Origin of the sequence: Embleya sp. NPDC020886 (assembly GCF_044333915.1) — a bacterium.
In the GTDB taxonomy this organism is placed as follows: Bacteria; Actinomycetota; Actinomycetes; order Streptomycetales; family Streptomycetaceae; genus Embleya.
The window spans coordinates 228,927-285,912 of record NZ_JBIRRX010000010.1; the positions used below are offsets into that span (position 1 = coordinate 228,927).

49 protein-coding genes and 1 pseudogene (1 of these 50 running past the window's edge) are annotated in these 56,986 nt (G+C 72.0%); 27 read left to right on the forward strand and 23 right to left on the reverse strand.

Annotated elements, in window-relative coordinates; genetic code table 11:
* The first annotated feature begins 662 nt into the window (after positions 1-662).
* A complete protein-coding gene (locus tag ACH4U8_RS31235; protein WP_395781790.1) occupies positions 663-1,781 on the forward strand; it encodes a carbohydrate-binding protein in 1,119 nt (372 codons plus the stop codon).
* Between the two features lie 190 nt (positions 1,782-1,971).
* Positions 1,972-6,540, forward strand: a complete 4,569-nt coding sequence (locus ACH4U8_RS31240) for a HEAT repeat domain-containing protein (protein ID WP_395781676.1) — start codon at positions 1,972-1,974, stop codon at positions 6,538-6,540.
* A gap of 27 nt (positions 6,541-6,567) precedes the next feature.
* On the opposite strand, the gene ACH4U8_RS31245 is transcribed toward ACH4U8_RS31240, so the two are convergent.
* Both ACH4U8_RS31245 and ACH4U8_RS31250 read right to left on the reverse strand, forming a co-directional pair.
* On the reverse strand, positions 6,568-7,143 hold the full coding sequence (locus ACH4U8_RS31245) for a GNAT family N-acetyltransferase (RefSeq protein ID WP_360315616.1): 576 nt from the start codon (positions 7,141-7,143) through the stop codon (positions 6,568-6,570).
* A gap of 106 nt (positions 7,144-7,249) precedes the next feature.
* A complete protein-coding gene (locus ACH4U8_RS31250; protein WP_360315614.1) occupies positions 7,250-8,707 on the reverse strand; it encodes an APC family permease in 1,458 nt (485 codons plus the stop codon).
* A 264-nt stretch (positions 8,708-8,971) separates the two neighbouring features.
* Here ACH4U8_RS31250 and ACH4U8_RS31255 point away from each other — a divergent pair, with 264 nt between their 5' ends.
* The 4 genes from ACH4U8_RS31255 (at position 8,972) to ACH4U8_RS31270 (ending at position 14,498) form a co-directional block, all read left to right on the forward strand.
* Positions 8,972-10,420: an aldehyde dehydrogenase family protein gene (locus ACH4U8_RS31255; protein ID WP_360315612.1), complete on the forward strand. Its 1,449-nt coding sequence runs from the start codon at positions 8,972-8,974 to the stop codon at positions 10,418-10,420.
* 227 nt (positions 10,421-10,647) lie between these two features.
* A complete protein-coding gene (locus ACH4U8_RS31260) occupies positions 10,648-12,045 on the forward strand; it encodes an NAD(P)/FAD-dependent oxidoreductase (protein WP_395781678.1) in 1,398 nt (465 codons plus the stop codon).
* A complete protein-coding gene (locus ACH4U8_RS31265; RefSeq protein ID WP_360315608.1) occupies positions 12,042-12,701 on the forward strand; it encodes an Lrp/AsnC family transcriptional regulator in 660 nt (219 codons plus the stop codon). The genes ACH4U8_RS31260 and ACH4U8_RS31265 overlap by 4 nt, the downstream gene beginning before the upstream one ends.
* Positions 12,702-12,752: 51 nt before the next feature.
* Positions 12,753-14,498, forward strand: a complete 1,746-nt coding sequence (locus ACH4U8_RS31270) for a serine/threonine protein kinase (RefSeq protein WP_395781680.1) — start codon at positions 12,753-12,755, stop codon at positions 14,496-14,498.
* Between the two features lie 14 nt (positions 14,499-14,512).
* On the opposite strand, the gene ACH4U8_RS31275 is transcribed toward ACH4U8_RS31270, so the two are convergent.
* The 3 genes from ACH4U8_RS31275 to ACH4U8_RS31285 all read right to left on the reverse strand — a co-directional run bounded on the left by ACH4U8_RS31275 (position 14,513) and on the right by ACH4U8_RS31285 (position 16,257).
* Positions 14,513-15,007, reverse strand: coding sequence for a hypothetical protein (locus tag ACH4U8_RS31275; RefSeq protein ID WP_395781682.1), 495 nt, complete (start codon positions 15,005-15,007; stop codon positions 14,513-14,515).
* A gap of 194 nt (positions 15,008-15,201) precedes the next feature.
* Complete coding sequence (locus ACH4U8_RS31280; RefSeq protein WP_395781684.1) at positions 15,202-15,954, reverse strand: CbtA family protein; 753 nt, start codon at positions 15,952-15,954, stop codon at positions 15,202-15,204.
* 93 nt (positions 15,955-16,047) lie between these two features.
* Positions 16,048-16,257 carry a CbtB-domain containing protein gene (locus tag ACH4U8_RS31285; RefSeq protein ID WP_360315600.1) on the reverse strand — a complete coding sequence of 70 codons (210 nt, stop codon included), beginning with the start codon at positions 16,255-16,257 and terminating at the stop codon, positions 16,048-16,050.
* A 346-nt stretch (positions 16,258-16,603) separates the two neighbouring features.
* Between ACH4U8_RS31285 and ACH4U8_RS31290 the strand changes: the two genes are divergently transcribed.
* A complete protein-coding gene (locus ACH4U8_RS31290; RefSeq protein ID WP_395781686.1) occupies positions 16,604-17,185 on the forward strand; it encodes a histidine phosphatase family protein in 582 nt (193 codons plus the stop codon).
* Between the two features lie 27 nt (positions 17,186-17,212).
* Here the strand turns inward: ACH4U8_RS31290 and ACH4U8_RS31295 are convergent, their stop codons facing one another.
* Positions 17,213-17,623 carry a PPOX class F420-dependent oxidoreductase gene (locus tag ACH4U8_RS31295; protein ID WP_360315596.1) on the reverse strand — a complete coding sequence of 137 codons (411 nt, stop codon included), beginning with the start codon at positions 17,621-17,623 and terminating at the stop codon, positions 17,213-17,215.
* A gap of 219 nt (positions 17,624-17,842) precedes the next feature.
* Between ACH4U8_RS31295 and ACH4U8_RS31300 the strand changes: the two genes are divergently transcribed.
* The 4 genes from ACH4U8_RS31300 (at position 17,843) to ACH4U8_RS31315 (ending at position 22,751) form a co-directional block, all read left to right on the forward strand.
* Positions 17,843-18,598 (forward strand): Crp/Fnr family transcriptional regulator, encoded by a 756-nt coding sequence (locus tag ACH4U8_RS31300; protein ID WP_360315594.1) that lies wholly within the window; start codon positions 17,843-17,845, stop codon positions 18,596-18,598.
* A gap of 140 nt (positions 18,599-18,738) precedes the next feature.
* Positions 18,739-19,542 (forward strand): hypothetical protein, encoded by an 804-nt coding sequence (locus ACH4U8_RS31305; RefSeq protein ID WP_395781688.1) that lies wholly within the window; start codon positions 18,739-18,741, stop codon positions 19,540-19,542.
* Positions 19,543-19,557: 15 nt separating this feature from the next.
* Positions 19,558-21,819 (forward strand): hypothetical protein, encoded by a 2,262-nt coding sequence (locus ACH4U8_RS31310; protein ID WP_395781690.1) that lies wholly within the window; start codon positions 19,558-19,560, stop codon positions 21,817-21,819.
* 2 nt (positions 21,820-21,821) lie between these two features.
* Positions 21,822-22,751 (forward strand): hypothetical protein, encoded by a 930-nt coding sequence (locus ACH4U8_RS31315; protein ID WP_395781692.1) that lies wholly within the window; start codon positions 21,822-21,824, stop codon positions 22,749-22,751.
* A 68-nt stretch (positions 22,752-22,819) separates the two neighbouring features.
* On the opposite strand, the gene ACH4U8_RS31320 is transcribed toward ACH4U8_RS31315, so the two are convergent.
* Positions 22,820-23,434: a hypothetical protein gene (locus tag ACH4U8_RS31320; RefSeq protein WP_395781694.1), complete on the reverse strand. Its 615-nt coding sequence runs from the start codon at positions 23,432-23,434 to the stop codon at positions 22,820-22,822.
* 243 nt (positions 23,435-23,677) lie between these two features.
* Here ACH4U8_RS31320 and ACH4U8_RS31325 point away from each other — a divergent pair, with 243 nt between their 5' ends.
* Together ACH4U8_RS31325 and ACH4U8_RS31330 are read left to right on the forward strand one after the other, a co-directional pair.
* Complete coding sequence (locus ACH4U8_RS31325) at positions 23,678-24,946, forward strand: OmpA family protein (RefSeq protein ID WP_379989355.1); 1,269 nt, start codon at positions 23,678-23,680, stop codon at positions 24,944-24,946.
* A gap of 157 nt (positions 24,947-25,103) precedes the next feature.
* Positions 25,104-26,348, forward strand: a complete 1,245-nt coding sequence (locus tag ACH4U8_RS31330; RefSeq protein WP_395781696.1) for a hypothetical protein — start codon at positions 25,104-25,106, stop codon at positions 26,346-26,348.
* A 27-nt stretch (positions 26,349-26,375) separates the two neighbouring features.
* Here the strand turns inward: ACH4U8_RS31330 and ACH4U8_RS31335 are convergent, their stop codons facing one another.
* Genes ACH4U8_RS31335 through ACH4U8_RS31355 form a run of 5 tightly spaced genes read right to left on the reverse strand, consistent with a single transcriptional unit; the run spans position 26,376 to position 32,583 of the window.
* Complete coding sequence (locus ACH4U8_RS31335; RefSeq protein WP_395781698.1) at positions 26,376-27,356, reverse strand: alcohol dehydrogenase catalytic domain-containing protein; 981 nt, start codon at positions 27,354-27,356, stop codon at positions 26,376-26,378.
* Positions 27,353-28,771, reverse strand: a complete 1,419-nt coding sequence (locus tag ACH4U8_RS31340) for an aspartate aminotransferase family protein (protein WP_395781700.1) — start codon at positions 28,769-28,771, stop codon at positions 27,353-27,355. Before ACH4U8_RS31340 ends, ACH4U8_RS31335 begins: the two co-directional genes overlap by 4 nt.
* A 28-nt stretch (positions 28,772-28,799) precedes the next feature.
* A complete protein-coding gene (locus ACH4U8_RS31345) occupies positions 28,800-30,236 on the reverse strand; it encodes a trehalose-6-phosphate synthase (protein ID WP_395781702.1) in 1,437 nt (478 codons plus the stop codon).
* Positions 30,236-31,243, reverse strand: a complete 1,008-nt coding sequence (locus tag ACH4U8_RS31350; protein WP_395781704.1) for an SDR family oxidoreductase — start codon at positions 31,241-31,243, stop codon at positions 30,236-30,238. Before ACH4U8_RS31350 ends, ACH4U8_RS31345 begins: the two co-directional genes overlap by 1 nt.
* The gene (locus tag ACH4U8_RS31355; RefSeq protein WP_395781706.1) at positions 31,240-32,583 is read right to left on the reverse strand and encodes an MFS transporter; all 1,344 of its coding nucleotides are present in this window, start codon (positions 32,581-32,583) and stop codon (positions 31,240-31,242) included. The genes ACH4U8_RS31350 and ACH4U8_RS31355 overlap by 4 nt, the downstream gene beginning before the upstream one ends.
* A 133-nt stretch (positions 32,584-32,716) precedes the next feature.
* Between ACH4U8_RS31355 and ACH4U8_RS31360 the strand changes: the two genes are divergently transcribed.
* Genes ACH4U8_RS31360 through ACH4U8_RS31370 form a run of 3 tightly spaced genes read left to right on the forward strand, consistent with a single transcriptional unit; the run spans position 32,717 to position 35,918 of the window.
* Positions 32,717-33,646 (forward strand): BadF/BadG/BcrA/BcrD ATPase family protein, encoded by a 930-nt coding sequence (locus tag ACH4U8_RS31360; RefSeq protein WP_395781708.1) that lies wholly within the window; start codon positions 32,717-32,719, stop codon positions 33,644-33,646.
* A gap of 35 nt (positions 33,647-33,681) precedes the next feature.
* Positions 33,682-34,761, forward strand: a complete 1,080-nt coding sequence (locus tag ACH4U8_RS31365) for a sugar phosphate isomerase/epimerase family protein (protein ID WP_395781710.1) — start codon at positions 33,682-33,684, stop codon at positions 34,759-34,761.
* Complete coding sequence (locus ACH4U8_RS31370) at positions 34,758-35,918, forward strand: sugar phosphate nucleotidyltransferase (RefSeq protein WP_395781712.1); 1,161 nt, start codon at positions 34,758-34,760, stop codon at positions 35,916-35,918. Before ACH4U8_RS31365 ends, ACH4U8_RS31370 begins: the two co-directional genes overlap by 4 nt.
* On the opposite strand, the gene ACH4U8_RS31375 is transcribed toward ACH4U8_RS31370, so the two are convergent.
* From ACH4U8_RS31375 to ACH4U8_RS31385, 3 genes are all read right to left on the reverse strand, one after another.
* A complete protein-coding gene (locus ACH4U8_RS31375) occupies positions 35,884-36,777 on the reverse strand; it encodes a carbohydrate kinase family protein (RefSeq protein WP_360315564.1) in 894 nt (297 codons plus the stop codon). The genes ACH4U8_RS31370 and ACH4U8_RS31375 overlap by 35 nt on opposite strands.
* The gene (gene aroB, locus ACH4U8_RS31380; RefSeq protein ID WP_395781714.1) at positions 36,770-37,960 is read right to left on the reverse strand and encodes a 3-dehydroquinate synthase; all 1,191 of its coding nucleotides are present in this window, start codon (positions 37,958-37,960) and stop codon (positions 36,770-36,772) included. Before aroB ends, ACH4U8_RS31375 begins: the two co-directional genes overlap by 8 nt.
* A 187-nt stretch (positions 37,961-38,147) precedes the next feature.
* A complete protein-coding gene (locus ACH4U8_RS31385) occupies positions 38,148-38,516 on the reverse strand; it encodes a winged helix-turn-helix transcriptional regulator (protein WP_395781716.1) in 369 nt (122 codons plus the stop codon).
* 175 nt (positions 38,517-38,691) lie between these two features.
* Between ACH4U8_RS31385 and ACH4U8_RS31390 the strand changes: the two genes are divergently transcribed.
* The 3 genes and pseudogenes from ACH4U8_RS31390 to ACH4U8_RS31400 form a co-directional block, all read left to right on the forward strand.
* Entirely contained in the window at positions 38,692-39,114 is a 423-nt protein-coding gene (locus ACH4U8_RS31390; protein ID WP_379989362.1) for a YjbQ family protein, read from the forward strand.
* A 283-nt stretch (positions 39,115-39,397) separates the two neighbouring features.
* On the forward strand, positions 39,398-40,165 hold the full coding sequence (locus ACH4U8_RS31395) for a phytanoyl-CoA dioxygenase family protein (protein ID WP_395781718.1): 768 nt from the start codon (positions 39,398-39,400) through the stop codon (positions 40,163-40,165).
* 95 nt (positions 40,166-40,260) lie between these two features.
* Positions 40,261-40,698: pseudogene (locus tag ACH4U8_RS31400) on the forward strand (DUF6309 family protein); the annotation flags it as partial.
* 132 nt (positions 40,699-40,830) lie between these two features.
* Here ACH4U8_RS31400 and ACH4U8_RS31405 read toward each other — a convergent pair.
* The gene (locus ACH4U8_RS31405; protein ID WP_395781720.1) at positions 40,831-41,574 is read right to left on the reverse strand and encodes an SDR family oxidoreductase; all 744 of its coding nucleotides are present in this window, start codon (positions 41,572-41,574) and stop codon (positions 40,831-40,833) included.
* A gap of 113 nt (positions 41,575-41,687) precedes the next feature.
* Here ACH4U8_RS31405 and ACH4U8_RS31410 point away from each other — a divergent pair, with 113 nt between their 5' ends.
* Entirely contained in the window at positions 41,688-43,019 is a 1,332-nt protein-coding gene (locus ACH4U8_RS31410) for an aspartate aminotransferase family protein (RefSeq protein ID WP_395781792.1), read from the forward strand.
* 163 nt (positions 43,020-43,182) lie between these two features.
* The gene (locus ACH4U8_RS31415; RefSeq protein WP_395781722.1) at positions 43,183-44,514 is read left to right on the forward strand and encodes a VWA domain-containing protein; all 1,332 of its coding nucleotides are present in this window, start codon (positions 43,183-43,185) and stop codon (positions 44,512-44,514) included.
* 67 nt (positions 44,515-44,581) lie between these two features.
* On the opposite strand, the gene ACH4U8_RS31420 is transcribed toward ACH4U8_RS31415, so the two are convergent.
* Positions 44,582-44,884, reverse strand: coding sequence for a hypothetical protein (locus ACH4U8_RS31420; protein ID WP_395781724.1), 303 nt, complete (start codon positions 44,882-44,884; stop codon positions 44,582-44,584).
* A gap of 188 nt (positions 44,885-45,072) precedes the next feature.
* The gene (locus tag ACH4U8_RS31425; RefSeq protein ID WP_395781726.1) at positions 45,073-45,498 is read right to left on the reverse strand and encodes a RidA family protein; all 426 of its coding nucleotides are present in this window, start codon (positions 45,496-45,498) and stop codon (positions 45,073-45,075) included.
* Between the two features lie 179 nt (positions 45,499-45,677).
* On the opposite strand from ACH4U8_RS31425, the gene ACH4U8_RS31430 reads away from it, so the two are divergent.
* The gene (locus tag ACH4U8_RS31430) at positions 45,678-47,987 is read left to right on the forward strand and encodes a germacradienol/geosmin synthase (protein ID WP_395781728.1); all 2,310 of its coding nucleotides are present in this window, start codon (positions 45,678-45,680) and stop codon (positions 47,985-47,987) included.
* A gap of 339 nt (positions 47,988-48,326) precedes the next feature.
* Here the strand turns inward: ACH4U8_RS31430 and ACH4U8_RS31435 are convergent, their stop codons facing one another.
* The 4 genes from ACH4U8_RS31435 to ACH4U8_RS31450 are packed head-to-tail and all read right to left on the reverse strand — an operon-like array spanning position 48,327 to position 52,273.
* A complete protein-coding gene (locus ACH4U8_RS31435; RefSeq protein ID WP_360315542.1) occupies positions 48,327-48,911 on the reverse strand; it encodes an ATP/GTP-binding protein in 585 nt (194 codons plus the stop codon).
* Positions 48,892-49,326: a DUF742 domain-containing protein gene (locus ACH4U8_RS31440; protein ID WP_360315540.1), complete on the reverse strand. Its 435-nt coding sequence runs from the start codon at positions 49,324-49,326 to the stop codon at positions 48,892-48,894. Before ACH4U8_RS31440 ends, ACH4U8_RS31435 begins: the two co-directional genes overlap by 20 nt.
* Positions 49,323-49,781 (reverse strand): roadblock/LC7 domain-containing protein, encoded by a 459-nt coding sequence (locus tag ACH4U8_RS31445; protein ID WP_360315538.1) that lies wholly within the window; start codon positions 49,779-49,781, stop codon positions 49,323-49,325. The genes ACH4U8_RS31440 and ACH4U8_RS31445 overlap by 4 nt, the downstream gene beginning before the upstream one ends.
* Positions 49,778-52,273, reverse strand: a complete 2,496-nt coding sequence (locus ACH4U8_RS31450) for a nitrate- and nitrite sensing domain-containing protein (RefSeq protein WP_395781730.1) — start codon at positions 52,271-52,273, stop codon at positions 49,778-49,780. The genes ACH4U8_RS31445 and ACH4U8_RS31450 overlap by 4 nt, the downstream gene beginning before the upstream one ends.
* A gap of 279 nt (positions 52,274-52,552) precedes the next feature.
* Between ACH4U8_RS31450 and ACH4U8_RS31455 the strand changes: the two genes are divergently transcribed.
* The 5 genes from ACH4U8_RS31455 to ACH4U8_RS31475 all read left to right on the forward strand — a co-directional run bounded on the left by ACH4U8_RS31455 (position 52,553) and on the right by ACH4U8_RS31475 (position 56,533).
* Positions 52,553-53,797 (forward strand): helix-turn-helix domain-containing protein, encoded by a 1,245-nt coding sequence (locus ACH4U8_RS31455; RefSeq protein ID WP_395781732.1) that lies wholly within the window; start codon positions 52,553-52,555, stop codon positions 53,795-53,797.
* Positions 53,798-53,839: 42 nt separating this feature from the next.
* On the forward strand, positions 53,840-54,055 hold the full coding sequence (locus ACH4U8_RS31460; RefSeq protein ID WP_360315532.1) for a hypothetical protein: 216 nt from the start codon (positions 53,840-53,842) through the stop codon (positions 54,053-54,055).
* 97 nt (positions 54,056-54,152) lie between these two features.
* Positions 54,153-54,515, forward strand: a complete 363-nt coding sequence (locus ACH4U8_RS31465) for a DUF2203 domain-containing protein (protein ID WP_395781734.1) — start codon at positions 54,153-54,155, stop codon at positions 54,513-54,515.
* 133 nt (positions 54,516-54,648) lie between these two features.
* The gene (locus tag ACH4U8_RS31470) at positions 54,649-55,734 is read left to right on the forward strand and encodes an exo-alpha-sialidase (RefSeq protein ID WP_360315528.1); all 1,086 of its coding nucleotides are present in this window, start codon (positions 54,649-54,651) and stop codon (positions 55,732-55,734) included.
* A gap of 133 nt (positions 55,735-55,867) precedes the next feature.
* A complete protein-coding gene (locus ACH4U8_RS31475; RefSeq protein ID WP_395781736.1) occupies positions 55,868-56,533 on the forward strand; it encodes an HAD family hydrolase in 666 nt (221 codons plus the stop codon).
* A gap of 43 nt (positions 56,534-56,576) precedes the next feature.
* On the opposite strand, the gene ACH4U8_RS31480 is transcribed toward ACH4U8_RS31475, so the two are convergent.
* Positions 56,577-56,986: the 3' portion of an aldo/keto reductase gene (locus ACH4U8_RS31480; RefSeq protein WP_395781738.1), read on the reverse strand. The gene runs 583 nt beyond the window's last position; 410 of the gene's 993 nt are visible here — the last part of the coding sequence; the start codon falls outside the window, past its right edge — the gene reads right to left on this strand; the stop codon is at positions 56,577-56,579.

Here is a 56,986-nt window from a genome sequence, read left to right on the forward strand (position 1 = left end):
CTCGAACCGCCCACACCCGAGCTGACCTGCGCGAATGTCACGCCGCGCGCGCGGGCCCGGATGCGAGCCGGCTAAACCTCGCGACACGCCGGTCGCGGCCTCGTGTCCGGAGCCTGCCCGATGGTGAAGGCGACCCGACGAAAAGGTTTCCCCGCCCGGGCGACTCCCGGGCGAACATCGGGCGTCGGTCCGCCCGGCGGCCGAGGTCGAACGCGCGGCGAAGAGCGCCCTCCGCGCTGCGGCCGAGCGTGCGATTCCAACGGTAACTGGCCCACGTAGCAAGGCAGTTGACCGACCGCGCCGGATCGTGTGGAAACGTGTCGAAGCGGGCGGTGCGAGTGCGCGTCGGTCCGGACCCGGCGGAATCTCCCGGAGTCGGATCGGGTGGGCGCGCGGGTCGGTCCCGGTGGATGCGCAGGTCGGTCCGGGTGTGCGCGTCGGGCCCGGAAATTGGTCCAGTCCAATGTATTGACGGGTCGGAAGGGGAAGGCCCACCCTTTGGCCATTGGTCTATACCAAGTCCCCCGAGGGAGTCCCCCGTGGCACGTCGCTACGTCCCCGTCCTCGCCGCAGCAGCCGCGTCGGCGGGGTTGATCTCGCTGTTCGCGTTCACCGGTGGTGCGACCGCCGCCGGCCCCGCCGCGTCCCCGGCGACCACCGGCATCGGCAGCAACTGGTACGCCGTCGCCCCCTACCTGATGCCGCTCGACAACGACCCGCCGGACGCCGGCGCGGTGATGGACGCCACCGGCCTCAAGGCGTTCCAGCTCGCCTTCATCCTGGCACCCAACGGCGGCGGTTGTACGCCGACTTGGGACGGCACCAAGCCGACCTCGACGGATACCGCGGTGGCCGGGGTGATCGCCGCGATCCGGGCCAAGGGTGGTGACGTCTCGGCCTCCGCCGGCGGCTACGGCGGCACCAAGCTCGGCCAGACCTGCGGCACCCCCGAGGCCACCGCCGCCGCGTATCAACAGGTGATCGACAAGTACGCGCTCAAGGCGCTGGACTTCGACCTGGAGGAACCGGAGTACGAGAACGCCGCGGCCATCCGCAACGAGATCGGCGCGGCCCGGATCATCCAGCAGCGGAACCCGGGCATCTACCTCTCGGTGACCACGGCCGCCACCGCCGACGGCACCGGCTGGTTCGGCAAGCAGATGCTCAACGAGGCCAAGGCGCAGGGCTTCGTCCCGGACAACTTCTCCATCATGCCGTTCGACGGCGGGTTCAACGGAGCCGCCGCGCAGACCTCGGCGCTGACCAACTTCAACACCATCCTGCGCAACACGTTCGGTTGGGACACCGCCACCGCCTACGCGCACGAGGGCATTTCGCAGATGAACGGACGCAGCGACACCGGAGAGTACTTCTACCAGGCCGACTTCCAGGCCGTGTACGACTACGCGATCAGCCACCACATGGCGCGCTTCACGAACTGGTCGGTCAACCGGGACCGTCAGTGCACGCCACCGGACAACAACGGCAAGACCTCGGGCGTGTGCAGCAGCGTGCCGCAGGCCGCCTGGGACTTCACCAAGTACTCCGTCCGGTTCGCGGGTGCCACGCCGCCCACCACGACCCCGCCCACGACGACCCCGCCGACCACCGTCCCGCCGAGCACGTGCAGCACGACGCCGTGGGACCGCGCGGCGATCTACACGGCGAACAACAGCGTGTCGCACAACGGTCATTCGTGGAAGGCGAAGTGGTGGACCCAGGGTGAGGAGCCGGGTACGACCGGCCAATGGGGTGTCTGGCAGGACCTGGGCGCCTGCTGACCCCGGACCCGCCGACCCGGACGCACCGACCCCGGCCGGTGCGCGACCTGCGCCGCCGCGCGTGACGACGCCGCGGTGAGCGCGAGGATGGGCCGGAGTCGCCGATCGGGCGACTCCGGCCCGTCGCCGGTGGGCGGGAACGCGGAATACTCGCTCGTCCGGTCCCGGACCGGATGCCTAGGATCGACCGATGACGACCTCGGATCATGCCGCCGTGTCCGATGCCGTGTCCGACGCCGTGCGGCGGGCCGACGTCGATTGGCTCTTCGCCCGATTCGCCGATACGGCCTGCCCGGTCACGGTGCTGCGGCCACTGATCGGGCACTCGGACCCGGCGCTGCGTCACCTCGGCGTCGTGCTGCTCCGGGAGCGTGCCGCGAGCGCCGATCCGGGCACCGCCGCGGAATTGGCCACCCTGCCGGCGACCGTGCCCGCGCTGCCCGCCGAGACGGCCCTGGTGTCGGCCGAGGCGTATGCCCGACTGTCGGTGTCGGCGCAGGTGCCGCTGCCGGAACGACGCGCCGACGGGAATCCGACCGAGTGGCCGGCCCGGGTCCGGGTCGCCTGGTTGCGGGCGCGGATCATCGGCCGGCCCGAGGCGACCCTGGGGGCCGAACCCCCGGGCGAGGAGCTGTACCAGGCGGTGCGCGCGATCGACGCCGAGGCGCCGGCCGATCCGGACGGCTACCTGCGCGCGTTGCTCGCCCGGCCCGAGCCGGTGCTGCGCGCGGCGGCCCTGCGGGTGCTGCGGGAGGCGGTGCACGGCGCGTTGCTCGACCCGGCGCGGGCGCGCGACCGGTTGGTCGAGCTGCTGGATCCGGTCGGTGGCGCGCCCGTGGTTGCGGGCGCGTTGGCCGAACTCGCCGAGCCGTGGGCCTTCGGCGCGGCGCCGTCCGGGATCGAGGCCGCGTTGCGGCGGTCGGTGTCCGAGCACGCGCAGGCCGTGGAGACGGCCGCCCGGTTCGGCCTGTCCGGGCTGCTGCGCGAGATCGCGGCGGATCCGCGCCTGCCCGGAGAGCGGCGGCGGCGCGCGCTCACGTTGGTCGGCGAGTTCGCCGAACGCGGCGATACGGCCGCGCTGTCGGCGCTCGCCCGCACCGATCCGCTGCTGTTCGCCGAGCCGTTCGCGGCGTGTCTGCGGGCGATGCATCAACGTGGGCACTTCGTGCGACCCGGCGAGGTGCCGGCCGTCGTGGAGTGTGCGCTCGCCGACCACCGGGTCTCCCCGGTGCACTTCGCGATCGTGTTGTTCACCGTGCGGCACGAGGCACTGCGGGCCCTGACGGCGGTGTCGGACGACGATCCCGATTGGCCCCGCTGCCTGGACCTGCTGCGCGCGCTGGCCGAGCAGGGCGCACCCGAGCTGCCGGTCGGCGAAGTGCTCACCGCGCGGCTGGCCGACTCGCGGCGGCCGGAGCCGATCCTGTCCGTCCTGCGCGAACTGCGCCATCGTGACGCGGAGGACGCAGTGCTCGCCGCCCTGCCCCGGGCCCCGGGGGCGGCGCTGCGCACCCTGGAGGCGATCGGCGGCCCGCGCACGGTCGCGGCCCTGCGCGCGGGGCTGGCCATGGACGACCCGGACGGCGTGATCGTGCCGCACCTGCGCGCGGCGGCGGATCGGGCGCTGGAACTGGTGTGGCACCTCACCGACGACCCGCAGGCCCGCCGGGAGTTGCGCGCCCGGCTCGACCGCCGGGAGTTGCCCGAACGGATCGCGGCCGACCTGGGCATCCCCGATCCGGACGAACTCGCGCTGCTCACCGCCGACCTCGACGCGCGACGGCCGGTGCAGGCGCTGTGCCGGCTCGCCCGCAACGGCGACGCGCGCACCCTTCCCGCGCTCGCCGACCTGCTGCTGCGCGTGGTGAGCGACCTGGTGACGGACCGGGGGGAGGAGGTCGCCGAACCGGTCGTGCCGGACGAGGTGCTCGAAGCGATCGGCGGACTCGGCGAACGGCTGCACCGGCGCCGCGCGTTGCGCCCGGTGTGTCTCCTGGACGCGGACCGGCCGGAGGCGGCACGCGGCGTCCTGCTCGCCGACCTCACGTTCGACCTGCTGGACCGCGCGGGCATCACCGCCGCCGAAACGGCCGTCCTGCTCGAACTCCTGGGTCGGACCGGCGTCTCGGACGTCAAGCGACGGATCCACCACCTGATCCGGCATCGCGATCCGCACGTCCGCAAGCGCGCCATCGCGCTGTCGGCCCGCGCCGCCGCCCCCGACGAGGCCGGGTCGTTGTCCGCGAGCCTGATTCCGCTCACCTCGGCCGCCGACCCGCAGACGGTGCGGCAGGCCCTGCGGGCGCTCGGCGAGGCGCGGGCCCATGGGGCGGCCGAGGCGATCGCGGCCTGCCTGGACCACCCGGTGATGAACATCCGCAAGACGGCGGCACGGGCACTGCTCGACGCGGGTACGCCGGCCCAGGTCCCGGCGTTGCTTCGGCTGCTCGGCCGGCACGACAACCCGGGCCTGCGCGAGTCGGCGACGGCCGCGCTGCGGGCCGTTCTGGGCGCGGGATACGCCGCGTGTGTGGTGTCCGCGGCGGAGCGGGTCACGGACGCCCGCGAGCGGGGGCTGCTGCTCGACGCGCTGGACCGCGCGTTGTCCGCACCGGCGGTGGCGGCGCTGGTCCGACGCGGCTCGCCGCTCGCCGGGCCGCTGCTCGCGGGCCTGGCAACCGGCGGACACACCTTGCGAATCGGCGCTCCGGCGGACCTGGCGGCGGAACTCGCGGCGTTCGGCCACGCGCCGGCCGAGCCGGCGACGGCGGAGGACGCCGAGCTCCGGGCCGACCTGACGATGCTCGCCCGATCTTGCCGACCCGCCGGGGACGCGCGGGCGGTGTTGCGCCTGGCCGCAGGGCCGGATCGGCCGAACCGCGCCCAACGGGACGCCCTGCGCGGGGCTTTGCCCTGGTTGCTCGCCCTCGCGCGCGAGCGGCCCGCGAGTCGGGCGGCGGTCCTGCGCCTGGTGCTCGATGCCTGCCCGGCGCCCTGGTCGGATCCGGAACACCGCGCGTTCGCCGATGCGTTCGACGTGCTCGCGGCCGAACTGGGCACCGTGGACGGGGTCGGTGAGGTGCTCGAAGCGATCGCGGGCTCGTTGTCCGAGGTGGCCGCCTTCGCGTTGGCGGGTCGGGTCCGCGCGCTGCCGGCGCAATCCTTCGCCGGTCGATTGCCGTTGGCGGTGTTGCGGGGCTGCGGGGCCGTACTCACCCGCGAGGACGTGCAGCGGGCGCTGGCCGGGGTGCGCCGCGGGCCCAATCCCTGGGAGGCCGAAGTCGCCTTGCTGCGCGAGGTGTTCGGGCCGGCGGATGCGGGATCGGCAACCGCCGGGGTGCCGATCGACCCAGCCGCCGCGACCCGCACCACCACCGCTGCGGCCGTCTGGCGGTCCGCGCTCGGCGACGCGGTGCGCTCGGCCGGCGCGCTCGCCGCCTTCCGGGCTGCGGGCGAACCCGTCGACGTCGACTCCCGATCGTGTGTCGCCGCGCTGATCGACGCCTTCCCGAACGCCGAGGCGTCGACCCGGGCGCCCCTGCTCGACTGGTTGACGGAGCTTCAGCCGATCGACGCACCGCCGTGGACCCTGGCCGAGCAGGCCGCCCGCACCGCGGTGCCCACGCGTGTTCCGGAGGCCGGCGATCTGGACCAACCCCGCTCGACCGCACAGCGCGAGCGGCTGCTCGCACTGCTCGCCTCGGCCGAACCGGCCCGCCGCACCGCCGCCGCCCGGTTGTTGGGCGAGTGGGCGGAACCGACGGTACGGCGGGTGCTCCTCGACGCCTGGCTGCGCGGCGGGTTCGACCTGCCCCCGCGGGCCGAACTCGCCCGGGAGCTGCTGTCGATCACCGATTTCGACGGTTACGACGAGGCCGGCCGGGAACGTGCCGCGGGTCTGTGCGCGAGGATGCGCCCGGACGACCTGGAGCGGATGGCGCCGTTCCTGATCTCGTGGTGGGAGGACGGCGCACCGGCCACCCGAGCACAGGCCTTCGCCGCGGCCCGTCGACTCCCGGGCGAGCTGCTCGCCGAGGCGTTGCGGACCCGGCTCGCGGCGGGCCGCCGGGGTGGTCTCGACCTGTTGCTCGATCGGTCGATCCGACGCACCCCGGAACTGACCGAGGTGGTACGCCGGTTGCGGGCGGAGGGCCACCGTGCCCTCGCCGACCGGCTGACCCTGACCGACGGACCGCTGCTGCGGGCCGGTGCTCCGGGCCGCAACGGTGCGGCGCTGATCGAGCTGCGCAGGCGTGCCGTGCCCGTCGGCGCCGAGCGTCCCACGCGCGACGAACTGATCGGCGTCGTTCGCGGCGACGCCCCCGAACAGGCCCGCCGGGCCCTGTCCCGACTCGCCGACGAGCATGGCCGCGATGCGCAGGTCCGGGAGCTGGTGGTCGAGTTGCTGAGCCATCCGGTGCCGAGGGTGCGGCTGCACGCGCATCGTGTCTCGCGGCGCATCCTGGACCGTCCCGAATACCTGCGCAACACCGAGAAGTTGCTCGACGACCCGCGTCGCGATGTCGTCCGAGGGGCCATTCGTACCCTGTCGCACGCCGGTTGGGAACCCGCCGTGCCGACCCTGCTCATCCTGTTCGGCGACTCCGACCAGGCCATTCGCGAGGCGGCCGGCGACGGATTGGCCCGGATCGGTCCGCCGGTGTTGCCGATGTTGCGCAGGGCCGCCGCCCGCGCCCGCCCGGATCGCCGCGCCCGCTACCTCGAACTGCGCGACCGCATCGCGGCGACCCCGAGGTGATCGGGCCGGCCCCGGGGTCGGTGTGCCTCAGCGCGTGGGGGTCACCGGCCGGTGCAGCCACATGTGCAGGGTGAACGGACTGCCGCGGCGGTCGCGGACGATCGTCGGGGCGTCGGTGCGGACGAAGCCGGTGGCCCGGGCGACCGCGATACTGGCGGCGTTGTCCGGCGGGATCCGCAGGCCCACCTCGCGGACACCCACCACCCGGTAGGCGTAATCGGTCATCAACCGGACCGACTTCGCGGCCAACCCCCGGCCGCGATGGGCGGCCCCGATCGCGTACGCCAACTCGGCCACGTCGGGCTCCTCCTCGGTGCCGACGAACAGCATGACCACCCCGCACGGCGCGTCGCCGTCGAGCGTCACGGCCAATTCGATCGAGCGCTCCCGGGCCCGCGACAACCGGCCCTTGGCCAGGAACTCGCGGGCGGCATCGGTGTCGAAGGGCGACGCGAGCGGGGTCCATCGTGCCGTCTCGACCTCGTCGAACAGCTCGACCAGGGCCGGGACATCGGCGTCGGTCCACTCCCGCAACCGGATTCCGGGGCCGGTCAACTCGACGGAGGTCGACAGGCGGTACGGGGGAGGGGGTTCGGTGGTCATGGTTCGAGTGTGCCCGGTGCCCGCCGGGCCCGGGCGGGATTCGGCGGGCGACGACGAACGGGGCCCCGCACCGGTGTGCGGGACCCCGTTCGTGATCGGGTGCGGCTCAGCGGCGTTGGGCCGCGGCCGCGTCGCGTGGGTCCTGGACCTTGGTGCGGTACAGCCACAGCGCGACGCCGACGATCAACACCCCGCAGGCGACTCCGAGTTCCTTGTAGCCGCCGTAGCCGGTGATGGAGAAGCCGGTCGCGCCGACCACCAGCACCACGGTCAGGAACGCGGCGAGCAGCCAGGCCAACGGGATGAAGAAGTCGGGCAGCCGGATCGGACGGGCCAGGTCGGGGCGGTCCTTGCGCAACATCGCGAAGCCGGAGATGGCCAGGATGTGGGTCAGGATGTAGCCGAGGTTGCCGGTCACGATGATCGCCAGCGGCGTCTTGAGCGCGATCAGGATGACCACGTTGACCGCGAGCGCGATCATCAGCGCCCGAGCCGGCACGCCGCGCTTGTCGAGCACGCCGACCTGCTTGATCGTGGTGCCCTCCTTGCCCATGTTGTAGAGCACGCGCGAGCCGTCGGCCAGACCGGTGATCATGATCAGCAGCAGCGACGCGATCAGGAAGACCACCATCAGGTCGGCCGCGCCGCCCACCAGGTCGTTGAACGCGCCGACGTAGAAGGTGGTCGGGTCGAGCGCGATCGCACCCTCGCCGACGTACCCGGCCAGCGCCAGCGGCAGCAGGATGAACACGCCCAGCGAGAACAGCACGCCCGCGCGCAGGGCCCGCGAGGTGTCCTTGACGGTGTCCTTGTACTCCGGGGCGAAGGTCGCGCACACCTCGACGCCGAACGACGTCCAGGCCATCACGTACAGCCACACCAACGACTCGCGGATGCCCGCCGCGCCGTGCAGGTTCCAGTGCAGGTTGCTCGCGCTCCAGTCGCCACTGGCGAACGGCAGCACGATGAACACCGCGAGCGGCACCAGGAGCATGCCGCCTGTGACGTAGACGACCCACATCGCGACGTGCAGGCCGAACATGGCCGCGCCGAACAGCAGCACGATCACCGCGAGACCGACCACGATCGGGAAGGTCAGCTCGGCGATGCCCAGGTCCAGGGTCCAGTCCTGGCCCTTGAACCACTGGGCCTGGACGAGTGAGCCGATGATGCCCGCGTACACGGACAGCGCGGTGGTCCAGGGGAACCAGTAGCCGATGCTGGCCAGCGGACCGACGAACGGGGCGCGCTTCTTCCAGCCCTCGGTCGCGTAGTGCGCGATGCCGCCGGACGACTCGGGGAACATCGCGGCCAGCTCGGTGTAGATCCAGTTGGCGATCGTGGCCAGGACCATCGAGCCGGCCCACAGGGCGATCGCGCCCCACGCGCCCAGGCCGCCGATCGACGCGCCGAGCGAGGCGATCAGGGCGGCGGGCATGGTCAGCGACATCGCGAAGCCGTCGTACCAGCGCATCTTCTTGGCGAGCGCGGGCGGGTTCGCCGCGGTGCCGGAGGTGGCGGGGCCGGTGGAGCCGGAGGCGGCCGGCTTGGGTGATGCGGACATCTGTGTCCCCTTCGCGGGGTGGGAGCGGCCGGCGGGTGAGCCCGGGGGACGGCCGCTTGGGGGAGGGGGTGCGGGCTGCGGTGGCGCCGTGGCCCTGCTGTCGGCCCTGTTATAGATCCGAGTTTTCGACCACGTCAAGGGTTCGTCTTTGTTCATTCGACAAATGAGACCTGTGGAAGTTGCTCATTGAGATCTATTGACAGGTCAAAGTTGCTGATGAAGTCTGAGCACAACGTCGCCCCAAGGCAGAGAGGGACCCCCCGCATGAGCAGCAACGGCTCCGCCCGTCACCAGTTCTTCATCAACGGCGCCTACGTCGACGGCTCCGGCGCCGAGGGCTACGACGTGATCAGCCCGGTCACCGGTGAGTACGTCGCCACCATCCCGGTGCCCACCACGGAGGACCTGGACAAGGCCGTCGCCGCCGCCAACACCGCGCAGCGCGCGTGGGCCAGGGTCAACGTCTGGCAGCGTGCCGAGCTGTGTCACCGCATCGGCGACGAGATCACCAAGCGCGTCGACGAGCTGGCCCGCCTGCAGACCCTGGAGCAGGGCAAGCCGCTCGCCGAGTCGGTCGCCGACATCGAGGAGGCCGCGCAGCTCTTCCACCTGCACGCCGAGGACGCGGTCCGGCTGCACGGCGAGACGATGCCCTCCACCGACGGCACCAAGCGCATGTGGACCTTCTACGCGCCGGTCGGCACGTGGGGCATCATCACCCCCTGGAACTTCCCGCTGCTCATGCTCGCCGAGTTCGTCGCCCCGGGCCTGGCCACCGGCAACGCGCACGTGGTCAAGCCGCCGGCCAACACGCCGCTGACCGTGCTCAAGGCGATGGAGGCGTTCGTCGCCGCCGGCGTGCCCGAGGGTCTGATCAACATCCTCCCGGGCGAGGGCGCCACCGGCGACGCGCTGGTGCGGCACGACGGCATCGACGCGATCGGCTTCATCGGCTCCTCCGCGACCGGCGCCAAGATCCAGGCCACGGCGGGCCTCAAGCGCTCGATCATGGAGTGCTCCGGCAACGGCCCGCTGGTGGTGCTCAAGGACGCCGACCTGGACGCCGCCGCCAAGGCCGCGGTCTACGGCGCGTACCTGTGTGCGGGCCAGGTCTGCTGCGCCACCGAGCGGGTGATCGTGGTGGACGAGGTGCACGACGCGTTCGTGGCCGCCGTACTGCGGGCCGCCGAGGACGTGGTGCTCGGCGACCCGTTCGACGCCGCGACCAACCTGGGCTCGCTCAACAACGAGGGTGTCGCCGCGAAGATGGACCGGCACATCGCCGACGCGCACGAGCGGGGCGCCAAGGTGCTTCTGGGCGGCAAGCGCCGGGAGGGCATGCCGACCGACCTGTACTACGAGTTCACCGTCGTGGACCAGGTCCCGGTGGACAGCCTGCTCTCGCGCGAGGAGTCGTTCGGCCCGGTCGTGCCGATCATCACCGCGGTGGACGAGGACGACGCGCTGCGGTTGGCCAACGACGACAAGCTCGGCCTGCAGGGTGCGGTGTTCACGAGCAGCATGCGGGCGGCGTATCGCTTCGTCGAGGAGATGGCCGTGGGGCAGGTCGTGGTCAACGACAGCACGTGCTTCTGGGACGTGAACATGCCGTTCGGCGGAGCCGGCAACCGCGGTACGGGTTGGGGTCGGATCGGCGGCAAGCACACGCTCCTCGACATGTCCGATCTCCGGACCGGCGTCATCAACCTCTGAGGCACCCGATCGCCGGGCCGGGCCTCACGCGCCGGCCCGGCCCGGTGGCCTCGAACACGGGCCGGGCTGATTCGACCCGGCCTGCGGCCGAGGTGGCCTCAAGCGCCGGCCGGGCCGGTTCGCGCGAACCGGGCCATCCAAGCGTCAGCCGAGCCATCGCCGCCCCGGCCGGCGTTCGAGGCCAAGCAAGAGCATGAATATCGGCCACGACCCGCAGGGGAAACCGCATGACCCCCACCCACCGCACCGCGTTGCTCCGCACCGCCCAGGAGCCGTTCTGGCTTGATCGGCCCGAGCACCCGGAGCCGCTGGCCCGCCAGGTCGGGGACACCCGGACCGACCTGGCCGTGGTCGGCGGCGGATACACCGGGCTGTGGACCGCGCTGATCGCCAAACAACGCGACCCCGGCCGTGACGTACTGGTGCTCGAACAGGGCACCTGCGGCCACGCCGCCAGCGGGCGCAACGGCGGCTTCTGCTCACCCAGCCTCACCCACGGGCTGGCCAACGGCCTACAGCGCTGGCCGGACGAGATCGACACGCTGCAACGCCTGGGTGCGCGGAACCTGGACGCGTTCGAACGCGACCTGGACACGCACGGCATCGACTGCGGCTTCGCCCGCACCGGCAAGGTCGCGGTGGCCGCCACCCCGTGGCAGGCCCAGGCGCTGCGCGCGTCCGTACCGGTGGCCAATCGGCACGGCGAGCAGGCCACGTACCTCGAAGACGACGCGCTGCGGGCGTACGTCGACTCGCCGCTGTGGTCGGCGGGCGTCTGGCAGCCCGACTACGCGCTCCTGGACCCGGCCCGCCTGGTGTGGGGACTGCGCCGGGCCTGCCTGGACGCGGGCGTACGGATCGTGGAACGCACCGAGGTCACCGCGATCGACACCAGGCCCGCCGATCTGATCCGGCTCACCACCCCGTACGGGATCGTCGGCGCGCGCCGGGTCGCACTGGCCACCAACATCTACCCGCCGCTGCTTCGCCGGCTCGGCCTGAGCATGGTGCCGGTGTACGACTACGCGCTGACCACCGAGCCGCTGACGGACGATCAGCTCGCCGCGATCGGCTGGACCGGTGCGCACGGCGTCACCGACGCGGGCAACCAGTTCCACTACGTGCGCAAGACGGACGACAACCGCATCCTGTGGGGCGGCTACGACGCCATCTACCACTTCGGCAGCCGGGTGGACGAGGCGCTGACCCAGCGCCCGGAGACGTTCGACGTGCTCGCCGAGCAGTTCGCCGCGACCTTCCCGCCGTTGGCCGACGTCGCCTTCTCGCACGCGTGGGGCGGCGTGATCGACTCGACCACCCGGTTCTGCATGTTCGCCGGCACCGCCGCGGCCGGCCGGGTCGGCTACGCCCTAGGCTTCACCGGACTGGGCGTGGGGGCGACCCGGTTCGGTGCGGAGGTGGTGCTCGACCTGCTCGCCGGGACCCGGACCGAACGTACGGAGCTGGAGATGATCAGGCGCAAGCCGATCCCGTTCCCGCCCGAGCCCGCGCGCTGGATCGGCATCCAGGCCACCCGCTGGTCGATGGCCCGCGAGGACACGCACGGCGGTCGCAACATGTGGCTGCGCACCCTCGACCGGCTCGGCCTGGGCTTCGATTCGTGACCGAGGCAGGCGGCACCGGCGGGCGGGGCGCACCCGAGGAGCGGGAGGAACAGGGCAAGATGGCGGGCGAAGATCGAGAGGACGTGCCGAACTCGGCGCCGCAGCACACCCGGAGCAGCCGCATGAACCCCGCAGGCCCGTTGGACGACATCGACCGGCGCATCATCGCCATCCTCCAGGCCGACGGCCGGCGGGCGTACAAGCAGATCGCCGAGGACCTGGGCATCCCGGCGTCCTCGGTGCGCTATCGGGTGCAGCGGCTGGAGGAGAGCGGCACGCTCCAGATCGTCGGCATCGCCAATCCGCTGACGATCGGTTTCGATCGGCTCGCGATGATCGGCATGCGGGTCCGCGCCGGCAGCGCCCGGGAGGTGTGCCGCGAACTGCGCGAACTGCCGGAGACGTCCTACGTGGTGATGGTGGCCGGCCAGTACGACGTGATGGTCGAGGTGATCTGCCGCGACACCGACCACTTCACCGACCTGCTCAACCGCCGACTGCTGCTGATCGACGGGGTGGTCTCCACCGACTCCTTCTTCGTCCTCGAAGTACACAAGTTGGCCTACGGCTGGGGCGTCGGGGGTGTGGAGTCCTCGCTGCTCGACTCGCCGGAGATAGCGCCGGGTTCGGGGTTGGACCAGCGCGACAATCGTTGAGCCGCCGATTCGGCCACCGGCCACCGGCGCGTGCTGCCTAGAATCCGCAGCATGACCGATATGCGGGTGGGGGAGTGGCTGGTCGACGTGTCGGCGCCGCTGGGCAGCGGGCACTTCGCGCGGGTGTTGCCGGCGCGCCGGGCACGGGCCAATCCGGCCGGGATCGTCGAGCGGCGCGCGGTGAAGATCTACCACGCGCGGGGCAGCGCGGCGCAGCGGCAGTCCGCGCTCGCCGAGATCCGGGTCCAGGAGGAACTCCTGGGCTGCCCGCACGCGGTGGCGTACGTGGACGCGTTCGTGGCCGAGGAGGGCGAGTTCGCGGGTTGCCTGGTGCAGGTGATGGAACTGGGCGATCGTTCGCTCGCCGACCACCTGGACGTCGAGGGCCCGTTGCGCTCCGGGGACGCGGCGGCGGCGCTGTCCGGGATCGCGACGGCGCTGGAACACGTACACGCACGCGGCTGGGTGCACGCGGACCTCAAGCCGGGGAACATCGTGCGCTGCCGGGGGTTGTGGAAGATCGCCGACTTCAACGTGACGTCGGCGCTGATCGGCACGTCCGCGTTCGACCTCGGCGGCACGCTGTCCTACATGTCGCCGCAACGACTCGCGGCGCCCACCGGCACGCGGCGCCGGGTGCGGCCCGAGGACGACATGTGGGCGCTCGGGGTGATCCTGGGCCAGTGCCTGCTGGGCGAACTTCCCTCCACCGTGCAGGAGTTGCGCGAGGAGGAGGCGGTGCGGCTGGCCGCAGGCATCTCGGCCGCGCTGCTGCGGCGGGCCGATGTGGATCCGCAACTCCTGCGTCTGATCGACGAGTTGACCTCCCCGGACGCCGCCGAGCGGCCCGGCGCGGGGGTCGTCGCGCGTCGGTTGCGCGACGCTTCGGCGACCGTGCCGATCGGTGGGCCGCGCCGGCCGGCGGACCCGGTGTTCACGATCGCCTCGCTGGCCGAGTCGCACAACGAGGTGTTCGCCGCCGACGATCGTGGTCTGTGGCACCGCTGGTACGTCGAGCAGCGGTGGAGCGAATGGGTGCCGTTCGACCACCCGGCGCCCGCTCCGGTGTCGGCGCTCGCCGCCGCGTCGCCGTCCTTGCATCGGGAGATGTTGTGGTTGCTCGACGACGAAGGCCGGTTGTGGCGGAGCGAGTTGGCCGTGGATCCGGAATCGCTGGTGCCGAAGTCGTCGTGGTCGCCGTGGGTGCGTGAACCGGGGCCCGGCGCGACGAGTGCGTTGATCGGGGTGCGTGCGGCCGGTGCTCCGTGGGCTCGGCAGCGGTTGTTCGCCGTCGACGCCGACGGGGGTGTGTGGTGCCGGATCGACGCGGGTCCGGACTGGCGGCGCCTGCACGATCCGGGCAGCGGGCGCGATGTGCCGGCCGGGGTCGTCGCGATCGTGCCGTGCGTGTCCTCGGCCGCGTACGGCCTGATCGACGCGGACGGCCGGGTGTGGTTGAGCCCGGGGCCGCAGACCGAACACCTGCGCCGGCCCCGGTACGGCCCGGCACGGGCCCGGGCGATGGTGCTGCTTCCGGACGAGGCGATGGTGATCCTCGAAGCGGAAGGAGGTGTCTCGGTCGATGCCGGCAACCTGTACACGGGCCCCATCCCGTTGCCCCCGTCGGATCGTGCGTACCTGCACATCGCCGGCTCCGCCCGTCGACCTCGCCACCTCGAACTCGTCCTGGGCGACGACCGGGGCGGCCTGTGGCACACGTGGGCGTGGCGCGCGGACGACGGTTGTTGGCAGTGGCATCCGCAATGGGGCCGGCTGCGGCGGTCCGTCCAGCGCTGAGCGGTCGTGGGCCCTCAGGGCGCCGTCGGCAGGGTGTCCAGCCAGCGGTCGGCGGCGCGGTGCGTGGTGAAGGTGTGTACCGGCGTGGCCGGGCCGGTGTGTTCGGCCATCAGCCGGCGCACCCGGGGCCGCACCGTGTGGCGGTAGGCGAGCACCGAGCGGAACACGCTCGGGTTCAGCCGGTCGTGGCTGCCGGGTTCGGGGTGTCGGCGGTGGGCGATCAGATCGGCGATCGCGGCCGGCGGACTGATGTCCAGGAAGACCACGGTGTCGGCGGCGGCCAACCGCAGGGCGAGCGTCGGGGCATGGTTGCCGACCAGGATCCAGCCGGGTTGCGCGATCAGCGCCCGCTGCGCGTCGGCGAACTCCTCGGCGGTCGTGGTCGATCGGTCCTCGCGGTCGTACGGAGTGGGCAAGTGGGTGACCGGGAGCCCGAGTCGGGCGCCGAGCGCATCGGCCCACCCGGCGCGGCCGGCTCCGCCGATCCCGACGACGACGATCTTGCGCATGGTCTCGCAGCCTACAAAGGCGGTCGCTGCCGCAGGAGGAAATCCGGGGAACCGACCCTATCGGGTGGGCCGATCCCACCCGAACGCGTCGGGTCGGGCCACCGCCGGCCGGGCCGGGTACGACCCGGCCCGGCCGGCGCGAGGTGTCGTGGCCGGTGAGGGATGCCGGCCACGACACGGGTGGGCCGACCCGATCAACCGGCGGCGGCCGGGACCCGCGATTCGGGTCGCGGATCGGCGACGGGGAAGAGCACACGTTCCGCCAACAGGCCGAAGACCAGGCCGAACGTGGTCCAGATGAGCGTGTGGATGCCGAGCGAGGCCACCCGGAAGCGCCATACCACCGTGGCCGAGAACTCGGCCGGGATCTCGTTCACCGTCGGCATCGCCCACATGGCGACGCCGACCGCGACGACGAACGCCGCGACGGCGAGCGGGACGGCGTTCCAGACCCCGAGCCGCGGGGTCAGCCGCCGGGCGAGCAGTACCGCCGCCGCCGCGAACAGCACGGACAGCGCCAACAGGCCGAAGTACAGCGCGGTGCGTCGCCCGATGGTGTCCGGGTCGCCGACCGCCGGCGGGTTCGCCGGATACTTCAGGAACGGCACCACGATCACCGTCACGAACCCGAGCAACGCCAGCAGCCCGGCGGTCGCACGAGGGCGGAACGGTCCGATCCTGCCGTACGCGAACGCGAAGACGAGCGCGAACAGTCCACCGATCGCGATCCCGTACACCCCCACGCCGGTCAGCATGCCGATCGTGCTCTGCACGCCACGACTGACGATCTCCTCCTCGGGATGGTCCCCGTGCGCGCCCGCCTCGTGCTCCTCGAAGGCGATCGCGTTGCGGACCTCCGGCTCACCGAACACCCACGCGAACACCCACGCCAACAGCCCGGCGAGCACGCCGGTGAGCATGCCGCGGATCAACAGATTTCGCACCATGCGTGATGTCGACTTCCTGTCTGGCGACCCGCCGCGAGGACGGATCGCGCGATACCTGTTCCGTGCCGGTCACGCGGTGGGACCGCGCGGCCGTCAGTGGCAGGGGAAGCCGAGCAGGTGTCGCCCGTCGTGCACGAACTCGTGCACACCCGAGCCCGAGAAGAGCGCGACCGCGCCCTGCTCGGAGGCGACGAAGTAGATGAGGAACAGCAGAAACGCCCCGGCGAACACGGCCCAGGGCATGATCGCCTTGACCGGAATCGTGATCGGTGTGACGACGGGACGAGCGGCGGTCTGAGCCACGAAATCCTCCTGCGGGGCAACGCGCCCGGATGCGGGGTGCGTCGCGGGAGGGTCTGACTCACGGCCGCCGGGTCCCGCTCGCGCGGGGTCGGTGGCTCGATCACAGTGGCGCGCCCGTACCGGAGTCTCACCGGCTTCCTCGTCGCGACGCGAGGTCGATCGGAATCTAGGGGTCGCCCGCCGACGGGGTCAACGGGCGCGGGCCGTCGGGCGGGATCCTTGTGCAAGTCTTGAACCGGGTGCATCGGGCGGATCGGGCGGGATGGATCGTGATGAATCGGGTGGATCGGGCGAGCCGGATGGGTTGTTGCGCCCGGCCGGTCCGGTGCCGCGACCGGAAGGGCGGATGGTGAGTACGCGCGTCACGCTGCTGTGTCATGCCGCCACCGCCGCCACCGGGCGGGCCGCTTTCCCCCTGGACGAGCCGCCCACCGCGCACGGTCGGGCGGCGGCCCGGCGGTCGGCGCCGCCGGACGGTGGGAAGCCGCCTCGGGCGGTGCGCGGGCCCGAGTCGCGCTGCGCGGACACCGCGATCGCGATCGGCCTGGCGCACGCGCTGGTCGAACCGGCGCTGCGCGACTGCGATCACGGAACCTGGGCGGGCCGCACGCTGGACGAGGTGCTGGCCGCGGATCCGGCGGGGGTGGCCGCGTGGCTCGCCGAGCCGACCGCGACCCCGCACGGCGGCGAGTCGCTGGCCGCGGTGCTGGACCGGTCCGCGCGGTGGCTCGACGAGCAGGCGCGGGCCGGCCACGGGCGGGTGGTCGCGATCACCCATCCGATCGTCGCGCGCGCCGTCGCGGTGCACGCGCTCCGCGCCCCCGCGAGCGTCTTCTGGCACCTGGACGCGGGCCCGCTGACCCGGGTCGACCTGACCCACAACGGTCCCCGCTGGGCCCTGCGCGGATTCGGCGGTCCGGCCACGTGACGCGCCGTCGGCGCGCGTGCGGAGCGCTCAGTTCGCCGCCGGGCCGGTGAGCCGGGTCGGGGTGAGGCGGATGACGATCCGGACCGACTCGGCCGGCAGCGCGAGATACTCCTCGCCCGCGCCGGGGCCCTCGTACTTCTCGGCCAACGCGACGGCGAGCCGCCGGTCGACGTCCTCGGTGATCGTGGTGGTGCCGCGCACCTCCAGGTAGACGTCGGAATCGGCCGGATCGTAGATGGTCAGGCTCGCGCGCGGCTCACGGCGCAGGTTGCGCTCCTTGAGCCGGCCGGCCTGCGAGGAGATCACCACGTCGTCGCCGTCGAGTCCGATCCACACCACCGAGGTCTGCGGGCTGCCGTCCCGGTTGACGGTGGCCAGCACCGCGGGGTGCGCGGCGTCGAGCAGTCGGCGGGCGGTCCCGCCCAGAGAGATCGTCATGATCGCGATCCTAGGTCGTGCTCCTCGGGCGGGGGAGTGTCCGCGCTCCTTCGTCGAGCGCCGTTCGCGCGCCTGCGTGCGCCGGTGTCGCGCCGGAGTGAACCGGCACGCCGCACGCACTACCGCGCACACCACTACGGGACGACTTCGTGGAACCGGAGGGTGGATCAGGGCCGTTGCAACCGATATCCATAACCTCCCGGACCGAGAGGGGCGCCGTTGTCGCCGAACGACGAAGCCGAGGATCGCCGAATTCCCGAGTGCCCGAACACGACCGAACCCGCCCCGGAACAGTGGCCGGCCCGCAGCTTCCTCGGCCGCCTCTCGGCGCCGGTCTGCCGCGAACTGCTTCGGCTGGGCACCCGTTGCCGATACCTGCCGCAGGAAACGATCCTTCGCGAGGGCGACGAATCACACCACACGGTGTTGCTGCGCAGCGGAATCACCAAGGTCACCGCCGCGCTGGAGAACGGGCACGAGTCGCTCTTGGCGATCCGCGTCGGCGGCGACGTGGTCGGCGAACTGGCGGCGATGGACGACGCGCCGAGGTCGGCGACCGTGACGGCCTGCGGCCCGATCGCCGCGAGTGTCGTACGCCGCTCGGAACTTCGGCAGTTCCTGAGCGATCACCCCGAGGCGGCCATCCTGATCGCCGGGGTCGTCGCACAGAAGTTGCGCTGGGCGAACCGCCGACGCATCGAGTTCGGCGGCTATCCGGTCAAGGTGCGGCTGGCCCGCGTACTGGCCGAACTGGCCGGTGAGCACGGCATCCCGGAGCCGCGCGGCGTGGTCATCGGCGTCACGCTGACCCAGCCGGAGCTGGCCGCGCTGGTCGGCTCGGCCGAGGTCACCATCCACAAGGCGCTGCGCGAGCTGCGCGAGGACCGCCTGCTGACCACCGGCTACCGGCGTACCACCGTGCTCGACCCGGCCCGGTTGCGGGCACTGGCCCAACTGCCCCCGAACGGCCGCTGACTGCAACGCCCGGCCGCCGCCGACGCCGGCAAAGGCGTATTAGTACGACTCGCTGGGTGATTTCCGGTGCCCGGTCGCACAGTTGACCCACCGCGCGCCCCTTCGTCGCGCATTTCCCCCTCGGAACGGACGAGTTGCCGATGACTTCGAACCTTGCCATCTCGCGCCTGCTGTGCCTGGCCACCGACGTGGAGCAGTACAGCCGACTGGACACCCCGCAACAGGAGTGCGCACAAGCCGACTTGCTCGCCATCCTCGACCGCGCGGCGGCCCGCGCCGGGATCGACCGCTCCCGGTGGGTGCGTCAGGCGCAGGGCGACCAGGAGTTCGCGGTGTTGCCCCCCGACACGCACGAAAGCGTGATCGTCGGCGACTTCGTCCGACACCTCGCGGGCTGCCTCGCGGAACGCAACGCCAACGTGCCGACCCGGGATCGACTGCGGCTGCGGATGGCGGTGCACGTCGGCGTGGCCCGCCCGGCCGCGCTGGGCCACGCCGGGCAGACCCCGATCGCGGTGGCCCGACTGCTGGACGCGCCCGTACTCAAGCGGGTGCTCGCCCGGACGCTCACCACCGACCTGGTGGTGATCGTGTCCGACTCGCTCTATCAGGACGTGGTCCGCCTGCGCGAGCGGGGCCTGGACCCCGCGCAATACACCCGCATTCCGGTCCGGGCCAAGGAATACGACGGCCACGGCTGGGTGCACGTCCCGGAGCACCGACCCGCCGAACTGCGCGGATTCGAGCCCGAGGACGACCCGGCCGAGCAGCCTCGGGCCGCGGACACCGCCGACCGGCGCGGCACCCGGCCCGAACCCGAGCGGCCCGCCTCGCACAGCTCCGGCGCGGGCACGCACGTACATCGGATCAAGGACGTCGGCGGTGTCACCTTCGGCGCCGGCAGCCACGCGGCGCACAACATCACCATCAACGGACGCGACTGACGGACACGACAGGTCATGGACAGCGAAAGCGACACCCCGAGCACCGGCGGCGACCCACCCGCGAGTCCCGGCACACCCGATCCCACCACCCCACCCCCTGCGGACGGCGCCGAACGCGACGCCCGCACCGGCGCCGCGCCCGAAGGCGATGCGGGCGCGGCGCCGCCCACCGACGTCCCGGACGACGACATCGACGCCGAGGCGGCGGAGGCGGCGAACAGCCGCGATCTGCGCCGGGCCCGCCTCGGCTACCGGGGCGCGCACGTGCAGGGCAACACCCGGATCCGTGCGGGCGGGGTCGCCTACGGCGCCGGATCCTACGCGGCGGAAACCATCATCAAGAACTTCTACTCCGACGCCGGCCGGCCGATCGACCCGGTCGACGGACCCATACCCGGCGACACCCTGGACCGCTTGCGCGAGACCTACGAGCGACCGGCCTCGCACACGTTGCTCGTCGCCACCTTGAAGAGCAAGGGCGTGGCGATCCTGTGCGGGGCCGTCGGCACCGGCCGGGGCACCACGGCCCGGCTGGCCGCCGAGGAGGCCCGCCAGGACCTCGAACGCGGCGGCGTGGTGGTCCTGGACCCCGACCTGGATCCACGGGACCTGGCGGCCACCGGCCGACTGGAGCACGGCTGCGCCCACGTGCTGGAGGGCGACGGCGCCCGGTGGGCCCAGCGGCTGCGCCCGCAACTCCTGCACCGGCTCGGCGGACAGACCCTGGACCGGCCCCTGGTGATCGTGCTCGACAAGCGCTTACCCCTGGACCGGGACGGCCTCGCGGGCTACCTCGTCGAGCATCGCCCACCCGAGCGCGAAGCGGTGCTGGAACGCCACCTGTGCCACCGCCTCACCGAACGCCCGGACGCCCCCGCCAAGTTGCTGGCCGCCGAGGCGGTGGTGGACGAACTGGGCGGACTGCAAAGGTTCACCGAGATCGTGGCACTGGCCGAGCAGTTGGCGACCGACGAACTCGACGACGTGCCACCGGACGAGCTGGCCGAGGGACTGCGGGCCAGGTTGCGCACGCGTGCGCAGTTCCTGTTGGGCCCGCCGGTGAAATCCGCCGCGGGCGGGGAGTCGGCCGGCGGCGGCCCGGACGAGAGCATCTCGCTGTGGTCCAAGGCGTTCCTGCTGGCCTGCGTCGTGCTCGACGGCCTGTCGCCGACCCGGGTGAGCCAGGAGTCGCAACGACTGGGCGCCTTGTTGCACGGCGTGCGCTCGCCCTCCTCGCCGCCCGAGATGCCGCTGTTCCACGAGAGCCTGAACGACTGGACCGCGCACGAGGAGGTGTGGTTCACCGACCCCACCGGTGGTCGGGTCCGCAAGATGCCGAACGACCCGGGCTGTCGGGTGGTGGTGCGCCAACGCGGCCTGGTGCCGGTGGTGCTCGAAGTCCTGTGGCACGACCACGGCGGTGCGCGCGCTCCCCTCCTGGAGTGGCTGGCGGAACTCGTGGTGCGGGACGAGGAGCGCATCCGGGTGCCGGCGGCGCAGGCCGTCGGGCTGCTCGCCACCTTCGACTTCGACTTCGTCGAGTCGGAACTGCTCCGGCACTGGGCCGCCGCCGATCGCCGGGTCGACCCACTCGCCGTTCGGCGGATCAAGGCCGCCGCGTGGGCGCTCGAACGTGCCGCGACCGACGATCGCCTCGCCGGTCGCATTCGCCGACTGCTCAAGGGCTGGTCCGCCACCCACCGGTATCAGGACTGTGCCCTGGAGGCGTACGGCACCACGATCGGCGCGCTCTTCCCGGTCGACGCACTGGACGGCCTGGAGCGGATCGCCAGGTCTCGACAGCGCAGCGTGCGCGGTGCGGTGGGCGAACTCTACGTCGCGGGATCGACCACCCAGGTGCTGCAACGCCTGGCCCTGTGGTCGGCATCGCCCTACCCGCTGTTGCACATCGACGCCGCGATGTGCCTGCAACTGATCAGCCGGCTGCCGGCCGACCGCAACGTGCCGGCGCTGACCCAACTGCTGCACGAACCCAACGCGCGAGCAGACCTGTTGGTGCTGACGCGGCAGATCATGCACAGCGCGCACGACGGCGTCCGGCGGCGCGGTTGGGACATCGTCCGTCAGTGGGTGGATCGGGCCGGCGACGACGAGCGCCTGGTGGCGGCGGTCGCCGAGTTCGTCGGCGACCTGTGCGCCGACCCGGACCGGGGACTGCGCACCCGGCTGCTGTTCCACCTGCGCCTGTGGGATCACCAGCGGGTCGGCAACGGCGCGGCCGCGGACATCGACATTCTCGTTCAGGAAAGGTGGTAGGCATGAGCTTCACGCCCGGCACGACGCGCACCTTCGGCGGGTCCCCCCGCCGTCGCGGACTGCGGACCTGGCTGCGTTCGGTCTTTCGCTCACCCGTCCACGTCGGGGCGGACCTGCCCGAGCTGCTGACCGTGCACCGCACGACCACGATCTCCCTGGAAACCCCGGCCAGGGGCGGCGGGTTCATGTTCCACCTCGACATTCGCTGCGACTGGTGCGCGGAGGGACGCCACGACGAGGCGGCCCTGCAGCGAAGCATCGACACGTACCAGGAAGGGCTTTCGGACCGGCTCGCCGACCGCATCCGCAAACCCGCCCAGGAGCACGAGCCCTATCGGGTCGAGGACGCCGAACGCGCCGTCAACGCGGTGCTCGCGGACGGCGAGTGCTTCGAGAACGGACTGGTGCGCTGCGCGACCCTCGCCCGGGTGCAACCGGCGCCCGAGGTACGCGACCGGGAACAGGAGGCGGCGCTGCGCCGGCAACAGATCGAGCACGAGTACGACCTGTCCCGGCTGCGGGTTCGCCGACTGCGCGAAGTCTCGGCGCACTGGCGGGACTTCCTGGCCGAGGGACTGGTCACCGGCATCGAGGGCGGCGCCGACGGCACCCGCACCCGGGCGCTGACGCCGCACGAGGTGGAGACGTTGTCCTGGACCACGCCGTGGGCGGTACTGCTCGCCGAGCGCCCGCAGGAGGCGGCCGTCCAGGTGGCCCGGATGTTCGACGAGCGCACCGGGCAGGTGCAGTTGTTCATCGACTACCTCAGTGCCCAGACCAAGGCCTACCAGCAGATGGACATCTTCGACTTCGTGGTCACCAACGAGGAGCAACTCGGGCGCGCCATGAAGGTGTTCGGGATGCCCATGCCCGGTGGCCCGACGTCCCGATCCGGACCGCCCGAGCCGCTGCCCCGGTTCGACGAGCGCTGAGCGAGCAAGCCGGGCGGCGGGCCGACCCCCGCCACCCGACCGACCGCCACCCGACCCCCGCCGCCCGGTCAGCCGAGCAACGGGCCGACCAGGAACCACGATCCGCCGGCGACGGCCATCACGCCCGTGCAGACGATCGCCCGGGCGACATGGCGGTGTTTGATCACCGCCACCTCGGCCACCACCCGGGCGAACTGCCAGATCTCCCGCTGTTCGCAACGATCGCCACCGGTGGGCGGGGTACCGTCCCCGGCGGCCAGCAGGGGCAGGCTGAACCGGTTGGGCGCGGGCGGCGGGTTCAACCGGGGACGCAACGCCTGGGCCACGCAGTAGATCCCGGCCACGAAACCCGACACCTGCGCCGCGAGCAGGACGACCGCCAGCCACCCGATCGCCCCACCCCGCTCCCAGGCATCGCGGACCGCGTCGGCCCGGGGAATCGCGGTCGCCAGGATTCCCGCCTGGACCGCGCCCAGGATGCCGACCTTCGTGTCGGCGAACTGGGTGGCGGACTGGAGGGTCGCGAGCACGGCCAGGTCGGAACGGGTGTCCGGCGGCCCGACCAGGGGCCCCGCGGCACCGGCCGGTCCCGGCGTCGGCGCATCGGCGGTCGGGTCGGTCGTCGGTGTACCGGTCGTCGGGTCGGTCGTGGTCGAGGAACCCGGGTTCGGGCCGGCTGACATCGCAACTCCCGTGGGTCGGTGGGTCGGTGGGTCCGACACCTCCAGTAACCGCCGGTCGGGCGGGTTCGGAACAGCTACGAATGTGGATTCCCCCCTCGAATCATCAGGAATTTCCCGGCACCGGGAATCTCCCACCACCGCGAACCTCGGATCGCGGGGACTTCGGACCGCCGGGATTCCGATCGCCGGGACTTCGAACTGCCAGGACTTCGGATCGCCAGGATCGCCAGGAATGAGGACACGGTGACTGCCCAGACGGCGGCGTCTCCCCGACGCCGGATCGCGGTCACGATCGCGATGATCGTGACGCTGCTCGGCACCGCTACCGGGTGCGGGGCCTTCGAGACACCCCAGGCGCGCCCCTGCGCGTGGTTGGGCAAGACCGACAACGACCGGGACGTCGGTACGGCGCACACCGCCGTGCTGGTGGACCGCACGGCATCCACTCGGGCCGGCAGGGACACGCCGGCGGGCCGCGAGGTTCCGGACTGGCCCGCCACCGTGCTGGCCGCCGACTACCTGGCACCCGAAGCACTGGAAGGCGGCGATCTGTCCGTCTCCGGCTTCGACGGCACCCGAACCTCGATCGGCTGGGAGGTCGATCGGGCGGTCGTCACCCCCGTCCGCGGCGTCGCCCGGCGGCGCGCGGACGAGCGGCAGCGCCGAACCAACTGCCTGCGACAGCGCATCGGCGAGGTCGCCGGCGGCACCGCGCGCACCCCGAACACCGACCTGCTGGGCGCGCTCGCCGCCACCCGCGAACAACTCGGGCCGCAGGGTCGCCGACGTGTGCTGGTCGCCACCGACGGGCTGGTCAACACCGGCTGCGCGGACCTGCGTTCGGTCGGCTTCGACCGTGCCGAGATCGCCACGATCATCGAATCCTGTGCCCGGGCAGGGGAGTTGCCGGACCTGGCCGGGATCGACGTGGCCATCCGCGGCATCGGCCACCTCGGTACCGGCAACCCGCCCTCGTCACCGCAGACCGCGTGGCTCGTCGACCTGTGGCAGGGCATGTGTGCCGCCGCGAAGGCGGCCTCGTGTCGGGTCGAAGGCGCCGCGCGGATCGTCCCGGCCGGCGGGCCCGCCGATCCGCTCGCCGAACCGGCGATCGACTTCCCCACCGGCCGGACCACGACCGCCGGACCGGTGACCACCATCGTGCTGCCGGACTCGCTCCTGTTCGCCACCGACCGCGCCGAACTCTCGCCGGAGGCGTTGGCGCAACTCGACGACGCCGCGCACCGGCTGATCGGGCTGGGCCGGGTGCGTGTGGTGGTGACCGGCAACACCGATTCGCGCGGCAGCAAGGCCCGCGGCGAGGAGCTGTCCCAGGCCCGAGCGGACGCGGTGCGCACCGAACTCCTCAAGCGCGGCGTCACCGACGTGACCGCCCGGGGCGACGCCGACCGGCATCCGATGTGCAGTCCCGAATATCGCGGCACGGTGCCGGACTACCGGGCCATGGCCTGCAACCGTCGCGTCGAGATCGTCGCGACCGTGCAGCCCTGACCGGGGCGACGACCGGGGTCGGGGTGGCCGCCCCGACCCCTCCCGCCGCCGCGAGGACGCGGCTCGGTCGGACGCCTCGGTCCTACCGCGTCCGCGTCCTGCTCCCTCGTACCGCTTCCCACCGCTTCGTCGTACCCGAGACAACGAGAGGTCCAGCGTGTCCATCACCCACCGATCGCCGACCTGCCAACACGGCTGCGGTTGTGAGATCAGAAACCTCGTGCAGCACGCGGAACAGGCGCCCCCGCACGACGCCGAGCTGCTGGACAACGGCGAGATGCAGGTGCTGTTGCGTGCCGTTCGGGAAGTCGCCGAGATCGTCGGCCACAACCGGGAGCGACTCGCCCGGGGCCGGACCAAGGTGATCGAGGCCCACGCGGCCGGCGAGCAGGCCGTCCGGGCGTTGGCCCGGTTCGAGTCGGCGAACACCCTCGCGGCGGCCCGGAGCGCGCAGGCCGCCGTCGAGGCGCGCCATCGCGCGGACGGCGCGCACGACCGGCGTCGCCGGGACGCCTGGATCCAGATCCTGCGCTGGCCGATGGTGCTCGCCCTGGGCGCCTTCGACGCGTGGTTCTTCAGGCAGGTCTTCCAGGACCTGACCGTCGACGGCGAATCGCCCTCGCGTGCGGAGCAGGTCGTCTCGTTCCTGCCCGGAGTGGCCCTCGCGGTGGCGATGTTGCTGGCCGGGCACGTGATGGCGTCGCCGCTGCATCGGTGGCGCGACGCGCTGCGGGAACGCTTCAAGGACCGGCCGGGGATGGCGATCCTGGCCGGTTTCCCGCTGCCGCTGCTCTATCTCGCGAGCGTCATGATCACGGTGGCCATGTGGGCCGTGTTGCGGGTCGGGGACGCGGCCCAGGAAGCCGACGCGACCATCGCGCAGCGCTACCCGGCCGGTTCGGTGGCGGTGCTGATGCTCGTGCTCGCGCTCACCGCGATGGCGATGAAGGTCGTCGCGCACAACCCCTACGCGGACAGCGCCACCGAGGCCCGGCGGCGGTTGTGGCGCGCCACCCGCAGCTATCGGCGATTGGCCTGCCGGGTCGAGGACAAGCTGTGCGCGCACGACAAGGAGTGCAGCGACCTCCAGGCGATGTGTGACGAACTCGCCGCACAGGTGCGGCTGGAGAGCATGCGGGTCTGGGAGGGCGCGATCCTGCGGGCGCGGATGCTGCACGGCCAGGCGGGACACCTGCCGCCCGCGCTGGAACCCGGCGGGGTGACCGCCCAGGCGGCGGCGGCCTCCGCGTTGTTGTTCCGGGGGGTGGCCGAACCCGGGCCCGAGTTGGGGCCGTTGGTGGAGGCGCGGCGGGTGCTCGCCGAGTATTCGCCGGCCGGACTCAAGGAGCGACAGGAGCGACTGGTGGCCAGGCTCGACGAGCGACCGGAAGCGAGTGGCTGAGGCGGGTACGGGTGGGCCGGCCCCGGGCTACGGGTGGATCACGGTCTTGCCGAGGGGGCGGCCGGCGACCTGCTCGCGCAGGACGGCGGGTAGTTGGGGGAGGGTGACCTCCTCGGTGATCAGACGTTCGACGGGCAGCCGGGGGAGGGAGGACAGGGCGGCGGTGAAGTCGGCCGGGGTGGTGCCGTAGCTGCCGGCCACCGTGACCCGGTGGCCGGACCAGGTGGTGTGGACCGCGTGTTCGTGCCGGCGCACGTGGTCCAGGTCGACCGGCAGGCCGCGGAGTTCGTCGCCGGGGGCGGTACCGCCGTAGAGCAGGGCCAGGCCGGCCGGCACGAGGACCCGCAGGGCGTCGGCCAGGATGTCCGGGCGGACGAAGCTGGTGGCGATCACCGCCGCGTCGAAGGCCGCGGCGGGCAGCGTCGCGATGGCGCGTACCTCGAAGCCGCGGTCCCGAAGGAACTTCGCGCGGTCGGCACTGCGGTTGGCCAAGGTGACTTCGGCGCCCGCCAGTTCGGCGGAGCCGGCGATCAGCAACCCGGCCGCGCCCGCGCCGAGCACGACCAGCCGGCGGCCGGCCACGGGCATGCCCAGGTGGCCGGCCAAGGCCGCGACGCAATGTTCGGCGCAGGCGAGCGGCTCGGCGAACACGGCCTGCCGGGCCGGGAGTCGGTCCGGGACCGGATGCAGCGCGGTGAGCAGGTGCTCGGCCGGTCCGGCCGCGTACATCTCGGTGGCGAAGCCGGTGGTGCGGGCGAGCCGGACGTTGGGGTCCAGGGCCACCCGCAAGCCGGTGGGCAGTCGGTCCGCAAGCGTGGACTCGTGGATCACGCCGACGAGTTCGTGGCCGAACTGGCTGGGGCCGTGCCGCTCGCGGGCCACCTCCTTGAGGTCGGAGCGGCACAGTCCGGCCAGTTCGATCCGGATCGACACCCGGTGCTCGCCGGCCGGCGGGTCGGGCCGGTCGAGCCGCAGGCGGGGGCCGTACGGGCCCAACTCGACCCTCATTCCGCCGAGTCCGAGGCGGTGGTGGAGGACGTCGTCGGGGCGGAGTGGGCCGGTCGCGTGGCCGAGCACGACGCCTGCCGGCCCGGCCGTGCTCCCGGGACCACCCGCGTCGCGGGCGTGGTGGATGCGGTGCGCCTGCGCAACATCTCCAGCGCCTCGCCGAATCGATCCGCGATCAGGTGTGCGTCGGTCGGCGTCAGGATCAGCGGCGGCCGCAACTCGATCACATTGCCCAGGCCGTGTTCCGACACACGGGTGAGCACGCCTCGCTCGTGCAGGAGATGTTGGAACGCCTGGGCCAGCTCCGGTGCCTTCGCGCCGTCCGGGCGGACCAACTCCACGCCGATCATCAGGCCCGGCCCACGGACGTCGCCGAGCACGGGATGCTCGCGCTGGAGCACCCGCAGGCGGTCGCTCAAGATCGCGCCGACCCGGCGCACGTTGGCCAGGAACCCCGGGCGGCGGACGATCTCCAACGTCTTGACCCCCGCCGCCGCGGCCAGTGTGTGGCCGCCGTAGGTGAACCCGTGCAACGACCGGTCCCAGTCGGCCATGCGCTCCTCGGTCAGGATCGCCGCGAGCGGCAGGCCGCTGCCGGTCAGGCCCTTGGCGACGGTCATCATGTGCGGGGTGACGCCGAAGTGGTCCGCCGCGAACATCTCGCCGGTGCGGCCGAACGCGGTCTGGATCTCGTCGAAGATCAACACGATCCCGTGCTCGTCGCACAGCGCCCGCAACGCCTGGAAGTATCCGGGCGGCGGCACGATGTTGCCGCCCATCCCGCTGATCGGCTCGATCAACACACACGCGACGCTGCCGGAACTCGCGTACGTGATGAAGTCCTCGATCCGTTCCACGCACAACATGCCGCAGGTGTCCGGGGTCTGCCGATAGAAGCAGCGGAAGCAGTACGCGTCGGGCACGTGCAGGGCGCCGGCGGCGTGCACCGGGAACGGCGCGCGCATGCGGCTGCTGCCGTTGAACGCGGTGGCCGCGATGGTCTGTCCGACATGGCCCCGAAACGGCACGATCACATCCCGCCGTCCGGTGTGATGCCGGGCGATCTTGATCGCGCCCTCGTTCGCGGTCGACCCGCCGCTGCTGCGCAGGTTCACCCGGGTCAGGCCGGCGGGCGCGAGGGCGACCAGATCGCACATCAGCCGGTCGGTCGGCTCGGTGCGGAACGACGAGGAGGCGAACACCAGTTCCTCGGTCTGCTCGCGCACCGCCGCCATCACCTCGGGGTGATTGTGCCCGAGCACCAGGTTGAACGTCCCGGATACGCAGTCCAGATACTCCCGGCCGGTGGAGTCCCACGAGCGAATGCCCTCGCCGCGAACCAACACCGCGTTGCCCAACTGGTATTGCGCGACCTGGACGGCCCCGGCCGACGGCCCCTCCATCGGCCGGGGCATCGGTCGGGGTGTCGATCGGGGTATCGGCTCAGGCATCGTGGTGGTCCGCGTCCAGCCAGGCCAACTGGGTGCGCACCCAGGCCTCCAGGGTCCATGGCTCGGCGACCCGGCGGCGCCGCTCGGCCGCCGCCTTGCGCTCGGCGGGGGTCGCGGTCAAGGCGGCGATCAACGCCTCGGCCTGCTCGACCAGGTCGAACGGGTTGACCGTGCGGCAGACCGGGGCCAGGATCTCGGCCGCGCCGCACATCTCGGACAGGATCACCTCGGCGTCCCGCTCGTTGACCAGCGGCGCCTCGAAGGTGCTCAGATTCTGGCCGTCCACCGTCGAGTTGAAGATCAGCACGTCGGCCCGGCGGAAGCAGCCGATGGTGTGCTCGACTTCGTTGTCGCAGTGCAACCGCACGGTGTCCGGGCCCAGTTCGGCGTTCGCCTCGGCGATCGTGTACTCCACCCGGCGCAGGTACTCGGCGTTCGCCTCGACGTAGAGCCGATTGGGATTCATCCGGATCAGCAACCTGGACGAGCGCACCGCCGGCTCCAGGCGATGCGCCGACACGAAGGCCCGGACCGCGCGTTCGGCGTTCTTCATCGGGTCGGTCCGGCCGCTGTGCACGACCAGTGGTGCGTCGCCCGCCCACTCCGCGATCCCCTCCGGGAGACGTGGCCGATCCGCCTCCAGGGCGAGGGGGCTGTAACCGAGCGGCATCGTGCGTACGCCGGTGCGCCGGCCGCGCCAGTGCACCAGGCCCGCGTTGCGGTCCACCTGTGCGTCGGGGATCAGATCCGCCACGCAGTCCAGGAAGTTGCGGCACCAGCGCTCCGCGAAGAAGCCGATGGTGGTCGCGGGCAACATGCCCTCCAGGATGCCGACCCGCATCGCCTTGGGCAGGATCCGCCAATAGTCCGGCGACGGCCACGGGATGTGCACGAACAGCAGGATCGGCGCGTTCGTCCGCACCGCGCGCAATCGGGCCGGGACACCGACGAGTTGATAGTCGTGCACCAGGTAGGTCGGGTTCGCGACGTCCGCCGAGTCGGCCAGCAACGCACCGGCGAAGTCCTCGGTGAACTCGGCGAACCGCTCCAGGCCGGCATACGTCTCGGTACCGAAGGTCGGCGTCTTCCACCGATCCCAGCCGTAGTTGTTCGCGGCCCACATGAGCTGGGCGGTGAGGAAGTTCTGCACCACCTCGAAGGTGTCCCGATCGTGCCGCAGCAGACGGACCCGGATGTCCCGGCCCGAACGCAGCCGCAGATCCAGGCCCTCGGGGTTCTCCCGGGCCGCCCGATGATCGTCGTCGGTGTCCGCGCTGGCGATCCAGGTGACGTCGAGTACGCCCGCCTGCTCGGCGACCACGTTGCCGGTACCACCGGGGGCGAGCCATGGTCGCAGCGTGCCGCTCTCCGGATCCGGGGCGAAACTGACTGCGGCGCGCTTGCTGGCCAGGAACAGATGACGGTCCATCAGGGCTGGTCCCTTCCGAAGACGGCTGAAGCGTCGAAGGCGGCTGGGGTGTCGAAGGCGGCCGGGGCGTCGAGGGCGGTCGGGCTCCCGGGCGGCGCGGGTGGTTGCGGTCCCGTCGGCCCGGCGATCAGCGCGGCGTCCGCGGCGAAGACGTCCACCGGGGCCAGACCGCGCAGTTCGGGCAGATGCGCGGCGCGCTCGCTGTGCAGACACGCGTTGCGCGGGCGGCACGCGTACGCGGTGTCCCCCTGCGGTACGGCGGTCACCAGCGCGGGGTCCACGCCGTAGGTGGTCGCGATGTGCCGGGCCCACCGGAGCCGGGAGAGCCGACGCGGGCCACCCAGGTGCACCACGCCGGTGTGCGGCGAGTCGAGCAGCGCGGTGGTCCAGGCGGCGACGTCGTCGATCAACACCGGCGTATTCCAGTGCGCGTCCGGCACCGCGACCGGTTCGCCCACGGCCAGGCGTTCGGCACACGTGGTGAAGAAGTTCGGTCGCAATCCGGCCCGGTCCCATCCGTACACCAGGCTGACCCGTAACACGAGCGCGTCGCCGCCGGCGAGGTAGGCGGTCTCGGCGGCCAGCTTCGCGCGGCCGTAGGCGTTGGCCGGTGTGGTCGGGTCGGATTCGCTGCAACTGTCCGCGTGTCCGGCGAACACGTTGTCCGTGGAGATCAGTACGGTGCGCGCGGTCCGGCCGGCGACCGCGGCGACCACGTGTCGGGCGCCCGCCGCGTGCACGGCCGCCGCGCCGGCCGGATCGGCCTCGCACCAGGTGATGTCCGAGGGTCCGTGTGCGGCCACCACCGCGTCCGGGCGGACCGCGTCGACGACGGTACGCACCTGGCGCGGATCGGCGACGTCCACCGGGAGCCAACGCAGACCCCTGGTCTCCGGGGTACGCGGGCGGCGCCGCGAGCCGAGCACGACACCGTGGCCGAGGCGGGCCAATCGGGTGCCGACGTGGCCGGCTATGTATCCCGAGCCGAACACCAGGACCCGGATCATCGGGAAACCCCCTTCGGGTGCGGCCGGTTCGGCCGGCCGGGTTGCTGCGACCCGCTCGACCCGGGTGGTTCGTCCGATGCGCGCGCCGAACCTCGTTCGCCCGCGCCGGCGTGGTCGGCCGCGCGATCGGCCCGGCCCGGCGGGTCCGTCGACGGATCCGTACCCCCCTTCGGCGCCGGATCACCCGTCTCCTCGGCCGGCAACAGGCGCAGCGACCGACTGCCCGCCACCACCACCGCTCCGCACAGCGCGACGAGGCCCAGGACGGTGCCCAGGCCGAGTTGCCCGGCCAAGGTGCCGACCAGCGGGGGAGCGCCCAGGAAGCCCGCGTAGGACACCGTGGTGACCAGCGAGATCGCTTGTGCGCGCCGCTCGGGGGCGACCGCGCGCCCGGTCGCCGCGAGCAGCGTCGGGACGACCGGGGCAAGTCCCACGCCGGCGAGGGCGAACCCGGCGAGCGTGCTCGCGGTGGACCAGGCCGCCGCCGCGAGGGCCAGCCCCAGGCCGCCCAGCACACCGCCCACCAGCACCAGCGCCTGGTCGCCGACCCGTTCGCCGCGCCACTGGGCGAGCAGGCGACCGGCGGACAGGCCCGCCATGTAGGCGGCCGGGCCGCACGCGGCCAGGAAGGAACCCGCGCCGAGGCCGTCCGCCAGGTGGATCGCGCCCCACTGCTCGACGGTGTTCTCCATCAGCAGTACGGTGCCGCCGACCGCGCCGACCACGAGCAGGCCGACCAGGAGTCGGCCGTGCGCGCGGTCGGTGTGCGCGGCAGGCTCGGGGTCCTCCTGCTCCTGCCATCGCCGCCGGTCGATCGCCGGGATCGCGCTGAGTGCGACCAGCACCGCGATCGTCACCAGGATCGCCCGCGCGGACGCACCCGGATGCAGGGCCAGGCCGACCGCCGGGGCGGCGAGCACCATCGCCAGCGGGGTGGCCGCCTGGACCTTGTTGAACAGCCGCTCGCCGGTGAGCGCCTCGCGGGCGGCCGTGGTGGCGTTCAGCGCCACCTCGATCGCGCCGCTGGCCGCGCCGATCAGCAACAGCGCGGCGGCGAGCGTCCACCCGGACCCGGCCGCCGCGACGGCCAGGATGCCGCCCGCGAAGGCGGCGGTCACCAGCGGCAGGGTGCGCGGCCCGAGTCGCCGGGCGAGCGGCCCGGTGAGCAACATCGCGGGCACCGCCGCGACCGGGACCGCGAACAGCGCCAGACCCAATTGCCGGTCGTCCAGGGAGAGTTCGTCCTTGATGGTGGGAATCAGTGCGGCCCAACCGCCCCAGAACAGCCCCCAACTCGTCGCGGGAGCGACCAGCCCGAGTACACCGCCGCCGTGCCGCATCGACGCTCCGTCCATGAGGGGTGACCGAGAGTGTCGTCCACCGTACTGCCTCGCCGGCACCCTCGGCCGGCAACGTGCACCGGTAGCGTGGCCCGGAACATTGCTTTTCGACGGACTGCGGAGGCTTTCGACTGTGGGACACCGGGCCGGCGGATACTGGGCGATCGACGCCGGCGGCACGCGCACCACGGCGCTGGTGCTCGACACGATCCGGCACACCCGAGGGTCGGTGAACCCCGCCTCGGCCGGCGCCGCCGCCGAGGAGACGCTGGTGCGGCTGTTGGCCGAGATCGCCGCGGACCTGAGTGGTACGGCGGTCGGCTGGTTCGCGAGCTCGGCGATCACCATGGACACCGCGCCGGCGGCGATCGACCGACTGGCCGTGCTCGCGCGCGAGCAGGGCCTGCCGGGTCGGCTCGTGGTCTCCGGCGACGTGCCGCCGCTGCTGCTCGCACCGCCGCTGTCCGGGCGCGGCGTCGTGGTGGTGGCCGGCACCGGCTCGGCCTGCGTGGCGAGTGCCGGGCCGGACGCGGGACCCCCCGTCGTGATCGGCGGCTGCGAGTATCTGGGCAGCGACCAGGGCAGCGCGTACGCGCTCGGTGAGGCGGGCCTGCGGGCGGCCGTGCGCGGGGCGGACGGGCGCGGGCGGCCGACCACGTTGTTCGCCGCGGCCGAGCCGCGCGAACTCGCCCGTCGGCTGGCCGCCGAGCCGTTTCCCAAGGCCGCGGTGGCCGCACTCGCACCCGAGGTGTGCGCGGCCTGGCAGGCGGGCGACGCGGTGGCGGGCGAGGTGGTGCGCGCCGGTGTGGACGAGCTGATCACGGGTGTGCGCGCGGCCCGGGACGCGGCCGGGCTGACCGGGACGTGGCGTGCCGTGCTCAACGGCGGTGTGTTCCGCGGCTGTCCGCCGTACGCCGCCGAGCTGAGCCGGCGGATCGTGACCGAACTCGGCGCGGCCGAACCGCCGACCGTGGTCGTCGATCCGGTCGCCGCGATATATGCCGCGTTGCTTGCGAACGATGGTTCGCCGCCCAAGAGTTGGGCACATATCCGCAACCTCTGAGGTGCCGGGGCGCAGTCGAGCGAAGGGGATCGCCGATGACCGGGAAACCGGACGAACGGGCCGCCCGCGACCTCCCGCGACAGCGACAACAACAGCGCGGGCAACCCGGGCACCCCGAAACGGAGTTCGCGGCCGGCGACGCGAACGGGCACGCGGCCGGCGCGCCGATCCGGCTCGGGTTGTGCCTGGCCGCCCTGGCGCCCGTCGGGCTGGGCGAGGCGTTGCGGGTGGCCCGGGACGCGGAGGTGGGCGTGGTGGATCTGCCCGCGGACGGCCACTTCGCGCTGGTGGAGCCCGGGCGGCTCACCGATCCGGGGTTGCATCGCGAGATCCGCGCACAGTGCGCGGCGGCCGGGGTCGAGGTGGGCTGTGTGAGCAACAGCCGGGACACCCAGTTGGTGCTGGGACCGCACGGGCCGCACACCGACCCGGTGTTCGCCGGGACGGCCGACGCCAAGCGGGCGCACGGGTCGCGTGCCGCGCTCGACACGGTACGGCTGGCCGCCGGCCTGGGTGCGCCGCTGGCCCGGCTGATGCTGGGGGTACCGGACCTGACGCGCTGGTTGTCCTGGTCCGGCAGCGCGGTGAGTTGGCAGGACAACGTGGACGCGTGGGCACTCGCCGCCCGGCCGATCCTGGAACTCGCGGACGCGCTGGGGGTGCGCGTCGTGTTCGAACCGCACCCGAAGCAGGTCGCCTACGACCCGGCGAGTACCAGGGCACTGCTCTCGGCGGTGAGCGGCGTGCGGCTGTGCCTGGATCCGGCCAACCTCGCCGCGACCGGCCACGACCCGGTGGCGGCCGTGCGCGGCTGGGGCGGGCGACTGGCGGCCGTACACGCGAAGGACCTGCAGCGCTGGTCCGGTGCCGAATCGCCGCGCGGCGCGGGCTGGTCGCGCTATGGACCCGGCCCGGCGATCCGCTTCCGCGCGCTCGGCGCCGGTGACCTGCCGTGGCCGGCCATCGTGGCCGCGCTGCTCGACGACGACTACCGGGGAGTGATCTACGTGGAACACGAGGACGCCCTACTGCCCACGGAGCAGGGCATCGCCACGTCCCTCGCGCTGCTGCGCACCCTGGTACCCGCAGGGCAGGCGCCGGGGCGGACCTGGTGACGCTCGACGGAGTACGCGGCGCCCTGCTCGCGGGCGGCCTGGGCGAGCGGATGGGCCCGCTCACCGCCGACGTGTGCAAACCCCTGGTGCCGTACGCCGCCTCGTGTCGACTGGTGGACTTCAGCGTGGCCAACGCGATCCGTTCCGGCCTGCCCGAACTGGTCCTGCTCTCCCAGCACCGGGAATCCGACCTGGTCCGACACCTGGTCACGCACTGGGACCGATACCCGGGCACCCGGCTGCACTTCGGCCCGCACGACGCCCTGGCCCGCAGCGGCCCCGGCGCGATCCTGCCCGCCCGCCCACCCGAACGCGGCACCGCGGACGCGCTGCTCGCCAACGCGCGCCACCTGTTCGCTCCGGGGGCGACCGACCTGCTGGTGCAACACGCGGACCACGTCTACGTGTTCGACTACGCTCCGCTGGTGGCCGCGCATCGGGCCGCGAACGCGGACTGCACGATCGGCGTCCAGCGGATCGAGCGTCGCTACGTGCACCTGTTCGGGATGGTCGAGACCGATCCCGACCTGCGGGTCCGGGCCCTGGTGGAAAAGCCCGCACGGCCGACCTCGGACCTGGTCTTCACCGCGTTCTGCGTGTTCCGGATCGACGCGCTGCGCGAGGTGTTGGCCGACCTGGCCGCGCTGGGCGAGGACGGCTGGCAACACGACATCAGCCGCGACGTGTTGCCCGCGATGATCGCTCGGGGCCGCCGGGTGACGGCGTATCCGGTGCGCGACTACTGGGCCGACATCGGCACGGTCGAGCGCTACCGCACCGAGCAACTGCGGCTGCCGGCCCTCCCGCACCCGATCGCGGCCGAGGAACTCCCGCGCACGCTGGCGGGCCTGCCGGACGGCTACCCGCGGTACGAGGCCGGGAGTCTGCTGGGCACCGAGATCCCGCCGGGGGCGCGGGTCGAGGGCAGTGTCGTGCACCCCGGGTGCCGGATCGAACCGGGTGCGACCGTACTGCGCTCGGTGCTGTTGCCGGGGGCCGCGGTCCGTGCGGGAAGCACCGTCCGGGATGCCGTCGTCACGCCGGCCGGCGTGCTCGCGTCGGCCGCGCCCACCGACCCGTCGCCCGAACCGCCGCCCGGGGGCGAGCCCGCTCCCGACCCGGTCAGGAGAGCGCACGGTCCAACTCCTTCGCCGTGATGAACGACGTGTGCGTGCCCGCGGTCCGCACCGCGTGCGCGCCCGCGTGGGTGCCCGCGGCGGCGCAGGCCGCCCAGTCGCGGCCGGCCAGGTAGGCATACAGGAAGCCCGAAACATAGCTGTCCCCGGCGCCGTTGGTGTCCACCACCTCGTCGGCCCGCATGGCCAGCGCCGGCACGTGCCGCATCGGTTGGTCCGGCAGCACCAGGTAGCTGCCCCGACCGCCCGCCATCGCGACCACGACCTCGGCCCGGCCTCGGGCGAGCACGTCCCGAGCGGCCTCCTCGACCCGGTCGCCGAGCCGGTTCGTGGAGGTGAAGACCAGGCCGGCGCCGTAGGCGAAGTCCGCCCGGGCGGGATCGTGCCCGTCCCAGCCGTGCAGGTCGGTCGAGGTGGACACGCCGGCTTCGATCGCCTCGGCCAGCGCGGGCCTGGACCAGCCGCCGATCGACACGTGCGCGTGCCGGGTGCGGGCGATCGCGGGCCGGTACAGCTCCGGATCGACGACCAGGTCCGCGGGCAACCGGCTGTCGTGCAGCGAGAGCCGTTCGCCGTCCGGGCCGACCAGGTTGACGCTGAGCGGCGTGCCGGCGGGGTGCGAGACGTGCGCGAACGACAGGCCCTGTTCGGCGTAGTGGGCGAGTACGAAGTCCGCCTCCGGGTCGGCGCCGAGCACGGCCGCGAAGTGGGTGCGCAGGCCCAGCGCCCGACAGCCCAGGGCCACCCCGTTGCCGGTGTGCGCGACGTATCGGCGGATCGGCGGCACCTTGAAGTCGCGTATCGGCAAGGGAAGTTCGGGAACCCGAACGATGATGTCCAGGCCGACCCCGCCGATCACGAACACGTCCAGCTCAGTCATCGGTGCCTCCGTGGGTGCGGGCGAACGAGACCTCGGCGGCGGGGGAGACCACCAGCGCGGCGTGGATCTCCTCGTCGCTCACGTCGTCGGTGATCACCGTCTCGCCGAGCGCGGTGGGCAACACGAACCGCAACCGGCCGTCCCGGATCTTGCGGATCTGGCCGAGTGCCTCGACGGTGGTCGCCGGGTCGAGGCGGGCGGGCAGCGCGGCCAGCGTGGTGGGCAGGTGCACCCGGTCCAGCAGCCCGGTCACCCGCGCCCGCAGGGCCGGGTCGAGCAGCCCGCGTCGTTCGGCGATCCGGGCCGCACAGGCCATCCCGAACGCGACCGCCTCGCCGTGCAGGACCGGGCCGTAGCCGGTCGCGGTCTCCACCGCGTGACCGACGGTGTGCCCGAAATTCAGCGGCCGGCGCAGGTCGCGCTCGTAGGGATCGCGGGCGATCAACCGGCACTTGAGCACACTGGAGGCGTGTACCAGGGCGGCGGTGGGGGCCGGCTCGGCGGCCAGGATGGCCGGATGCCGGCGCTCGATCAGCTCGAACAACTCCGGCGAGGCGATGATCCCGGTCTTGATCGCCTCGGCGAGCCCGGCGCGTAACCCCCGGCGGTCCTGGGTGCTCAGATACCCGACGTTGGAAACCACGGCCCTGGGTTGGTAGAACGCGCCGATCAGGTTCTTCGCGGACGGATGGTCGATGGCCACCTTGCCGCCGAGCGCGGCGTCCACGTGGGCCAGCAGCGTGGTGGGCACGTTGATGTACGGGATGCCGCGCATGTACGCGCTGGCCACCCAGCCGACCGTGTCCATCACCACGCCGCCGCCGACCGCGAGCAGGATGTCGCGGCGGGCGAGCGAGGTGCCGGCCAGCCAGTCCAGCAGGGCGCTCGCGGTGTGCAGGCTCTTGCTTGCCTCGCCGGCCGGGAACGACGTGTGCACCACGTCCAGTCCGGTCGCGGTCAGTCGTTCGGTGAGCCGGCGCGCGTGCAGCGCGTAGACGGTGTCGTCGGTGATCAGCGCGACCCGTCGACCGTCGATCTCGGCGCACAATCGGGCGAGCGCGGTGGCCTCGTCCAGGCATACGTGTACGGGGTACGTGTCGAGCCGCCGGGCGGAGGCCATGATCGGATCGACCGGACCGCGTGGCAGCGCCAACTGTTCGGACACTCGGACGTATTCGGTCATATATTCACACCCCGGCGGCTCAACGATGACGTCGTAGACAATCCGGATATTCGCTGCCGAAATAATTACGGCGGGCGCTACGAAAAGTCAACAACGACTCACCGAGAGTGCGCCCGCGCGGTTATAGCAGACCACTCGGCGCTATTCCCGGCATTCGCCGATGCCGAAAACTTCGCCCGGAAACGACCTACGCGGCGGGCACCGCCGGGTCCGGCGTGCCGGCCGGAGCGGGCGCGGTCGCCACGATCTGTTCGACGTGGTCGTGTCCCCACACACCCAGCGGCAACAGCGCCTCGTTCAGCGACTGCCCCAGCGCGGTCAGCGAGTAGACCACCTTGGGCGGGACCTCGCGAAACACCTCGCGGTGCACGATTCCCCGGGCCTCCATCTCGCGCAACTGCTGGATCAGCATCTTCTCGCTGATCCCGGGCACCGCCCGACGCAACTCGCCGAAGCGGCGCTCCTCGACATGCAGCGCCCACAGAATCAGCGCCTTCCACTTGCCGCCGATGACATCCATCGCGGCATCCAGGCCGCACTGGTAACGCCGAGCCATGCGCGTCTCCCGTTCCGGGCGATCCCTGCCGATCCCCGTCGATCCCGAGCCATCCTTACCGACAGGTAGGTACTGCTCCATATTGTCCGTACGCATTCGGCCGAAAGCAAAGCAATCCCCGACACGACCGTGTCGGGGACCCGGAACCGGACCGGCGTTGCGCGAGCATGACGGCATGAGTGAGAGCGTCGTGTCGCGGATTTTCGAGGTCGCCACCGGGCGGCGGGAACGGGTGTACGACCTGACCGGTATCTGCGCCGGGTTCCTGCGGGAGGTGGCCGGCGGGCGGGACGGGTTGCTCAACGTGTTCGTGCCGCACGCCACCGCGGGAGTGGCGGTGTTGGAAATCGGGGCGGGCAGTGACGAGGACCTGCTCGCGGTGCTGGCGGACCTGTTGCCGGCCGACGAGCGGTGGCGGCATCGGCACGGCAGTCCCGGGCACGGGCGCGACCACGTGTTGCCGGCGCTGGTCCCGCCGCACGCGACGCTGCCGGTGATCGGCGGCCAACCGGCGCTGGGCACCTGGCAGTCGATCACGATGGTGGACACCAATCGGGACAACCCCGATCGCACGGTGCGGCTGACCTTCCTGGGCTGAGCCGGCCCGGGCCGCTCGGCCGGCCCCGCGCCGTTCTCGGCCATCGGGCCGAAGGCACGATCGGTCCGGCCCGCCGGGGAAACGATCCGGCCAATCTGTCGAATGTGTGCATGGATCTCCGTGGCAATGGATATTTCTTGTATCGGCTCGATCACGTTCTGTTTTCCTGTGGGCCATGTACTTTCCATCCGGGAAATGCGAGGCGGGATTCCGCTTTTGCCGGTGGGCCGGCTGCCGAGCGTCACCGACACGGGGGAAATTCCATATGCCGAAAATGCCGACGATGGCGGTCGACGCAAGCCGGATCGACGGATTCGCCGAGTGCGGATACCTGCTCCTGCCGGGTTTCCTGCCCGGCGGACTGGTATCCCGGCTCGAAGTCGAGGTGGACCACTGGGTGGACTCGGGACTGCGCGAGCGGTCGATCGCCGCCTGCCTGGACACCGGCCGGTCGGGACCGCCGCCGTCGGTCGAGATCGAACTCGCCGCGCATGGCGAACTGGCCGCCTACCCGCCCCTGTTGACCCTGGTCGGGGCGTTGATGGGCGCCGACTTCGTGTTCCACCACCTGCACAGCGACCGGCGCCCGGCGGGCGCGGACGGCAAGGCGTGGCACCACGACTACGAACAGACCCCACAGCGCGATCGGGCGTTCACGATGATCCACGCGCTGCACTACCTCGGTGGACTGGACGCCTCCGTCGGCGGGTTGGCGGTGCTCCCGGGCTCGCACCGCGAGGTCGCGGACAAGGACGCGAGGGCGCACCTGGGCACCGCCGCACTGCCCGGCGAGGTGCTGATCGACCGGCTGCCGCCCGGCTCCACGGTGCTGGTGCACTCGGCCCTGTTCCACGCCCGGCGTCCGGGCCCGGCGAGCGGGGGCAGGTCGCGCTACATGGTGGACGGCTCGTACGGGCAGTGCGGCACCCGATGGCCGCCGGTGAAGCCGTACTGGCGACACGTGCTCGGTCGGGCCCGGGACCTGGACCTCGATCGCGGACGGTGGCCCGAACTCTTCGCGGAACGCCACTTCACGCGCTACCCGGCCTGAGCGCCGACCGGCGAACCGCGCCCGTTCGCTTTGTTGTTCGGCCGCCCGTCGGCCCGCCACCCGAATGGATCCGATTCTTGAAGGTTCTCGAAACCGTGTGCTTCGACGTCGTCTTCGACCGATTCCGGCACGACCACCCGGTCGAGGGCGGCCACGCGGGGAACAGTAACGCCGAGGGCGAGGAACTGCTGCGCCTGGCCGACGCGTTGCCCGGCGGATGGCTGCGGGTGGAACTGGACCGGGCCACGCTGCTCGGCGTCGTCCTGCCGTGGCACCTGGGCGAGGGCGGCACGTTCGAACTGGTGCCGCCGCGCGGACTGACCCTGGCCGCGGCGGTGCGTCGGCTGCGCTCGACCCGCGGGCGTTACGCGCACAGCAATCCGGTCTGCGCGGACAAGCTGGCCTGGCAACGGGACGCGCCGATGACGCCGTTGTACCTGTGCACCCGCGCGGTCGAGACGGTGGACTACGCGGGGCTGGCGGTGCGCGAGGGGATCGTGCACCTGGACGGGCTGCATCGGATGATCGCCTGGGAACTGCACGGCCGACTGGCCGGCGGGACCCGGGTCGAGGCGTATCTGGCCGGAGCCGGCGGCGAGTTCGGGGTCACGGCGGGGCGCGGAGGCGGCTCCGCGCCCCGATTCGGCGAGGCCGCCGGGCTCGGGTCAGCCTCGGCCGACGTAGGGCATCGCGCTGGGCATGACGGTCACCGACTGCACGTTCACCCCGACCGGCAACCCGGCCATCACGAGCACCATGTCCGCGACGTGTCCGACGTCCATGGTGGGCTCGACCCGCAGCGAACCATCCGCCTGCCGGACGGCCGGCTGCGGCCGGTCGATCGGCGTGACGTTGCCGATGTCGATCTGCCCGCAGGCGATGTCGTGCGGCCGGCCGTCCAGGGCCAGCGACCTGGTCAGCCCGGTGACGGCGTGCTTGGCGGCGGTGAAGGCGATCGAATCCGGGCGCGGGACGTGGGCCGAGGGGGCGCCGTTGTTGATGATCCGGCCGCCGCGCGGATGTTGCTCCTTCATGATCCGGAACGCGGCCCGCGCGCACAGGAAGCTGCCGGTGGCGATCGAGTCGAGCACCCTTCGCCAGTCGTCGAGTTCGACGTCCTCGGTGGGCAGGTAGGCCATCGTGTCGGCGGCGTTGTTGAAGAGCAGGTCGAGTCGGCCGAAGTGCTCCACGACGGTCGCGAACAGTCGGTCGACCGCGTCGGGGTCGGTGATGTCGGTGGGCACCGCCAGGGCGCGGCGCGGATCCCGGGCGAGGCCGGCGGTCTCCTCCAGGTTGACCTTGCGCCGACCGGCCAGGCCGACCGACCAGCCCTGCTCGATCAGGGCGAGTGCGCACGCGCGGCCCACACCGCTGCCCGCGCCGGTGACGACGGCGACCTTCTCGATCATGGGTGACCCCCCGGAATCGGTACGACCGGCCCGTTCGCTTTCACCGCGACGGTACGGAGAGAAACCCTGCGTAGTGTCCATGGCGGGTGTCAAGAGCGAAGGTGGCGTATTCCGTGATCTCGGCCGAGTCGACCGAAACCAGTCGGATGCTTTTCGATCGGGCCCGACGCTCACTGGCGGGCGGAACGGCCTCGTCCGCACGCACGACGAGCACCGGTCCCTTTCCCTATCCGCTCTATATCGCGCGCGGCAAGGGCGCGCACATTTGGGATGTGGACGGGAACGAGTATGTCGACTACCTGATTTCGTACGGTTGCGCGGTCATCGGGCACGCGAATCCGTCCATCGGTGCGGCGGTGGCCGAAGTCCTGGCGAGCGGCACCATGTTCGGCGCGGGTACCGTCCCGGAGATCGAACTGGCGGAAATCATGCGGTCGATGATCCCGTGCGCCGACCTGGTCCGGTTCGCCAACTCCGGGTCGGAGGCGATCCAGGGCGCGGTCCGGGCCGCGCGCGGCTTCACCGGGCGGGACAAGGTGCTCAAGTTCGAGGGCCACTACCACGGATGGGCGGACTCGCTCGCCGTCTCCAACCGGCCCACCGCGGCCGAGGCCGGACCGTACACCCGGCCGCACGCGCACCCGCACTCGCCGGGGGTGCCGGCCGGCGTGGTCGCCGACGTGGTGATCTGCCCGTGGAACGACGCCGAGGTGTTGCGCGAGATCCTGGACGCGCATCGCGGCGAACTGGCCGCGGTGATCTGCGAGCCGATCGTGGCCAACAACGCGTGCATGATGCCGCTGCCCGGCTACCTGGAGACGCTGCGCGAGGAGTGCACCCGACGCGGGATCGTGTTGATCTTCGACGAGGTGTGCACCGGCTTTCGCACCGGACCCGGCGGCGCCCAGGGGCTGTTCGGGGTGCTCCCGGATCTCGCCGTGTACGCCAAGGCGCTGGGCGGCGGGCTGCCGATCGCGGCGTTCGCCGGGCGCCGGGACATCATGGACGAGGTCGGTGCGAACAGGATCAAACACGGTGGAACGTACAACGGTTCGCCGCTGTGTGCGGCCGGGGCCCTGGTGACGCTGGGCGAACTCGCCGATCCGGCGGTGGTCGCGCACATCGACACGGCCGGGAAGCGGGTGATGGAGGCGATCCGGCGGGCCGCCAGGGACCACGCGATTCCGTGTGTGGTGCAGGGTGTCGGGGCGATGTTCCAGGTGGTCTTCTCGGCCGACGGCATCGCGCCGCGCAACTACCGGGACCTGGCGGCGAGCGACGACGCGCGCTACGCGCTGTTCCGACACGCCCTGTTGGAGCGCGGAGTACACGTCAACGCGGTCGGCTCGGCGTGCTGGTTCGTGTCGGCGGCGCTCACCGACGACGACGTCGCGGCCGCGTGCGCGGCGGTGGACGCGGCGTTCGTACTGCTCGCGGGGGTGTGAGGGGTCGCCGCTCGGCGTACGGGTGGGCCGCCTTCGGCTGTTCGGGGGGCGGTCGGGGTGTCGTACGCGCGGGTCGCCCACAGGTCGGCCGGGGCCATGACTAGCCTTACGTAACCGTCCTGATCATCGGGACGGCGTCCCCCACACAGGTAAGGATTCGCCGATGGGTTTGAGGAGTCTGCTGCGCAACGTACTTCGTTCGCGGGCGTCCCGCGAGGCGGCGGAGACACCCGAGACGACGGACGTGGCCGCCGCGCCGACCGACCTCGACGCCGCACCGACCGTGTCCCCGGTCGTCGCGCCCGAGCCGGTCGCCGAAGCGGAGTCGAAGCCGCGCGTCGAGCCGACGAGCGGCCGCGTCGAACCGCAGGTGCGCCCGGAGCCGGTGATCGCGCCGGAGCCGGTCGGCCCCGCGGAGCAGGAGGTCGTCCCGGAGCCGGTTGCCGTTGTGGAGCCGGTCGTCATTTCCGAGCCGGTCGTCACCCCCGAGCCGGTGGTCGTCCCGGACCCGGTGACCGTCCCGGAGTCGATCGTCATCCCGGTGTCGCGGGCGGAGTTCGACGCCTTTGGGCCGGCGTCGATTCCCGTACCGGCCCAGTCGATCGCGACACCCGTCGAGGTCGAACAGGCCGAGGTGACGACCGTCATCGAACCGGCCGCCGAGGTGTCCGAGCCGGAGCCGGCGACCGAGATCCCGGCCGAGGTCGAGGTCGAGCCGTTCGTGGTCGCCGAGGCCGCGCCGGTACCGACCGGCATCGCCGTGGTGCCGTCCGCCCGAGCCGAAGAGGCCGTGCCCGGCTTCGGTGCCCGCGGCGAGGCCGCCGCGGCGGCCGTGGCCAAGTGCGGGCTCACCGGCCGCAATGTCGCCGTCTACCTCGTCCTGGACCGCTCCGGTTCGATGCGCTCCTACTACAAGGACGGAACCGTGCAACACCTCGCCGACCAGACGCTCGCGCTGTCCGCGCAGCTCGGCGAGGCGGTCGTACCGCTGGTGTTCTTCTCCACCGACATCGACGGCGTCGCCGACCTCGATCCCGACAACCACGTCGGTCGGATCGAGGAACTGCACGGCTCCTACGGGCACATGGGTCGGACCAACTACCACTGGGCGATCGCCAAGGTGGTCGAGCACTACCGCGCGTCCGGCAGCACCGGCCCGGCGCTGGTGATCTTCCAGACCGACGGTGCCCCGACCAGCCGTCCCGCCGCCGCGAAGGCGCTGTGCGAGGCGGCCGGGCTGCCGATCTTCTGGCAGTTCATCGGTTTCGGCGACCCCGAGGCCAAGGGCTTCGACTTCCTGCGCAAGCTGGACGAACTCACCGTGCCGGAACAGCGCGTGGTCGACAACGCGGGCTTCTTCCACGCCGGACACGACCCGAGGCTGCTCGCGGACGGGGAGCTGTACGACCAACTGCTCCTGGAGTTCCCGGAATGGCTGAACGAGGCGGTCGCGGCGGGCGTCCTGACGGCGAACCCGGTGGACGCGTTGGTGTAGGAACGAGTACGAAATACGCCCGACGGTCGGCCGAAGCGGCCGACCGTCGGGCTTTTTTGACGGGGGATCAGGTCCCGGGTGTGCCGGGCTCGGGCTCCTCCAGCGCGCGCACGGCCCGAGCGAGGTCCGCCTCCGTCGCGCCGGACAGCACCACCTCGACCTCGCCGCGGCGGATCACGATGTCGGGCCCGCCCGGGCCGGCCATCGGTGCCCGGGTGCGGCGCCGGCCGGCGATCGCCACCATCAGGCCGCCCAGGCCGATGCCGTTGCTCAGCACGATGTCGACCACATCGAGCGTGGTTCCCATCGCGCCGACCGTGCCGTCCTCGGCGTAGCTGGTCGCGGTGCCGCCCCGGACCTCCGGATCCATCGCCAATCAGCGCAGTAGCGAAGCGACTTCGCGACCCTCGTCGCCGACCACGCGTACCTGCACGAGCACTTGCCGCCACCCTTCGGAGACCGTCGGGGGCCCGCGCGGCGGGCCGACCCGCCCGGGTCATGATGCCGGCATCGCTCGGCGGTGCTTCGGGGCCGCCGGCGCGGACCGCGGCCGGCGCCCTATGCGCCGGGTGCGGTCGGGTCGTCGACCAGGGCGAACGCCTCGACCTCCAGCAGCAGATCGGGCCGGAACAGGGCGGCTACCTGGACCGCGGAAGCGGCGGGCAGCCGGGTCGGGTCGATGAACTCGTCGCGCGCCGAACGCACCGCCGGCAGGTGCCCGACGTCGGTGAGGAAGTAGGTCAACTTGATCACGTCGTCGAAGGTCGCGCCCGCCGCCGCCAGGCAGCGTCGCAGGTTCTCGAACACCTGTCGGGCCTGGCTGCCCGGGTCGTCCTTGCCGACCAGGTTGCCGTCCTCGTCGAGAGCGATCTGCCCGGAGACCGCGACGAGCCGCCCGGTGCCGGTGACCACGTTGGTGTAGCCGGTGCCCGGTCGCACGCCCTCGGGTGCCGGGATGTGGGTCAGGCGATTCGATGTCGTCATGACGCCCATCCTCGCCCGTGGGCCGGCCCGCCTGTCGCGGTTTTTCGTCCGCATGGCCGCCGAACAAGATCGTTAAGCCTGCGACGGTGCGTTTCACCAGATCGAGCGAGAACCGATCCGTCGTGCGCTCCGGCGGGTTCGCGCGACCTACCGTGTGCCCTGGCGAAAGGAGCGCACGGATGCCACAACCCTTCGAACTCCCGCATTTCTACGTGCCGTACCCCGCGCGGCTGAACCCTCATCTGGAGGGCGCGCGCGAGCATTCCAAGACCTGGGCCCGCCGGATGCGGATGATCGAGGGCTCGGAGATCTGGGACGAGCACGATTTCGATTCGCACGATTACGCGCTGTTGTGCGCCTATACCCATCCGGACTGCACGGGGGCGCAACTGGACCTGGTCACCGACTGGTACGTCTGGGTGTTCTTCTTCGACGACCACTTCTTGGACATCTTCAAGCGCACCCGCGACCTGGCCGGTGCCAAGGGCTACCTGGAACGCCTGCGCGCCTTCATGCCGGTGGACTCCACCGCCGAGATCCCCGAGCCGACCAACCAGGTCGAGGAGGGCCTGGCCGACCTGTGGGCGCGGACCGTGCCGAGCATGTCGCGGGAGTGGCGGGAGCGGTTCGCCGAGAGCACCCAGGCGCTGCTCGAGGAATCGATGTGGGAACTGGCCAACATCAACGAGGGCCGGATCGCCAACCCCGTCGAGTACATCGAGATGCGCCGCAAGGTGGGCGGCGCGCCGTGGTCGGCCAACCTGGTGGAATACGTGGCGAACGCCGAGGTGCCCGCGGTGATCGCGGCCTCGCGGCCGATGCGGGTGCTCAAGGACACCTTCGCCGACGGTGTACACCTGCGCAACGACCTGTTCTCGTACCAGCGCGAGGTGGAGAACGAGGGCGAGAACGCGAACGCGATCCTGGTGTTCGAGAAGTTCCTCGGCTGCACCACGCAGGAGGCGGCCGACGCGGTCAACGAGCTGCTCACCTCGCGCCTGCACCAGTTCGAGCACACCACGTTCACCGAACTGCCGCCGCTGTTCCTCGAACACGGCCTGGACCCGCAGTCCTGCCTGGACGTGATGGCCTACGTCAAGGGCCTCCAGGACTGGCAGTCCGGCGGGCACGAGTGGCACATGCGCTCCAGCCGGTACATGAACGGGGCCGGTGCGGAAGCGGGTTCGGCGGATGGACCCCACGTGCCGACGGTGACCGGGGTGTTGGCCGGACCGCAGGGCCTGGGCAATTCGGCGGCGCGGATCCTGCCGGGACTGGTGGCCGGGTCGCACAACGGGCTGCGCGCCTACACGCGCGTGCCGTTCCAGCCGGTCGAGCCGTACGACATCCCGGACTTCCACCTGCCGTTCGCGCCGCGACTGAATCGACACCTGGACGCCTCGCGGGAGAACATCGTCGAGTGGGCCGCACGGGTCGGCATCACCGGCGAGGGCCTCTGGGACGAGGAGGCACTGCGCGGATTCGACCTGCCGCTGTGCGCGGCGGGCATCGCGCCGGACGTGAGCCTGGAACAACTCGACCTCGCCTCCGGGTGGTTGACCTGGGGCACCTACGGCGACGACTACTACCCGATCGTGTTCGGCCGCTCGCTCGACCAGGCCGGCGCCAAGGTGTACACCGAGCGACTCAAGGAGCTGATGCCGGTCGACGGCGAGCCGACGCCGGTGCCGACGGACGCGATCGAGCGCGGGCTGGTGGACCTGTGGGCCCGTACCGCCGGGCCGATGTCGCCGCGGTCGCGCCGCAGGTTCCGGCGCACCATCGAGGAGATGATGGACAGTTGGCTGTGGGAGTTGGCCAACATGGCGCTCAATCGGGTTCCGGACCCGGTCGACTACATCGAGATGCGTCGCCGTACGTTCGGCTCCGACCTGACCAAGAGCCTGTCCCGGCTCTCGCACGGTGACGTGGTGCCGGACGAGGCGTACCGCTCGCGTGCGGTGCGGGCGATGGAGAACTCGGCCGCCGACTTCGGCTGGATGATCAACGACGTGTTCTCCTACCGCAAGGAGATCGAGGTCGAGGGGGAGTTGCACAACCTGCTGCTGGTGGTGCAGAGCTTCTTCGGTTGCGACTTCGCTCGCGCGCTGGTGATCGTGAACGACCTGATGACCTCCAGGATGCGTGAGTTCGAGCGGGTGGTCGCGGTGGAACTCCCGGCGATGTACGAGGACCTGGCGCTGGACGGGATGGCTAGGGCGGCGCTGGACGGGTACGCGGTGGCGCTGGGTGATTGGAACGCGGCGATCCTGAAGTGGCATCAGGACTGCCTGCGTTACGCGGACCCGAAGCCGCTGGTGCCGTTTCCTTGGCAGGTGGTCGGGGATGAGGTCGGCTCGCGCGCGGTGCCTGTGGCGCGGGGTGGCGGCGGGGCGGCGACGGTGCCTCGGGTGGGTTATGGGCCTCGTGGGCTGGGGACGTCGGCTGCGCGGTTGTCGGGGGTGCGGGCGGGGGTTGCGGTGCGGTGAGGGTGGGCGGGTGGGCCGGCCTGCGGCCCGCCTTGTCCTCAAACGCCGGACGGGCTGGGGGGCCTGGGCGGGCGGGAGTCGGCCCGGTCGGTTGTCCTCAAGCGCCGGACGGGCTGAGGGGGTGTCTGGGCGGGCGGGAGTCGGTCTGGGTGGGTTCTCCTCAAGCGCCGGACGGGCTGAGGGGGTGCCTGGGCGGGCGGGAGTCGGTCTGGGTGGGTTGTCCTCAAACGCCGGACGGGCTGAGGGGGTGCCTGGACGGCCGGGGGGTGCCTGGGCTGGGCTGCCTGCGTGGGCTGGGGGGTGCCTGTGCGGGTCGGTTGTTCTCGGAGGCCGGGTCGGCTAGGCGAGGGCCAGGGGGGCGGACATCAGGTGGTCGACGAGGGCCAGGAGGACGTCTCGGCCCGATGTGCGGATGCGCACGTCGCAGGGGACGATCGGGACGTCGGGGGCCAGGTCGAGGGCGTCGCGAACCTCTTCGACGGTGTACTCGACCGCGTCGTCGAAGCGGTTGATCGCGACCACGAACGGGATGCCTCGGCGTTCGAAGAAGTCGATGCCGCCGAAGCCGGCCTCCAGCCGTCGGGTGTCCACCAGCACGATCGCCCCGAGTGTGCCTATCGCCAGGTCGTCCCACAGGGACCAGAACCGCTCCTGGCCGGGCGCGCCGAACAGGTACAGGACCAGGTCCTCGGACAGCGTGATCCGGCCGAAGTCGAGGGCTACCGTGGTGCGGGACTTGTCCTCGACGCCCACCAGGTCGTCCACGCCCACGCCGACCTCGGTCATCACCTCCTCGGTGTGCAGCGGCGGTACCTCGCTGACCGTGCCGACCAGGGTGGTCTTGCCGACCCCGAACCCGCCCGCGATCAGGATCTTGACCGCCGCCGCATGCTCGGGCAACCGGTCAGAGCCGAAGGAGACCATCACGTACCTTCTTCAACAGTGCGGGATCGGGGGTTCGGGCCAGGGCCAGCGGGGCGCGTACGGTCACCAGGCCGTCGCGGAGCAGGTCGTCGACGAGCACCTTGGTGATGCTCACCGGGAGGTCGATCAGCGCGGCCACCTCGGCGACCGCCTGCGGCTCCCGGCACAGTTCCAGGATCTGTTGGTGCTCGGGCTGCCGGCCACGCCCGTCCCGGGCCTTGCGGCGCGCGGCCGCGGACGGATCGTCCGCGGCCGGGGCGCGGCCCCCGGGCTCGTCCGGCGCGACCGTGGTGACGAGCGTGATCAAGGTCAGATCCGCGTCCCGTATGGCCTTGGTGCGCCCCCGGGTGAGCGTGTACGGCCGTACCAACGGGCCGGCGTCCTCATCCCAGGACTGCTCCCACCGGGACGTCATGCCCGACCACCCGCCGGATCGCCCGCCCCGTCGCCGCGTGGCTGTGTCCCGAGGTACTCGCCGACCTTCTTCACCAACATGTTCATCTCGAACGCGACCACTCCCACGTCCGCGCTCTGTTCGGCCAGTACGGCCAGGTGCGCGCGCTTGCCGGCGGCGGTCAGGAACAGGAACGCGTCATCCATCTCCACCAGCGTCTGGCGCACCGAACCGCCCGCGAAGCCCCGGCCGATGCTGCGTGCCAGGCTCTGCAACCCGGCCGCCGCGGCGGCCAATTGCTCGGCGTCGTCGCGCGGGATGGTCTCGGATCGGCTCATCAGCAGCCCGTCCTCGGACAACACGATCGCGTGCCGGGTCTGATGCACGCGTTTGACCAGGTCGGTCAACAACCAGTCCAGCCGATTGTCGGTTGCGGTGGTGGCCGTGCCGCCGGCGAGATCGTGCGTGTTCGTCATGACGGTTCCCCAGGGTGCGTGGTGCTTCCGGCGGCGGGGCTCGGGCCCGGTGCGGGCTCGGCCCCGGTTCCGGGTTCGGTGTCGATCGCGGACTCGTCGCCGGCCGCGCTCGGTTCGGACGCCTCGCGCGCTCGTTGGCTCGCGAACCGGAACGAGGACAAGGTAGCCGCAGCTTCGCGCGGAGTGGAGGGCTTCGACCCGGTTCCCGGGTCGCTCTCGCCTCCGCCGGGCGCCTCGGTACGCAACGGCATCGGCAGATTGCGCTGCCGGACCCGACGCGGCAATGCCCGTCGGCCGTCGGCGGTGGTCTCCTCGGCGGTGGCGACGAGGCCACCGGCGGGTACGGGCGCGGCCGGCACCCGCTCCAGCGAACGCAGCACGGGCTCGGGGTGTTGCCGATCCGGCGAGTCCGACTCGACGTCGTCCCGGGACGAGCGCGCCGCACCGACCACCGGGGTCGGGTCGATCGCCGACCCGACCGAGGACTGCATGTCCGACTCCGACTCCGACTCCGAATCCGCCGCGAGCGCGTGTTCGAACGGCCCCGCCGCCCGGTCCGGTTCGCCGGACGCACCCGAACTCCGGGTGATCAATTCCTCGGGCAAGAACACTATCGCCAGCGTGCCGCCGTACGGCGAGGGCCGCAGGGTGACCTCCACCCCGAGCCGATCGGCGAGTTGGGCGACCACGAACAGGCCCATCCGCACGTCCTCGGCGAGCGCGATCACATCGAAACTCACCGGGACGGCCAACTGTCGATTGGCCGACTCGTACTCGTCCGTCGACATGCCCAGGCCGCGGTCCTCGATCTCGATCGCGAGGCCCTTGGCCACCGAGACCGCCCGGACATGCACGGGTGTGTCCGGCGGCGAGAACGTCGTGGCGTTCTCCACGAGTTCGGCCAGCAGGTGAATCAACCCACCCACCGACGGCCCGGACAGTTGCAGGTCACGGTCGGAATACACCTCGATCCGGTGATAGTCCTCGACCTCACCGACCGCACCGCGTATCACGTCCACGATCCGGACCGGGCGACTCCAGCGCCGGCCCGGCCGGTTGCCGGTGAGCACCACGAGGTTCTCCTCATAGCGGCGCAGACGGGTGGCCAGATGGTCGATGGTGAACAACTCGCGCAACAGTTCGGGGTCCTGGTGCCGACGCTCCATCGCGTCCAACTCACCGATCTGACGGTTGACCAGCGACTGGGTGCGCAGCGCCGTGTTGACGAACACCTTTGCGAAGCCTTCGCGCTGGCGGGCCAGTTGCACCGCACCGTCGAGCGCGGCCCGCTGTGTGGCGTTGAACGCCGAGGCCACCTGGCCGATCTCGTCCCGACCCACCGGCACGTCCGGCGCCTCGACCGCCAGGTCCACCCGCTCGCCGTGCTGCAACCGGTCGATGATCAGCGGCAGCCGCCGCGAGCCCAGTTCCACCGTCGCGTCGCGCAGCCGGGACAGGCGCAGCCGCACCGAGCGGGTCACCCGCCAACACAGCAGGGCACCGAGCAGCACGAAGCCCAGGCCGATCGCGCTCAGCAGATACACCTGATTCCAGGTGTCCGAGGTGGCCGCGTCACCCGCCGCGAACACCTGCTCGACCCGGGCGAAGTCGAAGGCCGTGTTGGGCATGGCGAGCTGATCGAAGGTCTCGCGCCACTTCGCCAGTTCGGCAGGCAGAGGTATCCCGGAGCCGGCCGCGGCCCGCTGGTCCCTGGGGGCGTCGACGGCCGCGATGATCGCGTCCTCCATCGCGGTCAGGTCCCGCCAGGCCGGGCTTTGCGTCAGCGCCACGTACAGGGGCCGCAGGTCGGCGGGCAGGAACGGCTCGACCTCGTCTTCGAGGGTGTGCCGACGCACGCCCACGTTCTGCACGAACGAGGCGAAGTCCGGCTGGGTCAACCGGCCTCCGGCCTGCGCGAACGTGACCGTCATGTCTTCCTGTGTCAACGCCTCCCCGGCGCGGAACTGTATGACCAGGAACTGACCCGCGAAGGTGACGTCGGTGTCCGAGGTCTCGGCCAGCGCCTGGACCATGGAGATCTGGTTGGCGACCTGCTTCGTGTAATAACCCAGCCAACGATCCCGCCCGACCGCGCCGGTCGCGTCCACCTGGCGGCGGGCGTCGGCGAGTTGGGTCAACTGAGGCACTATTTCGTGCGCCCGGCGCACCACGTGCCCAGGCGTGTCCCGCGCATCGCTTTCGGCGAAGGCGACGAACTGGCCCACGGCCTCGTCGGTCCTGACCCGCTGCGCCCGCAGCGCCTCGGCCGTCGCCGGCGTCGGCTTGGCCATCCAGCCCGCGGTCAGCCGCCGTTCCAGTTGCAGATTCACCATTGTGGCGTAACTGGGGTTGCCGGCCCGCTCGGCCACCGAGACCTCGTTGTCCAGGCTGCTCGCGTGGTCGACCAACCGGTAGGTGGCGATGCCCCACAGGGCGACCATGGCCATCGAGGGCACCACGGTGAGCAGTACCAGCAAGGTCCGGATCGACAACGTACGACCCGGCCGCGAGCGAGCCGCTCGGGTCCGACCGACCCCGGGGACACGCAACAGTTTTTTCATCGACTCTCCCGCAAGGGCAACCCGGTCCCGAATGCGGTTGCCGCGACCCGGCCGAAGGTACCTGCGGGGCAGCCGACAGAATCCACGCAGTGTGCGTGGGGAACTTCCGGCCCGTGCGGTACAAACGGCGCAGAACGACGATGATACGTCGGCCCGCGGCGACTCGGTCACCGGACGCGCACTCGGCAATACCCAAAGGAGCGGCCCGACATGCAGACGGCGCCCGGAATCGGCCGGCGAATCGCCTACTGGCGTACACGTCGTGGCCTCACCCAATCCGAATTCGCCCGTTTGATGGGCCGATCCGTGCGCTGGGTCGAGGACGTGGAGGCCGGCCACCGACAAGCCGACCCGCGCGTGTCGATGCTCGCCGAAGCCGCACTCGTCCTGCACATCGGGATCGACCGACTGCTGCCCGCCGCACCCGACCGGGAGGCCCGCCACCACGATCCGCTCGCCGCGGTACGGGCGGCGCTGCGCCGGGCCGACACGGCGCTGGCGGGTGGCACCACCGAGCCGCCGGTCGACCTCGGGGTGCTGCGCCGGGAGTTGACCTACGGCTGGACCGCGTACGCCGCGGCGGACTACGGCTGCCTGGACCGGGTGGTGTCCTCGGTGCTGGAGGCGACCGCGGGCGCGGGGGCGACGACGCGGGCGAGCCCGGCGGAGTCGGCGGCCGACTCCGCCGAGAGCGCCGGGAGCACGGCGCCCGCCGTGGCCGTCGTGCGTTCCGCCGCGCTCGCGCTCGCCTCCGCCGTCGCGCACGTGTACGGCGAACCGGCGCTGGCGTGGCGCGCCGCCGACCGGGCGGTCACCTCGGCCGGCCGCAGTGCCGACGTGGTGGTCCTGGCCCGGGCCGCCCATCGGCTCACCGGCGCCATGGTCGGGCACGAAGGCGCGGGTGCCGCCGTCGAATTCGCGCTCGGCGCGGAGGCGGACCTGGCCCCGGCGCTGGGTGCCCGCGGCCGGCCCGGCCGGGCGGCGCTGCGCACCCTGCGGCTCGGCGCGGCGCTGGCCGCGGCCCGGCTCGGCGATCGGCCGGCCACGCGCGACCTGCTGGAGGGGGCCGAGCGGGCCGACCCCGGCGCGATCCAGGTGCGGCTGCATCGGGTCACCGCGCATGTCCTGCTCGGCGAGTACGCGCGGGCCATCGCCGGTCGGTTCACCCCGGCCGCGCTCGCCGTACTGCCGCGCGGTCGGCAGGCCCGGCACCTGATCGACCTCGCCCGTGCCCTCGCCGCGGTGGGCCGCCGCAGCGAAGCGGTCGGCGCGCTCTTGGAGGCGGAGGCCGTCGCGGCCCAGGAGGTCCGCTGCCGGCCGATGAATCGCCGCTTCGTCCAGGAGATCCTGCGGCTGGATTCGTCCACCGACGGCGACGAGTCCCGATTGCGGGCACTGGCGGCCCGGTGCGCGGGAAATGGGTCGTCGGGGCCGGAGCGGGCATGGATCATGTAGCACAGTCGAAGCGCCGGACCGGACAATCCCCCAGGAGGCACCGTGATCACGATCATCTCTTTCGTTCTCGTCCTGATGGCGCTGGTCACGGTCATCGCCGTCACGGTCGGCAAGCGCGGGCACACCACGAGCCACGAGGGCCTCCGGATCGAACAGGAGCGCACCGGCCGGGCGGAATCCTCCGGCGGCATCTTCGGTGTGCACGCCAATCACGCTTCCTTTCCGGGCGTGGAAGAGAACACCAAGTACTTCGGCTGACCTGTTCGCGGGCGCCGGCGGCCCCGCGCGTCGGCCGCGGCGCTACCATCGGCGCGCGCCATCGTCGGCCGGCGCACGACACGGGAGGTTGTGCCGCATGGGTCTGTTCACGGTCGACGAGGCACGCGCGGAGCTGGCCCGGCTGTTGCCGGTGCTCGACGAGCTGATCGCCGTCCGGGCGGACGCCGCGGAGGTCGCGGTCGCGCTGGAACGCGGCAAGGCGCGCTGCGAGCTGGGCGGGTTGCCCGAACTCAAGGGCATGCAGGCCCGGCTCGACGAGCTGATGACCGAGGTCCAGCAGACCGGCGCGGAACTCAAGGGCTTCGCGCCGCTGCTCGTGGACTTCCCGGCCGACCTGGACGGCGTACCCGTGTTGTTGTGTTGGCTGGAGGGGGACCGCCGGCTCGGCTGGTACCACCGCCTCGACCTCGGCTTCGCCGGCCGCCGACCGCTTCCTTAGCACGCGAGCACGATCGGGCGGGGCCGATTGCCGAGAGGAAGTGCACGGAACCAGGGTGATCGCGTCGAATCGGGTGATTGTCCCCGCCGCCGCGTAGCGTTCCCCGAGTACGGAACGCTGCCTGGAGGTCACCATGACGAACTCCGTCCTGCTCGCCATCGGCACCCGCAAGGGCCTGTGGATCGGTCGCTCGGATGGCGACGGATCCTGGGCCTACACCGGGCCGCACCATCCGATGACCGGCGTCTACTCGGTCGCGATCGACACCCGAGGGCCCGCGCCCCGGGTGCTGGCGGGCGTGGTCCACGAACACTTCGGCCCGGTCGTGGTCAGCAGCGACGATCTCGGCGCGACCTGGCGCGAACCGGACCTGGGCCGGGTCGGGTTCCCGGCGGACGCGGGCGCCTCGGTCGAGCGGGTGTGGCAACTGGTGCCCGGCGCCCGCTCCGAACCCGACGTGCTCTACGCCGGCGTCGAACCCTCCGCGCTGTTCCGCTCCACGGACGGCGGGCGCTCGTTCGAACTCGTGCGGGCGTTGTGGGACCACCCGCACCGGCCGCACTGGGAGGCCGGCTTCGGCGGCCAGGCGATCCACACGGTGTTGCCGCACCCCACCGATCCGCAACGGATCCTGGTCGCGATGTCCACCGGCGGGGTCTACGTCACCGAGGACGGCGGGGCGAGCTGGCGCCCGTCCAACACCGGCATCCACGTCACGTTCCAACCGGACGAGTATCCCGAGTACGGCCAGTGCGTGCACAAGGTGGCCCGGCACCCGGACCGCCCCGAACGGCTGTTCCTGCAAAACCACCACGGCGTCTACCGCAGCGACGACGCGGGCGCGACCTGGGAGTCGATCGCCGACGGCCTGCCCGCCGACTTCGGCTTCACCATCGTGGTCCACCCGCGCCGCCCGGACACCGTCTACGTGGTCCCGCTCACCGCCGACGCGATGCGCTTCCCGGTCGACGGCCGATGCCGCGTCTACCGCAGCGACGACGCCGGCAAGTCCTGGACCGCCCTGGCCGACGGCCTGCCGGACGACTTCTGGACCGCCGTGATGCGCGACGCGATGTGCACCGACGACGCGGAGGACACCAGCCTGTACTTCGGCTCCCGCAGCGGCGAGGTCTACCGCGGCCGACACGACGGCGACCACTGGGAACGCATCGCCCAACACCTCCCGGACGTCCTGTCGCTGCGCGCGGCGGTGATCTGACCGGGCCCGGCCGCACCCCGTGCCGTTGGGGTCCACACACGTTCACGTGCGCGCAACCCGACCGTGGCACTGTGCTCACGTCGGGCTGAGAGGGTCGTGACGTCCTCGCCTCAGCCCATCGAAACGAGTCAGTGTGTCCGCCGTATCGCCCGCCGCCGTGTTGTTCGACATGGACGGGACCCTCGTCGACACCGAGCAGTTGTGGTGGGAGGCGGTGGCGGACGTGGCCGGCCGGGTCGGCTACGCGTTGGGGGAGACGGACGCGGCGGACGTGGTCGGGCACGCGATCGGGCACACGGCGAGCTACCTGCACGAGGTGGTCGCCGAGGCGCCGTGTGTGCACGAACTGACGGACGCGCTGGACGCGGCGTTCACGACCCGGGTCGAGGCCCGGATCGAGCCGCTGCCGGGGGTCCTCGCGCTGCTGGACGGACTGGCCGCCGCCGGCGTGCCGTTGGCGATCGTGTCGGCGTCGCCGCGTCGGGTCGTGGACCTGGTGCGGGACGCGTTGGGGTCGGCCCGATTCGCGGTGACCGTCGCGGCCGAGGACGTGCCGCGGACCAAGCCCGACCCCGCCCCCTATCTGGCCGCGGCGACCGCGCTCGGGGTCGAGCCGAGCGCGTGCGTCGCGGTCGAGGACACCATGGTCGGCGTCACCTCGGCGGAGGCCGCCGGGTGCGCCGTCCTGGCGGTGTCCTCGACCGTCGCGATGGAGCCCGCCCCGGGCCGCCGGGTGGTCGAGTCCCTGGCCTCGATCGAGGCCGGCGAACTGGCCGTGTCCGCGGCGGCGCGGGCGTAGGTCCGGTCCGGCGGATTCGCGGCCCGCCGCGAATCCGCCCACGTCACAGCTCGGCGCAGAGCCGATCGATCTCGGCGATCTCGGCGGCGGTCAGATCCGGCTGCCCGACGGCGGACAGATTCTGCTCCAACTGCCGTACGCTGCTTGCCCCGACGATCACCGACACGACCCGCTCGTCGCGCAGGATCCAGGTGAGCGCGAGCTGCGCGAGGGTCTGATTCCGGTCCTGGGCAAGCTTGTTCAGCGCGCGAAGCAGGGTCAGACGCTCCTTCGTGAGCTGGTCGGTGGTGAGGAAATGACCCACCGCCATCCGCGAATCGCTCGGCACACCGTCCAGGTATCGGTCCGTCAACAGGCCCTGGGCCAAAGGCGAATAGGCGATCAGCGCGGTCCCGGTCTCGCCGATCGCGTCCAGCACGCCGCGCTCGGGTTCGCGGTCCAGAATCGAGTAGG

Coding starts and splice junctions, on each gene's coding strand:
- ACH4U8_RS31335 (WP_395781698.1), bottom strand. CDS start 27,356: ATGAGGGTCGAGTTGGGCCCGTACGGCCCCCGCCTGCGGCTCGACCGG.
- ACH4U8_RS31240 (WP_395781676.1), top strand. CDS start 1,972: ATGACGACCTCGGATCATGCCGCCGTGTCCGATGCCGTGTCCGACGCC.
- ACH4U8_RS31250 (WP_360315614.1), bottom strand. CDS start 8,707: ATGTCCGCATCACCCAAGCCGGCCGCCTCCGGCTCCACCGGCCCCGCC.
- ACH4U8_RS31315 (WP_395781692.1), top strand. CDS start 21,822: ATGAGCTTCACGCCCGGCACGACGCGCACCTTCGGCGGGTCCCCCCGC.
- ACH4U8_RS31310 (WP_395781690.1), top strand. CDS start 19,558: ATGGACAGCGAAAGCGACACCCCGAGCACCGGCGGCGACCCACCCGCG.
- ACH4U8_RS31455 (WP_395781732.1), top strand. CDS start 52,553: ATGCAGACGGCGCCCGGAATCGGCCGGCGAATCGCCTACTGGCGTACA.
- ACH4U8_RS31470 (WP_360315528.1), top strand. CDS start 54,649: ATGACGAACTCCGTCCTGCTCGCCATCGGCACCCGCAAGGGCCTGTGG.
- ACH4U8_RS31245 (WP_360315616.1), bottom strand. CDS start 7,143: ATGACCACCGAACCCCCTCCCCCGTACCGCCTGTCGACCTCCGTCGAG.
- ACH4U8_RS31255 (WP_360315612.1), top strand. CDS start 8,972: ATGAGCAGCAACGGCTCCGCCCGTCACCAGTTCTTCATCAACGGCGCC.
- ACH4U8_RS31420 (WP_395781724.1), bottom strand. CDS start 44,884: ATGGATCCGGAGGTCCGGGGCGGCACCGCGACCAGCTACGCCGAGGAC.
- ACH4U8_RS31405 (WP_395781720.1), bottom strand. CDS start 41,574: ATGATCGAGAAGGTCGCCGTCGTCACCGGCGCGGGCAGCGGTGTGGGC.
- ACH4U8_RS31345 (WP_395781702.1), bottom strand. CDS start 30,236: ATGGACCGTCATCTGTTCCTGGCCAGCAAGCGCGCCGCAGTCAGTTTC.
- ACH4U8_RS31415 (WP_395781722.1), top strand. CDS start 43,183: ATGGGTTTGAGGAGTCTGCTGCGCAACGTACTTCGTTCGCGGGCGTCC.
- ACH4U8_RS31425 (WP_395781726.1), bottom strand. CDS start 45,498: ATGACGACATCGAATCGCCTGACCCACATCCCGGCACCCGAGGGCGTG.
- ACH4U8_RS31365 (WP_395781710.1), top strand. CDS start 33,682: ATGACCGGGAAACCGGACGAACGGGCCGCCCGCGACCTCCCGCGACAG.
- ACH4U8_RS31375 (WP_360315564.1), bottom strand. CDS start 36,777: ATGACTGAGCTGGACGTGTTCGTGATCGGCGGGGTCGGCCTGGACATC.
- ACH4U8_RS31385 (WP_395781716.1), bottom strand. CDS start 38,516: ATGGCTCGGCGTTACCAGTGCGGCCTGGATGCCGCGATGGATGTCATC.
- ACH4U8_RS31350 (WP_395781704.1), bottom strand. CDS start 31,243: ATGATCCGGGTCCTGGTGTTCGGCTCGGGATACATAGCCGGCCACGTC.
- ACH4U8_RS31440 (WP_360315540.1), bottom strand. CDS start 49,326: ATGACGTCCCGGTGGGAGCAGTCCTGGGATGAGGACGCCGGCCCGTTG.
- ACH4U8_RS31355 (WP_395781706.1), bottom strand. CDS start 32,583: ATGCGGCACGGCGGCGGTGTACTCGGGCTGGTCGCTCCCGCGACGAGT.
- ACH4U8_RS31395 (WP_395781718.1), top strand. CDS start 39,398: ATGGCGGTCGACGCAAGCCGGATCGACGGATTCGCCGAGTGCGGATAC.
- ACH4U8_RS31270 (WP_395781680.1), top strand. CDS start 12,753: ATGACCGATATGCGGGTGGGGGAGTGGCTGGTCGACGTGTCGGCGCCG.
- ACH4U8_RS31295 (WP_360315596.1), bottom strand. CDS start 17,623: ATGACGATCTCTCTGGGCGGGACCGCCCGCCGACTGCTCGACGCCGCG.
- ACH4U8_RS31445 (WP_360315538.1), bottom strand. CDS start 49,781: ATGACGAACACGCACGATCTCGCCGGCGGCACGGCCACCACCGCAACC.
- ACH4U8_RS31290 (WP_395781686.1), top strand. CDS start 16,604: ATGGTGAGTACGCGCGTCACGCTGCTGTGTCATGCCGCCACCGCCGCC.
- ACH4U8_RS31390 (WP_379989362.1), top strand. CDS start 38,692: ATGAGTGAGAGCGTCGTGTCGCGGATTTTCGAGGTCGCCACCGGGCGG.
- ACH4U8_RS31435 (WP_360315542.1), bottom strand. CDS start 48,911: ATGGTCTCCTTCGGCTCTGACCGGTTGCCCGAGCATGCGGCGGCGGTC.
- ACH4U8_RS31465 (WP_395781734.1), top strand. CDS start 54,153: ATGGGTCTGTTCACGGTCGACGAGGCACGCGCGGAGCTGGCCCGGCTG.
- ACH4U8_RS31260 (WP_395781678.1), top strand. CDS start 10,648: ATGACCCCCACCCACCGCACCGCGTTGCTCCGCACCGCCCAGGAGCCG.
- aroB (WP_395781714.1), bottom strand. CDS start 37,960: ATGACCGAATACGTCCGAGTGTCCGAACAGTTGGCGCTGCCACGCGGT.
- ACH4U8_RS31340 (WP_395781700.1), bottom strand. CDS start 28,771: ATGCCCCGGCCGATGGAGGGGCCGTCGGCCGGGGCCGTCCAGGTCGCG.
- ACH4U8_RS31280 (WP_395781684.1), bottom strand. CDS start 15,954: ATGGTGCGAAATCTGTTGATCCGCGGCATGCTCACCGGCGTGCTCGCC.
- ACH4U8_RS31275 (WP_395781682.1), bottom strand. CDS start 15,007: ATGCGCAAGATCGTCGTCGTCGGGATCGGCGGAGCCGGCCGCGCCGGG.
- ACH4U8_RS31320 (WP_395781694.1), bottom strand. CDS start 23,434: ATGTCAGCCGGCCCGAACCCGGGTTCCTCGACCACGACCGACCCGACG.
- ACH4U8_RS31305 (WP_395781688.1), top strand. CDS start 18,739: ATGACTTCGAACCTTGCCATCTCGCGCCTGCTGTGCCTGGCCACCGAC.
- ACH4U8_RS31430 (WP_395781728.1), top strand. CDS start 45,678: ATGCCACAACCCTTCGAACTCCCGCATTTCTACGTGCCGTACCCCGCG.